This window comes from Streptomyces sp. NPDC127595 (assembly GCF_042671685.1).
In the GTDB taxonomy this organism is placed as follows: domain Bacteria; phylum Actinomycetota; class Actinomycetes; order Streptomycetales; family Streptomycetaceae; genus Streptomyces.
On sequence record NZ_JBHXWK010000007.1, the window covers coordinates 129,881 to 187,551 of the forward strand.

The following is a 57,671-nucleotide window of genomic DNA, read 5'->3' on the forward strand; positions in this document are numbered from 1 at the left end:
TGTCGATCCGGCCGCTGAGCTGCCACTGCCAGGCGGTGCCGGGGCGCGGCTGCCAACGGTGGGGCGCGTCGGGGGGGCCGGAGGAGCAGCCCGCCAGCAGCATGCCAAGCAGCATGAGGGTGAGGGCGGTTGCGGGGCCCGGCCGTGCCGCGTGCCTCAAGAGGCCTCCCTCTCCACGGTCGGCGGCAGCCCGCTCCACGGGTTCGCGCCACTGCCGGGGACGGCGCAGTACACGGCCGCTCCGCGCATCCGGGCGGTGCGCGCCGCGAGCCCGCAGAGCCCGTCCGGGACACCGTGCACCAGGTGGCAGAACCGGTCGGGCGGATGGGCGCCGGTCCAGGCGGGCACGGTGAAATCGGTGTGGCGGTACGTCTTCCAGGTGCCCTCGAAGGTGACCAGCAGGTCGGCGAACTCGGCGTAGCCCGGGGCCGGGTGGACGCCCGGGTTGAGGACGACGGTGCCGGCCCCGCAGAGACGTGCCGCCCGCGTCAGCCGACGGTAGTGGCGCACCGCCTCGCCGCCGGAAGACGTGCGGTCAAGGAAGGCGCCGTCGGTGTCGTACCAGCGGCGGTGCCTGCGCAGGTCGCCGACGACCGCGCGGACCGACCGCTCGCCGTAGGCCGTGTCCACGTATCCGAGCACCCGCACGCCCGCCTCCCGCAGTTGGGCGGCGGCCGTGACGAAGGCAGGGTCTGGTGTGTCGCCGGGTCCGTCGGCGACGTTGAGGACGACGCCGTAGAGCTGTGGTCCGGCGTGGATCAGGGCGCGCCAGGCGGCCGGGTCCACGGCCGGGTGGACGTAGAGCGGGACGAGCAGCCGGCCGCGGGCGGGGTCCGTCGCCGCGTCGGTCACGCCGGGACCCTGGTGTGGCCGGCCCACAGGCCGGCGAGCGAGTCGGCCAGGGTCAGTTCGGGCCGCCAGTCGAGGGCGTCCGCGGCCGCGCTCACGTCGGCCCGCTGCCAGGACACGGCCGAGGAGCGCTGCGATCCGGCGCCGCGTTCCTCGATCGGGCCGCGGTATCCGGCGGTCCGCGCCAGTTCCTCGGCGAGGTCCCGGGCGCGGGTGGCCGTGCCGCTGGCGATGTTGAGGACGGCGGGCAGGGGGCCGGGGGTGGTCGTCGCGAGCACGGCGGCCCGCGCCACGTCCCGTGCGTCGACGAAGTCGCGGTAGGCCGAGAGGTCGCCGACGGTGACCGTCCCGTGGGGCAGTGCGCGCCGCAGTTCGTCGGCGAGCCGTCCGGGCAGGCTGGCGGCGGGCGAGCCGGGGCCGACCGGGTTGAACACCCGCAGGACGACGGTGTCCAGGCCGGTCCGGCCCGCTTCGGTCACCGCGTACGTGCCGGCCAGCTTGGTCGCCCCATAGGTGCCCTGCGGGCTGACCGGAGAGCTCTCGGTGAGGATCTCGCCGGCGGGCGTCGGCCCGTACTCGGCGGCCGACCCCAGGTGGACGAGCCTGGCGCCGGGGGCAGCCTCGCGCAGCGCCTCGCACAGTACGGCGGGTCCGCGGGCGTTGGTCTCGGCCATCCGTACGGGGTCGCCGCTGACGGCGCCCGCGCAGTTGACGACCGCGTCCGGGGCGAGGGCCCGCAGGGACCGGGCGAGTCCGGCGACGGAGATGGCCGCGAGGTCGACGGGGAGGTTCACGGGCAGACCGGGGTCCGCCGTGCGGCCGCCGCCGAGCACCCGCACACCCGGGAGGGTGCGCAGCTGCCCGGCGATGTGACCGCCCAGGAATCCGGTGGAGCCCAGGACGAGGATGCGCATGATGCCGGGTCACACTCCCTTGAGCAGGGCGGGGCGGCGCGTGGTGAACTCCGCGTTGGCCCTGTCGTAGTCGTCCGGGCGCCCAATGTCGAGCCAGTAGCCGTCGAACTCGTAGGCCGCGGGCGGGGTTTCGGCCTTGAGCAGGTCGAGGACCAGTTCGTCGAAGCCGAGCGGCAGACCGGGGGTGTAGCCGTTGAGGGTGGAGCGGGAGAGTCCGTAGACGCCCATGGAAACCCGGTAGTCCATGCTCGGCTTCTCGGCGAAGCCGACGACCTTGCCGGCTTCGGTGGTGAGCACGCCGAAGTCGATGGCGACCGTACGCGCGTAGGTGGCGATGGTCAGCGGCGACTCGGATTCCTCGTGACTGCGCAGTACGGCGCCGAAGTCGAGGTCGGTGAGGATGTCGCCGTTCATGACGAGGAAGTGCTCGGGCAGCCGGTCGAGCATGGTCAGCAGCGGGCCCATGGTGCCCAGCGGGCTGTCCTCGGTGGCGTAGCCGACGCGCAGGCCCCACTGGGAGCCGTTGCCGACGTAGGCCCGGATGATGTGGCCCAGGTGCCCGATGGCGATGGTGCAGGTGGTGAAGCCGGCGCCGGCGAGCTGCCGCATCACGATCTCCAGGATCGCGTGCTGGTCGCCGATGGGTACGAGCGGCTTGGGCAGGGCGGTCGTGTAGGGCCGCAACCGTACGCCTTTGCCTCCGGCCAGGATGACTGCATGCATCGTGGGGGTTTCCTTCCGACTGTCGTCAGGTGTCGCCGATTCGGTGTCGCCGATTTCCTGGGTTCAGGGACTCGGTAGGTCTTGGTTCAAGGACTCGGTGGGTCTGGCTTCAAGGACTCGGTGGGTCTTGGAGACGAGGAGCCGTCGGAATGTTGAAGACGGCGCCGCCACCCTCGACCTGATGAGTCGTCAGATGTTGTAGACGTTCGTCTTGTAGCGGGCGAGGTTCGCCGGGTCGCGGAAGAAGTCGATGGTCGCCTCCAGACCCTCTTCGAGGCAGTGGGCAGGCGCCCAGCCGGTGGCGGCGCGCAGCCGGGAGGCGTCGCAGACCAGCCGCATCACCTCCGATCCGGCGGGGCGGATGCGCTGCGCGTCCTCGCGGACCTCCAGGTCGGCTGCCATCAGCTTGCCGATCAGGGTGACCAGGTCACCGACCGAGATCTCACCGCCCGTACCGGCGTTGAACGTCCTGCCCACGACGGCCTCGGCGGGCGCGGTGCCCACCGCGAGGAACGCCTGGGCGGTGTCCTTGGCGAAGGTGAAGTCCCGGGTGGGCCGCAGATCGCCCAGGGTGATGGTCCGTTCCCCGGCCGCGACCTGCCCGATCACGGTCGGGATCACCGCCCGCATGGACTGGCGCGGCCCGAAGGTGTTGAACGGCCGCAGGGTGACCACCTGGGTGCCGAAGCTCGCGTGGTAGCTGTCGGCCAGCCGGTCACCGCCCGCCTTCGAAGCCGCGTACGGGGACTGGGTGTTGATCGGATGGTCCTCGGTGATCGGCACCGTCCGGGCCGTGCCGTACGTCTCACTGGTGGAGGTGTGCACCAGGCGCGGGATGTCGAGCCTGCGGACCGTCTCCAGGACGTTGAGGGTGCCGGTGACGTTGGTGTCCACGTAACTGTGCGGGGCCTGGTAGGAGTACGGGATCGCGATCAGCGCGGCCAGGTGGTAGACGGCCTCCGTGCCGGTCAGCAGCCGGTCCACCGAGCCGGGGTCGCGTACGTCGCCGAGGACGACCTCGACACTGTCCATCACCTCCTGCGGCAGGGTCTCCAGCCAGCCGTAGGAGGAGAAGGAGTTGTACTGGGCCATCGCGCGCACCCGGTGCCCGGCGGCGACGAGCGCCTCGACCAGGTGCGAGCCGATGAAGCCCTCCGCTCCGGTGACGGCTACGGGTCCGGATTCGGTCACGGGTCTGTCTCCTCTGATGTGGGGGGTGATGCGGATGATTGAGGTGTTGTCAGCGGTGGGCCGTGGCCCGGCCGAGCAGGGTGTACGAGACGATCACCAGCGCGGCGGCGGCACAGCCGCAGACGAGCGGGCGGACGGCGGCGGGGCCCAGGGCCGCGCCCGCGGCGGCGGCCAGACAGACGGCGGCGGGTGGCCAGGCCGTGCCGAAGGCCTGGAGCAGCAGAGCGGTCCACAGGACGGCTCCCAGCGCCAGCAGCGGTCCGGGCGAGTCCCCGCGGATCACGGCGGGTGTGGCCAGCAGTGCCAGGTATCCGGCGAGACACAGCAACAGCGCCCGCCCGGCGCGGAGTTGGAAGCCCCTGGGCGTGGTGCTGTGCCGGAGTGCGGCAAGGCCCAGGCTCCGGTAGCGGTAGAGCAGCCACTCGGCGACGCCCATGCTCAGGGTGAGTACGACCACGGCGGCGCCGTCGGCCGACGCGGCCATCAGCGTCAACGACCCCGCCGCGAGGCCGAACAGCCCGTACGGAAGGGAGGCGGCGAGCGGCGGCCCGCTGCCCGGGGCGTCCGTGCTCTCCGTACGCAGCGACCTGACGATCTCGCGGGCCGCCAGCAGCACCGCCGCCGCGACGGTGACAAGGAGCAGCGCGGCGACGGCCAGTGGGCCGGGGTGCCACAGGAGCAGGGAGGCCGCTCCGGCGACGGTCGGGGTGAGCGCGAGCAGCAGATCCCGTTCGCGGCCGAGCACCAGGAGCACGGTGCCAGCGGCGAGGTAGAGCGCCTGCCCGGCGGCGAACGCGGCCATGGTGCCGGGCCCCGACAGCAGCAGCCCGGCCGACACCGCGCCCAGTGCCCCGACCGGGGCCCCAGCACGCAGGGTGCGCGCGGCGGCGCGACGGCCGCCCGCCGCGAGCCGTACGTAGGCGCGGTGGGCCACGCCCTGGTTCCACGCCCAGGCGACCAGCGCCGAGGCGGCCAGCCCGGCGATCGTGCCCGTACCGCTCGCGAGAAGCCCGGCGCCCAACACGTAGGCCAGCCCGGGGAGTCCGAAGACCGCCCCGCGCAGTACGCACCGCCAGGGGCTGGTACGCCACGGGTCGGGCGGCGGTTCCGGGTCGGGGAAGCGCCGCGGCACCCGCTCGTACAGCTCCTCGGCAACCTCGAAGAGGTCCCGTCGTCCGTAGCGGCCGGTGATCTGCTCCTGCGTCAGGCCGTCCGACTCCAGTACGGCGGCGATCTCGTCGGGGTGCACGGCCGCGCCGCACACGTCCGCCAGCCGTTCGGCGAGCTCGTCGAAGGGGTCCTCGGCCCAGGAAGGCCGACGGCGCCGGACCGAACGCGGCCCGAGAGCGGGCAGCGCGTCGGCGTCACGGGCCCCGGCCGAACCGGCCCGGCCCTCCTTACGCCCCGAACCGCCGTGCCCGGCCGCCGAGTTGCCCGGCCACCCCGCCGGAAACCGCCGTACCTCGGCACGCTCCTGATCGATGCCACCGTCCCCCGGCAGCAACCGCAGGGGCCCGCTCACCCCACCTCACCTGCCTGATGCCCTGCGCCGTGTCCCGCGAACTCCTGCTGCCGTACGCCGTGTCCAGCGAACTCCGGCTGCCGCTCGCGCCCACCGAGGGGTGCGTTGGCGTACTCCTCGGCGTACCGCTCCTGCTCGGTGGCGGCACCCGTGGCGAGTTCGCCGTAGATTCCGCGGAAGGTGTCGATGGTCTGGCGGAGGGTGAACTGCTCGATCACCCTCAGCCGGGCGGCCTCGCCCATCCGGGCGCGGCGTGCCGGGTCGCGCAGCAGTTCCAGTGCCGCGCGCGCCATCTCCCGCGGTTCGCGGGGCGGCACGACGAGGCCGGTGTCGCCGACCGCCTCGTGCACCCCGCCCACGTCGGTGGAGACGGTGGCCCGGCCGCAGGACATGGCCTCGATGAGGGTGAAGGGGAAGCCCTCGCTGATGCTGGACAGCATCACGACGTTGCCCGCCGCGTACGCGTCGCGGATGTCCTCCACCCGGCCCTCGAAGACCACCGCGTCACCGGCCCCCAACTCCGCGGCGAGGGCCTCGCAGCGCTCCCGGTAGGCCTCTCCGCCGCGCGGTGTGCCGCCGAACATCCGCAGCCGCGCCTGCGGCAACTCCTCGCGTACGAGGACGAAGGCGCGGATCAGCGTCTCCAGGTCCTTGATCGGGTCGACGCGTCCCGCCCAGGTGAGGGTGGGAAGTTCGGGTTCGGGACCGGCGGGCGGGAAGGCGCCGGGGTCGACTCCGTTGTAGACGGTGCGTATGCGGTCGGGAGCTGTGCCGCCGTGCTCCTCCCAGCGCCGGTTGTAGCGGTTGCCGGGGGTGACGAGCGCCGCGCGGGCGTAGGTCTCGCGGGCCAGTTGCCGGAAGAAGCCGAGGAGCAGGGACTTCACGGGCCAGCGGTAACCGCCGGTGCGGTAGCCGAGGTAGCGCTCGCGGAGGTAGACGCCGTGCTCGGTCAACAGCAGTGGCGTTCCGTACAGTTGATGGGCCATCAGGCCCGGCAGCGCGGCCAGTCCCCCACTGACGGCGTGCGCGACTCCGCCCTCCGGCGGCGTGACCGCGAGCGGCCGCAGCGCGTGTTCGAGGAGTTCGGTGGCGGTCAGCGCGTCATGCAGGGTCGGCCGGGCCGCGGCCACGGGTATGTGCGGCCGGTTCCACACCGCGGTCAGGGTCCGCAGCGCCTCCTCGGTGCGCATGGCCGCCGACAGCTCCCCCTTGCGGGCCCGCGCGGCGAGGGCGTACAGGCCGTCGGCGAAGTCCGCTCCGGCCGTCGGCGAGCCGGGCTCCAGGAGCGAGAGCAGGAACCGCTCGTAGGTACCGAGGAAGCGGCGCAGCCGCCTGCCCCGGGGCGCGCGTCCCTCCGGAACGGGTCCCCACAGCGGGACGGAGACCAGTCCGCCGACGTTCGGGGGCAGTTCCCAGGCGAGCGACTCCTGGCCGGTCCCGGTGATCGCGACGACCTGGAAGCCGACCTCGGGCATCCCCCGTACCAACTGGTCGCACCACACGCTCACCCCGCCGTGCTGGTGCGGATACGTTCCTTCGGTGAGCAGTGTCACCACCGCCCGGTCGCCCGTGCCCGGTGGTGGCACGGCGTGCAGGATCTCTCGCGTGGACATGCGTCTCATTCCCCCCAAGGAACGGTTGGTTCAGGCCGCGGCCGTGGTCAGGGGCGCGGTCGGGCCCCGGCGGCCGATGCCGCCGGGGCGTGGCGTGCGGCTAACCGGCCGTCGCCGCTGCCGCCGCCTCCAGTGAGCCGTCGGCGGTCCATCCCGACCTCGCTCCGGCGTACGGGCTGCCGAAGCCGTCCGTACCGGCGGGCAGCGTCACCGGGGCCTGCACCCCGCTGGGCGCGCTGATGGTGACGGCGTTCCCGATCCGGTAGGCGGTGACCTGTCCGCCGTCGACGGCGGCGTCCCAGGCGGCCCGGTTCGCCAGTTCGGCGCTCGTCTCGCTCATCCCCTGGTTGACCAAAGGGGTGTTGTCGGCGAAGAGGCCCGCGTAGTCGCTCAGCACCTTCTCCAGGACCGGGTACGCGATCCGCTCCTCGGCCAGGTTCGACTGGTGGATGTAGTGCGGGCGCGGGTTGTTCGACAGCGCGTGGCCGAGCGCGATCCGGCTCTCGGTCGGCACGAGGTACGAGGTGTAGCCGGTCGCGGTGTCCAGCGGAGCGTCCAGGCAGGTGGTCGTCGTGGAGTTGTCGCAGATGCCGCTGCCGCCGTCGGCGGCGCTGGTGTAGATCCAGTTGTACTCGTCGACCTGCTCCGCCTGCTTGGCCGCGTTGTAGAAGATGTTGATCGGGAAGCGCGGCACCGTCAGCGCCGCGCCGACCTGACGCTGCTGCGGGTCACGGGAGTTGTCGCTGCCCAGCGCGGTCACGCCGGTCGCGGCGAGCGCGGGCGCCAGGTTCGGGTTGTCGTCGACCTGCTGCGGAAGCACCCTCATGCCCGAGTGCTCACCCGTGACGAGCTCCGTGTTGTCGAGGTCAAGACCCTTTGTGGCGGCCCAGTTCCGGTTGTCCACGATCTGCGCGGTGATCTCCGCCTGGCTGACCCACTGCACGTTCCCGGCCGCGTCGGTGGAGCACACCCACGGCACCACGGTCACGTTCTGCACGCAGCCCAGGAACGGGTGGTCGTAGGTGTGGTTCACCCAACGGAAGGCGTCCTTGTCCGCGACCAGTTGGTCGGTCAGCGCGTCCGCCCCGCCGTTCTCCTCCTTGTAGGTCTCGCTGCCCGCGCCGTTGAACATGAAGTCGAGCGTCAGACCGTGCTCCTGCGACCACTGCTTCGCGTACTGCGCGTCCGCGACCGTCATCCGGATCGGGTCCGCCGTGCCCTGGCCCTCGGGGCAGTCCACGTCTCCGGGGGTGCAGTTCAGCACGGTGTCCCAGCGGTCGTCGGCGCCGAAGACGTCGTCCACGTGCACCGCGAAGTAGTTCCGGTCCGCGCCGAGATGGACGCCCTGCGTCATCCACTCCACGATTCCGCGCGCGAGCAGCCGGTACTGCTGCTGGGCCTCGTTGTAGACGAACGTCACGACCAGTTCCCGGCGGCCGTCGTGCGCGTACTCCCCGATGAGCGAGCCGTTCACCGCGGTGCCGGGAATGGGCGCCTCCACGTAACTCGTGAACGTGGCCCCCTCCGCCTGCTGGGCGAGCGGCACGGACAGGTAGCCGTAACTCTCCGACACATCGGCCGCGTTGTCCTCGAACGGCACCGGACCGTCGAGATACCCGAAGGGTCCCGCGAGACCGGCGGCGGTCACCTGCGCCGTCACACCGTCCAGCGACCCCATGTACCCGGGGTTCTCGGCCCAGTTCAGCCCGACGGCCGGCTGGGCGAAGGTGTAGGCGTCGACCTGGCGAATCCCGTAGGTCTGCTCGTACGACGCCAGCGCCGCCATCTCCGCCGAGCCTGCCCCGAAGGGGTTGTCGTTCGGCAGCACCACGGCCTGGTACTTCGCCCTCGGCCGCCCGTCGACGGTGTCGCTCAGGAACGCCGCGTCGATCTGCGGTCTACCCGCGTCACTCAAATCCACTTCGGTGTAAGGCGTCCCCGCCCCGTCGAGCTCCGCCGCGACGGCCGCCGTGACCGCGCCGCCGTCATCGACCACCAGCACTCTGAGGTCGATTCTCGGTTCCGTGTCGTCGGCTCTCGCCCCGGCCACCGGCGCCAGGAACGTGAGCAACAGCGAAGCCGCGCAGACCGCGGCCCTACGCGAAAGACCCTGCATGATGTGCCCCCCATGGGCTGCGGCATGAATTGCCGCATGACGAAAAGCCGAACCAGGACAGCGAAGAACCTTGTTGCGCACCAACGCCGAGGCGAATGAAGAACCTTGGCCTCGAGCAGCCCCCGGCTCGTGCCGCACACATCCTCCGACGGCGTGAGGAGGTTTCGTGGGCAATTCGAAAAAGTTTCTCAGCCACCCTGAGCTTGTTAACCTTGTGTACACAAACCCTCACTCCGCGCACAGGTGATCCCCACCGAACTCCCAGGAACTGGCAGCGGGAGGAGGGCAGTTGACGGTCACCAGAAAAACCCCGCCTCCCGCGCGGTACGGGATGACCTTCGGCCAGTTCCGTCCCCTGCGCGGGATGCCCGGGACGAGCCATCGGCCGCCCAGGGAAGGCGCCCCTTCCACCTCCCGCCTGCGGAAACAGGAGGCCCCCGGTGAGGTGGAGGGCATCCGTCAGACCCTCTCGAATCCCGCCATCCGGGCCCGCGGCATGAAATAGCCCTGGCCGGCACCCCGTTGCCGCCGGACGACCGAGCCGACCATCGACCCCGTCCGGGCCCGTCCCCAAGGAACCGCGCCCGCACCGCTGTCATCGCCGGGCCTGGTGGCCGTGGGTGAGGGGAACCCGGCGCGGGAGGCGCCGGGAACCTCCCGACGGCCGGCCCAACTGGCCGACTCCTGTGGGTTCCTGGGGCACTGGGGGGGCGGAGCACCACTCCTGCCGGGCATCTCCAGCAGCAGCCCGGCGGTGATCCTCGCCCACGCGGAGGCCCGCTGAAGCCGTACTACCTCACGTCGCGGACGAGACGCCGACGAGAGGACCGGCCGGGGTGTTCCAGACGGACATCGCCATGTCCACAAGGCCGTGCAGCAGCGCGCGATCCGCCCCGTCGCGCGCCTGGAGCGAGAGGCCGTTGATGAAGGTGGTGTAGAAGGCGGCGATCGTGTCCGTGTCCGTACCCTCGGCCAGTTCCCCGGAGTCCACCGCGGCGTCCAGGCGCGTCTTGATGGTGGTCTTGGTGCCAGCACGGCACCGTAGCGCGAAGTCCCGCACCGACTCGTGGTCGGCGGTCAGGTTGGTGGCGGTGAGCACGATCATGCAGCCGCGCGGCTTGCCCTCGGTGGTGAACCGGTCGACGCTCTCGTGCAGCAGCGCCGCGACGGCCTCGCGGGCGGTGGGCGCCTCGTCCATGGCCCGCCGCGAGGCGTCGGCCTCGGTGCGCTCGTAGAGCCCGATGGCCTCCCGGAACAGATGCTCCTTGTTCTTGAACGCGGCATACAGGCTGGGAGGGTTGATGCCCATGGCGGCGCTCAGGTCGGTGGTCGAGGTGGTCGCGTAACCACGCTCCCAGAAGACCAGCATGGCCGTGTGCAGAGCCGCGTCGCGATCGAAGGCTCGGGGGCGTCCGGTGCGGGCCACTTGACCTCCTTGACGGCGGATCAGCCGGTCGATAGCTTCTTGTGTAGAGGTTAGTACATAAGTCGTGCTGTCCGCTGCCCCAGGGGTGGCGAACGGACGACGGCTTCGCCCTGCCCCGACTCTACGGTCGACCCGCCCGCCCTGCCTCCCACCTCCATGGGCGGACAAGGGTGGCACGGCACTCCACCCCAACCCAGAAGGAGATCTCGCTCATGGCTATCGCGGACGACGCCCCGGCGGAGCTCCAGGTGCGATGGGGACTGCGGGAATGGTTAATGCTCGTAGTCGTCTGCGGTGCGTTCTCGCTGGACGCACTGGACAACATCATGGTCGGCATCTCCACCCCCCAGATCAAGGACGATTTCGACATGAGCACGTCCGCCGCGCAATGGGTGGTGAGCGCCTACGTCCTCGGCTTCGGCGGCTTCCTGCTGCTGGGCGGCCGGATGGCCGACCTCCTTGGCAAGCGGCGGGTGTTCATCGCCGGCCTCACCGTGCTCGCCGTCGGCTCACTGGCCGGTGGCCTCGCGACCAGCGGGATCGTGGTGATCATCGGCAGGCTGGTGATGGGTATCGGCGCCGCGCTGACGGCGCCCTCCGCCCTGTCGATCATCGTCAGCAACTTCCCCGAGGGACCGCAGCGCAACAAGGCCGTGGGCATCTACACGGCCTGCGGCGCCGTCGGGTACTCCACCGGCGTGGTCGTCGGCGGCGCCCTGACCGAGGCGAGCTGGCGCTGGACGTTCATGCTCGGCGTACCGGTCGCCGTCACGGCCCTGATCGGCGCCCTGCTGCTGGTCCCCAACGACCCCGCACACGACGGCGGCAAGCGCCACTACGACGCCGCCGGCGCGATCACCATCACCGCCGCCATGCTCCTGCTGGTCTACGGCATCGTGCAGGCCCCGACGGAGGGCTGGCTCTCCGGCGCCACGCTGGGCGTCTTCGCGTCGGCGGCCCTCCTGCTCGCCGCATTCACGCTCATCGAATCGCGGACCCTTCAGCCGCTGCTGCGCCTCGGCCTGCTGCGCAACAAGTCGCTGGTGGGCGCCAGTCTGATCGCCGCGGCGATCCTCGGCACCTATATGAGCTACCAGTTCGTCGGCAGCCTCTACCTCCAGACCTACCGGGGCTGGTCCCCGCTGGAGATGGCCTTCGCGTTCCTGCCGATCGGCCTGATGATCCTCATCTTCGCGCCACGCGCCGGGAACTGGCTCGGCCGCACGGGGCTGTGCCTGCCCGTGTTCTTCGGCATGCTGGCGTACGCCGTCGCCTTCCTGCTCTTCCTCCGCGTAGGCGAGGGCTCCTCCTACTGGACGATGATCCTGCCGAGCATGCTGCTGATCGGCATCGGCTTCCCCTTCGCCTTCACCGCGGCGAACGTCCAGGCCACCACCGGCGTCGACGAGGCCGAACAGGGCCTCGCCGCGGGCATCCTGCAGACCGGGTACCAGGTGGGCGCCGCGGTGGTCCTCGCCGTGGTCACCGTGCGGATGGGCGACGAGGACACCACCAACCGCGCCGAGATGCTGTCCGGGTACCACCAGGGCACCTGGGTGATCATCGTCATCGCGGCGATCTCGGCGGTCTCGGTGCTGATCGCGGCTAGCGCTGGCCGGCTGCGCGGCGGTCGGATCACTCCGGTCGAGGGAGGGGCGGGGGCTGCGGAGAATCGGGCGGCCGAACGGTCGTTGAGTTGAGAGAGATCGGGGCTGCCGGCGGAGTTCGACATAGAGCGAGGCTGCATGCCGGCAAAGCAAACACGTCCGTGTCCGACCCGGGGAACGCCGGTTGAAGAGGCCAGTGAGCGTCACACCTCCTCTCCCGGATCCCGGACCAATGCCTGATTCCGTACCTGACTGGAACAGAAATACTTACTGCTTCAAGGCTAAGAGCGACGCTGGTCTGTCTGGGGTTTCGGGACACTAACTGCTCAGGGCGGGCGCGCAGAACTGCTGATGGCGCAGCGTTGCCAGGGCCCGGTAGGACAGGGCGAGGTCTTCCAATTCGACTGCGGCCGTGACCCCAGGATGCCGCCAAGGCGGCGAGAGGGTCCCAAAAAAGCAACGACCAGGCCGTACGGCTTGGTCGTTGCCCAAGCGGCAGACGAGTCGAGCTGTACGCCGGGGAGAGCAGTCGCGTCGCTATGACCAGCGCACACGGGCAGACGGGGAGCTTCCGTGGCTACCTTGATGGCTACCCAGGAAGGCACCTTCACCTTGGTCCGGGCGCACTCGGAGCGACGACAACGGTCGTTGCTCACTGATCACATACCGCTCGCAAGCCGTAAGTTCCTGGGCGAGAAGTCCCCTGAGGCAGCGGGCTGCGCACTTCGTCCGGTATGCAGGAGCCACATGAGATCACTCTCCTCATCGGGTAGCGGCGGTGGCTGCCAGCCTCTCCACCAGTGGGCTGGGCTCGCCGTGCCAGACAATGGTGAGCGCGTCCCTGGACCGTGTCGCGGCGACGAAGAGCAGTGATCGGGCCCGCTTGCACTCCGCCTGGTATCGGGCCGGGTCGGTGCGGCGCAATGCCTCTACGGAAGCCCTCGGGACAAGACCCCGTTGCACGCCCGCGATGACCATCCTCTGGTACTCAAGCCCCTTGAACCGGTACATCGTGCCGATGTGCACGCCCTCGTCACCCCGAGGGCCATCGGCCGTGATTTCGGTGGATACGATGCCGTTCTTCGCCAACCGAGCCGCCACCTGGGACACCATGTCGTTGGTCGGGACGCACACCGCGATGTCCTCGCGACGGATGTCGTGCCACGCCTTGATCTGTTCGGTGATCGCGTCCAGTTCGTCCTCGGAGGAGTCGGTACGTCGCACCACCGGCTCGCTGCCATACAGCACCGAGCGGTAGCCCGCCAGGGTCTCCTCGTCACCGTCCAGGTCGTCGTAGTGTTCGTCGCCCAGCATCCCGAGGGCGGACTTGAGGATCTCTCGGGTGGTCCGGTAGCTCAGGGTGAGCTTGGCGGAGCGGCCGCGGATGTGCACGCCGAGGCTGCCCAGGGTGACACGGTTGTCGTAGATGCGCTGGTGGGTGTCACCGACGAGGAAGATGTCGTCCGGCCCGGAGGCAACCATCGCCCGCAGCATCTTCCAGTGGGCGGCGGCCAGGTCCTGGGCCTCGTCCACGACGATGTGCCGATAACGGTGCCGCTGCCAGGCGCCGGTGGCTGACTCGACGTGCACGTTGCCGAGTCCCCCGCGCTCCGCCTTCGCCCGCGCCGCCGCCTCGATCCTGGCCGTACGTTCGATCTCCAGGCGTGCGGCCCGCTCGGCGACCTGCCGGTGGGTCTCCAGATGCTTCTCGTCCAGCCGCTGGGTGAACTGCTCCGTCAGCTGCCAGATCTCGGCCCGGTCCGCGCGTGTGATGCTCCTACCCCGTCCGGCCCGGCGCGCTTTGAAGTAACTGCCGCGGGAGTTGACCGCCTGACCGAGGATGACCTGCGCCCATTCGTCCATCAGGAACTCGGCGTCCCACTTGGTCCCACCGGTTTCGAGCAGTATCTGCCGCCATTCGTTCAGGGCGCGGGTGTCGTCGATCCTGCTCTTGGCACTGCCGGGGTCCGCCTCGCGCACCACACGAGTCGCCAGTTGGTCGACGTGCACGATCTCCACGCGCGCCACCGTCTCGGGGCCGCCGAGGGCAAGCAGCCGTGCGCGCAGATCCGCCGCCAGGTTCTTGTTGAAGGTGGTAAGCAGGACCGGCTTGTTGTTGCCGGGGCCTAGCCGGTCCACAAGGTGCTTCACCCGGTGAAGGGCGACGATCGTCTTGCCGGTGCCCGGACCGCCCCCGACTCGGGCCGGACCGGAGTACCGGCGGGTCACGAGCCGCTTCTGGGTCGGATGGAGGAAGACCTTCCAGCGCCCGAAGTCGCCCTCCTCAATGATGCTTTCGAGGTCCTTGTCGGTCGTGATGACCGTCGTGTCGGTGCGCTCGACCGCTGCCTGGTAGTCCTCGGGGTCGACGTCCTTGACCTGCACGGGCCGTGTGACCTCGTCGAGGACCTGCTCGAACGGGACATCGCGCAGCCGCAGCAGCACCTCACCGGTGTGGCGCGGCGCATATTCAACGAGGCCGAGCAGCTCCTCGTCGGTCGTGAGCCGCCCGACGACCGGGATAAGGGGTTCCGCCACACCGAGCTCGGCCAGCTGGTCGGGCGTCACGTCCGCGAACAGCGGACGCTCCCGCACAGGCTCGGGCATGACCGGGGCCTGCTGATGGACGGCCGGCTCCGCGGGCGGCCGCCCCTTGCGGAGGACTCCCGACTCGACGATCTCCAGGTCGACGTAGTCGATGCTGCCGGTGATCTGGTTGATGCCGTACGAGAGACGGTCCAGGTTCTCGTACACATGGCCCCGGTGTTTGACCGCGACCAGCAGCCACTCGGCCTCGCTCAGGTGCAGGAGCAAGGCCCGGTAGTCGGCGTTGACGCGCGCGGAGTACAGGCGTTCGTGGCCTTCGAGCTGCTTGAGTCGAAGGCCCGGGTGGCGGGGGTTGGCCCGGAAGTCGTGCTGGAACTTGTAGACCGCGCCGACGATCGCGCGGTCGAGCTTGACGATCTCCCGGTCGGTCTTCTCCAGCAGGCGCAGCGTGACCTTGGTCGGTGCGGCGGAGGTGGGCGTGGTCATCGTTCGTCTGCTCCTGTACGGTCCGTGCCGGTGATGCGGCGTGCCAGGTCGGCGGAGTCCCACTGGGCGGCGGTCCGGGCGTCCCAGCCCGCCGCGGCGAAGGCTCGGTCCCGGTCGACGGCCTCGTAATCGGGCTCGTCGTCCGCGCGGGCGGCCAGCACGACGGCCACCTTCGCGGCGGGCCAGGCGAGTTCTGCCTGCCAACCCGCGTCGCCCAGTTCGTGTCCAGGCCGGCCCGCGGGTGCGCCCGCCTCGGCCAGGCGGTGAGCGAGGTCGAGGAGGGCCGGTTCCTCGTCGTCGAGGAGGGGCAACACCTCGTCCCAGGCGGGATCCCGGACCGTCCGGGGCTGCTCCCCGGCGCCCCGCCCGCCGATGCCCGCGCCGACCGTGAGTTGAGCGGCGTCGAAGAGCGCCAGTTCGCTGGTCGCCAGCTGCCGGGCGTCGCCCTCGCCGTCGGCGAGGAACTGCAGGAGGTTGCCCCAGTACAGCCATGCTTGCCAGCGGCGCTGGTGGGCCGCCGGGTCCTTGGTGACAGCTTCCGGGCTGTCGTCCAGGACGGCGAGCGCGGTCCAGGCCGCCTCCACGGGACCGGGGGTCATGTCGACCGCGAGGATCAGCGGGCAGCCGCTCGCGTCGGCCACACGCACCACTTGGACAGGCCCCTGGCCGCCGGCACCCACCGCGTCCGCACCGAGCAGGTGGCCGTTGATCTCGGCGGCGGCGCCCTGGACCGGTACCGCCGTCCGTACCGCTTCCGGCAGCGCGATCAGGCCGGACAGGGCGGCCTGGGTGCGCAGCCGCCAGCGCCGCGGGTCGGGGTCGGCGAGGAACTTCAGCAGCGTGACCACAGGGTTCTGCCAGATGGTGTCGCGCAGTTCGCGGGGATCGCCGCCGTACTGGCCCTGAAGGACCTGGCCCGCTATCCGCATGGCGTTGTTCTGGTACGGCTCCCAGGCCCTTGGATCGGACACGGCACCGTCACCGTCCCAGCGGGACAGATCGGTCCAGGTCAGCTGGAACACGGCCCAGCCCTCGGCGCGGAGCCGCGCCCGGCGGGCCGCGTCTTCGGCGATGCGGTTGTGGTCCGCCGAGGCGTGATACTGGAAGCCGTCCAAGTAGACGGCGACGCGCAGGGGTTCGGCGTCCAGTCTGCGGACCACGAAGTCCGGCCGGGTCCAGCCGAGGTCCTCCTGGGGCTTGATCTGCCAGTGGACGACGGTGCGCCCGTCGGGGGCGGTGAGCCTGAGGTCAGTGGCGATGGTGCCGGACGGGTCCTGGGCGTGCCTGACGCTCGCCTGGGTGTCCTTACGGCGAGCCCAGGCGACGAGACCTTCCAGGAATCGGGCTTCGAGTTCACTCTCCACCTGGCGTCCCAGGGGGATGTCGTGGGTGGCGGCGACGGGGGCGACCTGCCAGCCTTCGACCGTGTCGCCGAGGACTTCACGCAGCAGTCCGAGAGCTGCCGCGCGGCTCACGTGCGCGTACTCAGTGCCCGACACATGCCTCAGGAGACAGCGGTGACAGGCCGCCTTGCCTTCCTCCTTGCAGGGACAGGTGTCGATGCGGTGGCGTGCCGCGACGAGTACGTTCCGAAAGGTGTCCGGGTCGGCGAGGCGGTGCAGATAGCCGGTTCCGCCGGGGAGGGTGTCGTACATCACGAGGAAGCGGCGCCGGATCTCGCCGCCGCCCGACTGGTCGGGCATGGAAGCGACGACCGCTTCCAGGTGATCGGGATTGCCGCCGTAGGTCTCGGCGATACCCGCCCTCAGCAGCGCCTTGAACGAGGACAGCCGCTCCTCCACGTGGGTGGTGGCGGCGGGCAGCAGAATGCGCAGGGCCTCGGTGTGCAGTTCGTGGGCGAGCAGCAGGGAGACGTCGGCGTCCGGTCGACCTCGGCCTCGGAAACGCGGGCACCAGGGCCGGTGGTGGGATCGGTCGGGCCGGCGTGCGAGGGACGGGCTCAGGGCGTCCGGCGACTGGTCCGGGGCGGGCCGTCCCTTCGCCGTGGCCCCGCCGCACTGGGTGCACACGTAGAAGGGGTTGAGCCGGATGTCCTCGCCCGCGAAGGAGTCGGTGGCGGGGACGTCGAAGCGAGCCTGGCCGAGGTTGAACGCCCGGACGGCGGCGCGCCTGCTGAAGTCCCAGCCGAAGGTGGCCTGTTGGTGACGCCAGGCGGACTCGATGTCCTCGGTGGCGATGTCGACGGCCGTGACGACGGTGTAGCTGAGCCGCTCGCGGTCGTCCGAGTCGTCCCTGATCCGGGCGTCGTCGTGCCGGTCCCGGGAGGTGACCCTGGTGGGCTGCAGGACCCGGTGCAGACACCCGCGGTCGCCGATGGCGGTGCTCCGACAGCGCGGACAGGGGCTCGTATCGTCCTCGGCCCGGTGCGTACGGACATAGCCGCAGCTGGGGCACACCCGCCAGACCAGCCACTTCGGGCGGTCGGCACTGCCGACGTCCAGACCGGAGACGCGGTGCTTGTAGCCCTTGAAGTAGAAGAGGTTTCCCGGCGCGTAGTCCGTCAGTGCCAGCCGGGCCGCCCGCTCATGGCTGGTGACCCTGCTGTCGTAGACGGTGTCACCGTCCTGGTTCTTCTCGCTCCAGGTGAGGGTCGCCTCCAGTTCCGTACCGCCGTCGACCAGGCTGTAGTTGGGCAGCAGACCGAGATCGACCAGGGTGCCGTGGGCGCTCTCGCGGCCGATCTCGGCGAACCGGCGGGCGACGGCGACGCGCTCGGCGCGCAGTTCGCGGTCCTGCCGGGCGTGTTCGGGGTCGCCGGCGATGAGCTGGGCGCGGGCCTCGTCGATCGCGGTGAGGCGGCCACGGAGATCACTGAGGCGTTCTTCCCAGGTGGCGGCCGCTCGTTCGACGGCTGGGCGCAGACCCTCGGTGGCGAAAGAACGCAGGACCTCCGCGGTCTCCTCGTCGACGGCGGATACGTCGTCGTGGTCCACGAAGAGGTCCAGGAACTCCTGCACCGAGCGCTCGCCCCGAACCAGAGCCGCGTCGGTAAAGTCGCGCAGCCAGCCGGTGTCACCGAACAGCGCGGAGGCCAGGCGCGGCAGCGGGAGAATCTCGGGAGCACCGTCCTCGTCGGGTCCGCGCAGCGTGCCGCGGGCCGCGAGGTCGAGGAGACGGGCCACGTACTGGCGGCGCAGGATCTCGGCGGCCGACAGATAGCAGCCCGGCGGGTGGATCTCACCCGCGATCATCTGCCGGGGTTCCTGGAGGTAGTAGAGGTCGCGCGGGCCCCGGTCGACGAGGGTGAGGAGGTAGGCGTTGCCGCTGGAACGACCGGCGCGGCCGACCCTCTGCACGTAGTTAGCGGGTCCCTTGGGCAGGGAGGCGAGTACGACAGCCGACAACGCGCCGATGTCGATGCCGAGTTCGAGGGTGGGCGTGCAGGACAGCACGTTGGGGTCGGTGTAGCGGGTGCCGCGCCTGAAGGCCGCCTCGACGCTCTCCCGTTCCTTCCGAGTGAGGGCGCCGGTGTGCTCGGCGGTCACCACGGTGTAGGCGCCGGTCTCCCGGTACATCCGCCGGTAGTAGTCCTTGGTGTAGTCGCGCAGTCGGGTCGTGGAGCCGCTGTCGAGCTCGGCACCTTCCGATCCTGCGGCCAGAAGGGTCCCGGAGCACTGGTAGCGCGGGCAGGGCTGCCGGTGCCAGTGGTCCAGATGATCGGGGTGCACCGTCTGCTGCCAGGCGCACACCGGACACCGCGTGTACGCGTCGCCCACCACGTCGTCGGCGAGCGCCCGGACCCTTACGTGACCGGGCTGGAGACCGTAGACGCGGGTCGCCCCGTCCTTGGCCGTGCGGACACAGAGGATGCCTGCCTCAGCCAGCTGTGGCAGGAGCGTGCGGACGAACTCGGCCGCGGCATCGCGGGGCAGGCCGAGGCAGCGGCTGGTCCAGTCCTGATACCAGTTCTGCGCCGCACCGAGAGTGTCGAACTGAGTTCTGTCCTTGGCCCGGTCGAGGAGGAAGGCGGGGGCCGAGATGCCGGGCGGGAAGGCGGGCATACCGGACGGACGTCCGCCCCACACCAGCCAGCGGCGCACCCCGGCTTCGTCGAGCCAGGGATCGAGCCAGCCGTGGCGCACCGCGCCCCGGATGCGCAGCCTCTCCAGGAGGCCACGGACATAGCCGAGGTAGCGCTCCTCCTCCGGCCCGGCTCCGCCTCGGAGCGTCACCAGTGCCGGAGTCCGCCGCAACAGGTCCCGGACGAGGTCGGTGGCCAGGTCAGGGTCAGAGAGGTCGACCTCGGCCGCCGCGGTGCGGGTCAGTTCCAGGGTGCGGCCCTGCCGGGAGCGCAGGCCGAACTCGAGTACGGCGGCGAAGGCCAGGCGTTCGCCGATCATCTGCCAGGTCGCACGACTTCCCTTGCTGGCGCCGGACAGCAGCAGGTCCACACCGTGGATGTCGTGCAGGTCCGGGGGTGCGACGGCGGCGAGGACGTCACGGTCGACGACCTCGGCTAGGCAGTCCGCCACGATGTCGTTGAGCGGCCGCGCCGTCTCTTCGTCGAGCTGGGCGGCCAGCAGGGCACGCAGGGAGAAGTCGTAAGAGCGGCTGGCGACGAAGCCCGCGCGGTGGGCGGCGTCCTGCACGGAGTCGTTGAACAACAGCGTGCGCCGCTCCGGCCCGGGAGCCAGCTCGCCGCCGGTGAACAGCTGGGTGATGGAGGCGGCTGCCAGGGGGGCGAGTCCTCGGCCGAGGAAGCGGATGGCGTTGCCGGTGGCGCAGTTGGGGCAGCGGTCGTCGGCGGCGGTCTGGTCGTTCATCAGATCGACGCGGACGAACGCGGCGTCCCTGAGCCCCTTGGCCGCCCGTACTCCGTGCCGGTCGGGCCGTTCGAAGTCCTTGTCGGGATCGATGGGCCGGATGCGGCCCTGTTCACCGTCGAGGACGAAGACGGATCCACGCCGCCCGGTGTCCTCCGCCGGGTCGAAGGCGGATCGGTGGGCCTCGGCGACCGTGGCGGCGATCAGCGTACGCACCAGACGCTTGTCCCGGGTGAGGGACGCCTGCCGGATCTTGGCCGGGTTCATCTCCAGTTCGGCCCGGTCGTGTTCTCGGGAGAGGGCGGCCCAGCCCGAGCGGCCGCACTGCCGGCAGTGCACGGCGGGCAGGAAGATGTTGGCCGGGGGGACGGCCGAGTCCAGGGCAGCGGATCCCACGGCGGCATCGCCCGCGCCGACGGACGCTGTCTGCTCCTCGCGGGGCCGGTCCTCGTCCCAGCGGAACTCCGCCCTCGGGCCGATACCGCGCAGCACACGGGAGACCGACCGCACCCACTGGTGGACTTCCACCGTCAGCAGGGGGCGCGGCCGTTCCTCGGTGCTGTCCGGTCCTTGTGTGACGGAGAGGAGGGCGATGAACCGGGAGAGGGCCTGGGCGGCCTCCTCGGGCTGCTGCTGGACGGCCATGCCCCAGTGGTAGGCGTAGCGCGGCAGCGCGTCCATGATCTCGGTGCGGGTCTTGGGCCGTCCGTCGAGTATTTCGAGGACGGCCGCGGTGAGCCGGTGGGTGCGCAGGATCTCGCCCAGTTCGACCGGTGTCGGCGGGCGGTCGCGCCGCTCGTCCGGCCGCCGGGTGAAGGCGTCGACGAGGCGGTCCATGGCGTGGGGATCGCGCAGCGGGTCGCCTAGGACTATGACGTCCTGCGGGGCCGGGAAGGGCAGGGTGAAGTCCGATTTCCCGGCGAACTGTTGGACGGTCATGCGGTCCTCGCCGATCACCGCGTCCGGACCGAACGGCGTGCCGAAGACCTGGGCCGCCACGTCGAGGATGGTGCCGCCGCCCTCGGCAGCCGGGAGGTGCGGTGCCCTCGTCGCGGACGGGGCACTTTCGCCGAGGGTCGCCGAGGTGGCGACGGGGCAGACGTCGCCGAGCGGGCGGCCCGGACGTGCCTTGCCGGTGGCCGCGCCGAGCCGTCGCATCAGCATGGCCACGTCCGTGCCTTGGGCGCCGTCGTAGGTGTGGAACTCGTCGACGACGACGTAGGCGAGGGCTTCGTCCTGCCAGAGCGGGAGGTCCTCGGCGCGCTGGAGGAGCAGGTCCAGCATCTTGTAGTTGGTGATGAGGATGTCGGGCCGCCCGCCGCGGATGCGCGTCCGGTCCGTGTGCACGTGCGAGTAACCGGTGGCCGGCTCGTCGCCGATGTAGAGGGCCGCGGACACCTGGGCGAGGCGCGGGTCCTTGAGCTGGTCGTTGAGGCGCTGGGCCTGGTCGGTGGCGAGGGCGTTCATCGGGTACAGCAGGATCGCCTTGACGCCGTCCTGGCCGGCCGCCCGTGCGCGTCGGCAGTGGTCGAGTACGGGCACCAGGAAGGACTCGGTCTTGCCCGATCCGGTGCCGGTGGTGATGAGGGTGGGCCGGGCGGGCCCGTGCAGGGTGGACAGCCGCTGCCAGGCCTGCGCCTGGTGCCGGTAGGGCTCGAAGCCTTCGGGCACCCATTCCAGAGATCGCGTCCAGGCACGTCCCGCGGCTTTGAAAGGTGTACGGATCCGCAGATACGGGCCGCGGAAGATACCGTCCTGCTCGTCGCGCAGGAACTCCTCCAGCGCACGCCGTTCACCCTCGTCCGCGAGGGCGAACGTGGTGGTCAGGTACTGGGTGAGGCTGTCCCCGACCTGTTCGGCGGCGAGAGTGGGGCGCACCCGACGGCTCCTTGTCCTGGACGTCTTCCACGGCTTCGACTGCGGCTGGTACGAAGTCTCCTACATGGCTACGACATCGCCCCGGCGCGGACCAGCAGCTCACCCGGGACGCCTGCCACCGGCAGCGGTTCCCGGACCCCTTCGTACCCGAGATGGACCTCTTCGCGCGCCCGGGTCAGAAGCACGTAGTACGCCATCCTCAGCGCGACCGCCGACGGATCACCGCTGTCGGTATGGGTGTCCGGCACGAAGACGCTGTCGAACTCCAGCCCCTTGGCGCTGGCTCGGCTGATGACACGGATCCCGGGCCGCCGCAGGTCGAGGGTGCGGTGGCGGCCCTCGGAAGCGGCGCCGACGTACACCTGGGAACGCAGACGGGGTGCGGTGCGCTCCAGGTGTTCGTGCAGGGCGAGTTGCTGCCGTGTCGTGCGCAGGACCACGCCGATGGTGCGCTGCGGGTGGCGTTCGGCATGGGCGACGAGCTGAGAGGCGAGGGCGCGCTGGTCGGCGTACCGCCACAGCCGGGGAGCCGGCCCCGTGCGGGAGGACAGTGGCGGTGCCACGGCGCCGGTGTGGAAGCGGGCGGCCAGGGCCGCGATGGGCCGGGTCGTGCGGTACTGGTGGGTGAGCTGATGGCGTACGCAGTCGCCCAGGGCCGTGCTGATCTCGTCAAGGGTGGACTGGGTGTCGGTGATGCGCTGGCTCTCGTCGGCGAAGACGGTGACGGGCAGGCCGAGCAGGCGACACAGTCGGTAGAAGGGCCGGGGCAGGTCCTGCCCTTCGTCCACGACAACGGCAACGGGCTCGGACGGCTCCTCCACAGCGGCAAGGGCGAACAGCTCTCGCCAGTCGAACCAGTCCTCCGCGGCCTGTGGAGCGGCTTCACCGGTGCGGGTCCGGAACCAGGAGTGGACCCACGCGTGCACGGTGGAGACCTCGACATCGCCTTGGACAGCCAGGGTCTGGCGGAGCAGGTTCGACCGGGTGAGCAGGTGGACCCGTACGCCGGTGAGGGCGAGCAGATCGGCGCGCTGGGCGGCGAGCACGCTCTTGCCGGAGCCCGGCGGCCCGGTGACGAGATGCTGCCCTTCGAACGGCAGGTCTCTCAGCAGGTCCTGCTGTTCCTCGCCGAGGTCCAGGTAGGTCAGGTTCACAGGGCGTCGTCCTCGATCTCCCGGGCGGCAAGCTCCCGGGCCGTGGTGATGACGTCCTCGAAGTAGCCGGGGACGCCCGCCCCACCGACGAGCAGGACGCGGTCGAGGAGTGCGTTGCCGGTCTCGCAGCTGGTCTCGGGCAGCAGGCAACAGGCGTGGCAGGCGGCCCGGTTGAGGTTGGCGTACCCCTGTCCGCTGTGTTCCGCGCACAGCGGGTCGGCCGAGCACCAGGCAGCGGTCTCGGTCAGGCGCAGCAGAATCTCGGCGAGACGGGGCGGTTCGCCCTGCCGGACGAGTCCGCCGAGGGTGCCCTCGGCGTCACCGGCCGCGGTGTACACGAGAACTCCTGCCTGCCGGCCGCCACCGGACCGGGCGTACACACGCTCACGCAGGGACGCGGTGGAGTAGCCCGACTCAAAGGAGAGCTGTCGGACCAGCAGGTGGGCAAGGGTGTGCAACAGGACGAACCGAGGCAGTAGTTCGGGCCCGGTGAGGGCTTCGAGCCGGTCTTTCTGGAAGGCCCGGTCGAGATCGTCCCGCATCCCGCGCACCCGGTCGCGTACGGCGCCGTCCCGCTCCCACTCGGCAAGCCGTCGCTCGTCCAGGGCCAGGAAGACTCCCTCGCCGAAGACTTCGACCGCGGGGAGCCAGCGTGCCCGCCGCCCGGTATCGACGGGGACGAACTTGGCGGTCGGGGTGACCCGGCTGAAGCCCTGGATGGCACGGACCTCACGCAACCGGTCCGCGACGACCACGCGCGCGACCTTGTCCCGCAGCTCCGCCCAGGGAGCCTCCTGCTCCTCCTCCAGACCGAGGCCGACCTCCCGGACGACGAAGTCCCGGGTGGGTTCCGGGGCGGGCGCGGTGAAGGCGGCCCATTCGTCGCTGCTGAGGTCCGGATACACCACCTGGTGACTGCGCTCGCCGGGCTCGTCGACCGGGGTGCCGGTCTCCTCCGCGAGCAGCGCGTCGAGAAGGGAGTCCTCCGCCCCGGTGTCCTCCGTGATCATCGAGCGGATGAGCGGGGCGCGCGGGCCGTCGGGTGCCTTGCACAGGGCGAGCCACATGTCGTGGCGGCGTACACGCTCGGCGAGTTCGCCGTCCGTGGCGGATTCGCCGCTCTCCGGAATGTCGAGGGCTGAGTGCACGACGGGGTAGTACAGGTTTCCGGCGGTGCGCTGGACGATCTGGACGGGTCCCGGGCAGTCCTTGGTCGCCTCACCGCGCCGCTGCCACGGGTTGCGACCGGTGCAGCGCAGCCGCTTGGCGCCCAAGACGTCGAGCAGGTCCCGACAGGGGCCTGGGCAGCCGGGTGCGGTGCAGGCGACGGACAGGGCTTCCAGGCCGGTGGCGCGGTCCTCGAAGCGGAACCGCAGGTGTTCGCGGCTGTGGCAGGACTCCCGCTGTTCCGGGGTGAGTTCGGAGTGCGCCCAGTACCACCAGTCGACGTCGCCGAGGTGGCCGGAGGGGCAGATCTGGACGAACCGCATCGGGGTGAGCTGCCGCCCCGGCGAACAGCTGCGGCACCGCGGCGGCATGCCGGGCCGCTCGTCGGCCACCCGCCAGTGCGTCATGCGCCGGCAGGCCGGGCAGAACAGCCAGGCGGGAAACCGGATGTACGGCGGCCCGGCGGCGTCCGGGATGTCCCACGCGTCGTGCGGGGCGGGCGGCGCCGCGCGGAACCCACTGACGCCGAGGCGGGCGGCCAGCCGGGGTGAGGACACCGGCTGGTGGGCGCGGGGCCAGTCGCCGATGCCCGCGGCGACGAAGGACTCGCCCTGGACGTCCAGTACGGCGCCGGTGCCGAAGGGCACCACGGTCTGCGCCTGGCGCACCCGGCGGCGGCTCATGCGTCGGCTCCCTTCACCACGACCTGGCATTCCCGGTCGACGTTGCGCATGGAGTGCGGGGTCTCCCACAGGCCCCCGCCGCGGTCGAAGTCACGCAGGAGGTTGTGCTGTCCCTTGCCCTGGGTGCGGTAGTGCAGGCGCTTCCCGTCGTCCTGTGCCTCCCGGGCTGCTTCCAGCCACTCCTGGAACAGCCGGAAGAGGTCGTCACGGACTCCGGGTGCCGCCTCCGGATCACTGCGCGTGACCCAGTCCACGAGCCGTTCCGCCTGCGTACTGACGTCGGCGATCCGGTCGAGGACATCCCCGGCCACGTCCTCGGCGCTCAGCCCTAGACCGTGGCGGACGAGCACCACCAGGGCCGCGTGCAGGGCACGCCTGCGGGAGGGCACGGACCAGGGTGTGACGGTCGTTGGTTCCACGTGCCGGTACAGGGCGGAGTGGTAGGTGCCGAACGTCTCGTAGTGCGAACGGTCGCGCGGCTTGGTGGCGTTGAGGAACGTCACGACGAGTCCGGGCACACCGTGGCGTCCCACCCGGCTGGTGGCCTGGATGTACTCGGCGGTGGCCTTGGGCTGGCCGAGCATAAGCATCAGGGCGAGCCGTTTCACGTCCACGCCCACGGAGAGCATGTTGGTGCAGGGCAGCAGGGATATCGCCGCCGGGTGGTCCCACGGCTTCTCCAACCGGTCGAGGACGAGCGGCTGTTCACTGCGATCCAGAGTGCTGGTGAGTTCCTGCACCTGCCCCTCGGTGAGCACCCTGCGTTCGGCGACCGGGCCGATGCCGGCGAGCTGTGCGGGGATGTCGTCGGCCGCGGCGGTGACGGTGCGGCCCAGCTCGCGAAGGCTGTGGTGGTACGCGACGAGGGTCCAGTAGTCGTCCCGGCGCTCCTCGGGCAGTTGCAACGGCCCCTGGAGCAGGGTCGCGGCGGTGGCGACGGTGGCACGACCGGCGGTGTGTCCCTGCGCCATGACGCCGACGTACAGGCGGCCGGGGCGCCCGGTGTCGGGCTCGGCGAAGTAGGACGAGCGGGCATCGAGGCCGGCGGGCGGGAAGAGCTGTACCGGCCTGCCGTACAGCCTGCGGACCTGCTCGCCGGAGCGACGGATGGTGGCGGTGGAAGCGACGACCTTCGGCCCTTGCTCGGCGGGGGAACACAGTTGCAGGATGGCTGCCTCGTACAGGCCTACGGTAGTGCCGAGGGGGCCGGTGAGTAGGTGCAGCTCGTCCTGGATGACGAGGTCCGGTGGCAGGTTGCCGCCCCTGCCGAAGAGCCGGCCGGCGTCCCGTTCCCAGGCGAGCCGGGCGAACTTGTCGACCGTGCCGAGGACGAACGTCGGCGGGTGCGCGTAGAGATGGTCGTCGACGACGGCGACAGGGAGCTCGTCGTGGAAGGCGCAGTCGTCGCGGGGGCAGAAGAACCGGAAGGACGAGGCCCGGGCGTCGATGCCGTAGTCGGAACGGTCAGGGGACTTGCGTTCGGGCACGATCCGGGTGCCGCACCAGGGACAGCGGTCGAGGATGAAGCGGTCGTCCGGGGTGGCGGCGGCACGCACCTCGTCGAAGACCTCGACGGCCGCTTGGTACGAGTTCGGAGTGGTCGCCTCGCCGACCCACAACCCGATGGAGAACGGCTCGCTCCCGAGGGTGTCCTGAGCCGCCTGCCTCAGCCGCTCCAGCGCGCACACCGTGGTCGCCGCCCGCTGGAACTGCTGTGTGGTCAGCAGCGACAACGTGTACCGGCTCAGTACGGCCGTCCCACCGCCCGAGGTGCCACGCGGCCGTAGGCGACGCAGGACCATGACGAACGCGGCCAGCAACAGATACGCCTCGGTCTTGCCACCACCGGTCGGAAACCAGATCAGGTCGACCGTCTCGCGGTCCGGGTGCGTCGGATCGGCCGCGCCTTCCAGCGCCATGAGGAAGAAGGCGAGCTGGAAAGGCCGCCAGGCGGCGGTCGGATCGGGGGCCGGATCGAGTTGTACGGCCGCGCCGCGCGCGTGCCGCTCCCCCGCCTGGTCGGGTTCGCTGTGCCGCATCTGGAGCGCCATCGCGGCGTTCGCCCTACGGAAGGCCCGCCGGAGGTCCTCGTTCTCCTCCGCGCACAGGGCGCGCACTCCGGACTCCATGCGCAGTACGGCGGTTTCGATCCGTTCCAGGATGCGCCGGGCGGCGGGACGGGCCCACTGGGGTACGTCCGTGGCCCGCTGTGTCGCGCACCAGTCACGGTAGCCCGCGACGAACTCGACCAGTTCCGTGCGGAGTTCGGTAACCGGCAGCGCCTCGTCGGCGAGCCGGGCCAGCAACAGCGCCGGCGTCCTGGGCCCGGCCGCCCGCACCGCGGGCACCTCGGTCTGTGGCATCACCTCGACGTGGGCACGAGTCACGCGGCCGTCGTCGGACCGCGCTTCCCGTACCGCGCAGCCGTGGCCCACGGCGTAGGTCTTGATGTGCCGGTACTGGAGGCGGAGTTCCTGCTCCTCCTCGTCACGACTGGCGAGCCGGACACCGGGATACGGCAGGACCTCCCCGTCGATCGTCTCGACGCCGAGTCCCACCTGGAACAGCATGTTGTCCCACTGCCGCTCGCGTTCGGCGGCGCTGAGGGACTGGCGGGGCGCGCGAGCCGTGTTGACCAGGGCGACCGTCACCAGTCGGCCGTGCCCGAACACCCGCCAGGTCACGCGGATCTCACCGCGCCCCTCGAAGACGAGGCCGCCCGGCTCCCCGGGCTTGAAGGTGTGTGGTTCGGCGGGCAACGGGACGCGCTGCCAGCGCCGTCCGCGTTCGCCGCGCTCGGTCAGATAGCGGGCTCCCTCGACCGTGACGCGGAGTTCGGCGGCCGTGGTGAACAGCGACAGTCCGAGAGAGGAGGGGAGCCAGGCGTTCGACTCGGGTACGGGGTCGTCGCGTTGGGCGGTGTCCTCCCGTTGCTCCTCCGCGCCCGGCGCGTCGAGCACCTCGGCGGAGAGCGTCAACTGCCGGTGCAGATCGGCGTCTTGGGGATAGAGGGTGCCCATCAGATACTGACGGTCAGGCGGGGACGTCACCGTCTCTCGCTTGCCCTGCGCGGGCCCGACGAGTTGTGCGCGTACGAACGCGACGAGTTCTTCTCTGGGTCCCATGGCTCCCGTGCCCCCCACGTCACGCTGCCGTGACCGAACGTACCGGTCCGCAAGACCTTATCCGGCATATGCCGGATGCCGCTCTCCGTTCCGGGAAATCGCTCACATCCAGCCACAGATGATGAACACAGTGTCTCCGCATCACAGGACCGATTGTCAGTGCCTCGTGTCACAGTCTTCTCATGACGGCGGACGCACCGGGCACCCGGGGGAACGGGGTGCGTGAACTGCGCGGGGCCATGACGGCACTGCTGGCGGACCTGCACGACTGTGCGCACGGAGGCCGCGTGACAGAGCGGGACTTCAGGGCGGCGACGGCCCGTCTGGGACTGGATACCGAAGGGCTGAAAAGGCTTGAACTGGCGCTGGCCCAGCAGGGGTTGGCCGTGGAGCGGACTTCCAGCGACTCCCGGCAGAACGTGCGGATCGGCCGGGTTCTGGGGCTCGCCCGCAAGTACGCCGCGGCCGGCGTCGTGCCCGCCCCCGCGTTCACGGGGTTGGTCTCGCTGTGCGGACTCGACGCCGGTGAGCGGGAGTTGCTGACGACAGCGCTGCGGAGCGAGGGGGTGGCGATCGGCGCGCCTCCGTCTCCACGACGCGACGAGGTCGCTGAGGCCAAGGCACCGAAGGGGGACGAGGACGCCGAGCCGGAGGAAGGTCCCCGAGCGGATGAGCTGGGCGGAGAGGGCGAAGCCCCTAAGGACCTGGACTCGGCAATTGCGGCCGCGCGCGCCCGCATGAACGAGGACCGGCGCCGGCGCACCGCGTGGAAGACGCTGCTCACCGCTGAGGAGGAGGTCGGGCTGAGTGTGCTCGTCAAGGGCGGGCCCGAGCATCTCGACCACAAACCGGAGGAGGCCGAACTGGCCGCCCTACCGGACACCGACATCCGCCGCCGCGCCTACGAGACGCTGGTCATGCACAACGTGAGGCTCGTCCACAAACTGGCCCAGCGGTTGCAGGGCCAGGGTCTCGAATACGAGGACCTGGTGCAGCACGGCGTGACGGGACTGATGCACGCGGCGTGCCTCTTCGATCCGAGCAAGGGCTTCAAGTTCTCTACGTACGCGACCTGGTGGGCCCGCCAGGCACTGGAGCGGGCCTTGGGCAACGAGAGCCGGTTGATCCGCATCCCGATGCACATGCACGAGAAGGTGCGCAAGGTCGCGATGGTGGAGGCCAAGCTCGCCTCCCAGGGCCAGTCCCTGTCGGCGGGCGCGGTGGCCGTGGCGGCGAACCTCACGGTGACCGAGGTCGACGCGGTACGCCGGATCAGCCGGCCGACGGACTCCCTGGACCGGGAGATCGGCGACGGAACCCATCTGGGCGAGCTGATCGCGACGCTCCATCTGGCGCCGACGCCGGAAGAGGTGCTGCATCCCAAGTACTCCCGGCAGTACGCGGAGGAGTTGCTGGCTCTCGCTTGCCTCACCGAACGCGAGGCCGACGTGATGCGGCGGCGCAGCGGGCTGGTGGGCGGTGAGAAGCAGACGCTGGACGACGTTGGTAAGGAGTACGGGGTCACGCGCGAGCGCATCCGGCAACTGGAGACGCGGGCACGGCAGCGGTTGATGGATGTACTGGCGGGTGACGAGCCGCAGCCTCGGGGAAAGCGGGGGCGGAAGCGAAAGCTAGCGGCGCCGGAGGAGACGCCTCCCGCAGTGGCGCCGATAGCGGAGGACCCCCTGCCGACGCCGAGAGTGAGGAAGGCGAAGGCGACGAAGGTTCCGGAGGAGCAGGGGACGCTGTTCTGAGCTGAGTCAGAGGTCTGGGCGGATCTTGCTGCCGATGTGGGCAAGCCGGATCGCCCGTTCCTCCGGGACCAGGCGGAAGTGGATGCGGCCCATACCCGGGGTGAAGCGGGCGTGCAGTTCGAAGAGGCGCAGCTCGCCGTCGAGGTCGCTGAACCAGCAGACCTGCCTGCGCGTCTGGCTCTCGGGAGTGACCCTGGTCTGCCACTCAGGCTCGGGCCGCGCCTCCGGCTCCCAAATGGCCACCGCTGCCTCCAACCGCTCCATGCACCGACGAACGGGCACGACCCAGCCCGGGTCCAGGCTGCTGAACTGCCCTTCGGTGCGGGGCAGGAACTGGAGGTGGGGATACAGATCCGCCCTGCCTTCCCAGATCTGACGGCCAGTCACGGCCCTGGCCAGGCTCGACTCCCGGATCCAGGACCGGTGTTCATCGACGTGCAGCACGGCGGACACGTGCCGGACATCGACCGTCCCGCTCTCGAACTCCAGCGAGCCGTCATCGAGTTCGACGAGTTCGCCGCGGTCGAGACCGACCCTGGGTGTCTGCCACTCGGAGGCCACGGGCAGGCTCACCGCGATGCCGTCCATGAAGTGCGCGGCGCCCAGACCAAGGACGGTCTCGCCCCCGTGGCGGTACTCCAGGCCGCCGTCAGCATCCGGCGTCGGGTAGACGCTACGGACCGGGGATCTGTTCTGGAGAGCCCGCAGACGCTGCCAGCGAGCGTGGTTCTTCGGATGGGATCCGATCCACTTGCCGATCGGATAACCCTCGGCGATCTCAAGTGACTTGAGGTCGCCCTCGCTGACCAGGGAGGTCTCGGCCGGGTCCTCCTTGGCGACGGCGCGCACCACGTCGACGAATTCCGCCATGGCTGTATCGGCCTTGGCCTCGTCGCATGTGGTGGCCCACGACTTCTCGTTCAGGAACAGCAAGGGCATGCTCGTCCCCCTCCCCCATGGTTCGTCTGGTGCGCCGTCAGTCCAGCAGTTGGTCGAGCGAGTTCTCCCACTCGTCGAAGAACCCTTCAGGCCACTGGGCGAGCATGCCGTCCTTGTCGATATGAGGGGTGATGACCTCGGCGCCCGAGCCGTTGCCGCGGAAGAAGTGGACGACCGTGTCCTCGGGGCGCAGTACCTCCTGCTTCACCGCGATGCGTACGCCGTTGAGGACGTGGTCGCTGTGCGTCTCGACGATCAGCTGGGCGCCGGTCGCGGCGGCCGCGGCGATCAGGGCAGCCATCCGGCTCTGTCCCTTGGGGTGGAGGTGGGCCTCCGGGTTCTCCAGGAGGATCAGGCTCTCCGGGGTGGCGGTGAGACAGGCGACCACGATCGGCAGCGCGTACGTGAGCCCGAAGCCGACGTTCGTGGGACGGCGTCGGCGCGTGGCGTTGATGCCGGCGGTGCCGCCGAAGCCGTAGGAGAGGCGGACGTAGTCGGTGCCTTCGATGGCGTCGGCCTGGAGGTTGACGCCGGGGCAGAGTTCCTGCATCCAGGCGACAGTCTGGTCGCGGAGTTGGGGTGAGGAGGCATCGGGGTGGCACAGGGGACCGTCAGGCACCTCCCATTCGCCGTAGTGGCGAAGGTAGTTGACGGTGTGTTCGCCGCGCACACCGAGAAACCCGCGGTCGATGGCAATCTGGGTGGAGCGTGGGTAGGTGACGGCCGGGGAAATGCGGTCCGCGTGCAGATACTGGAACGGAGCGGCGAGGGGCGGCGGGGTTCCCCCTCTCACCCACATCCGCATCACGTCCTCGTCGGGCTCCTCCGGCTCATAGAGACCGACGAACTGGAACAGCTCACCTGCACCGACGACGAACCCGACCACGGGAACATCGCTGCCCGTAAGGTCTTCCGCAGGGGCGAAGTCGTCGTGCAGGACGTCCCGTGCACTGCCCAGCTCCACCAACTCACCGTTGAGCAGCAGTCCCGGCCCGCCGCTGTCGATCGACTGACGGAGCAGGGCGATGGCCTGGAGAACGCTGCTCTTGCCGGACGAGTTCAGGCCCGTGAGCAGGGTCAGCGGCCCCAGCGGCAGCTCAACGCGGCGGAACGCCTTGAAGTTGACCAGGGTGAGTCGGGTGATCACTGTCGGGGGTCTCCGTGGTCGAGGAGGTCTTCGAAGAGTTCCTGTACGGCGTCGAACCGCTTGCGCACCTTCTTGGGGTCGCCCGTGGCCACGGAGATGGACCGCTCGAACTCGGTGTCCTCCATGAGGTCCGCGAAGGCGTCCAGCGTGTCCAATTGGCTCAGCCGGTCGAGCTGCTCCGAAGTGAGCTCTGCCAGGTTCACCGCGATGGTCTCGAACAGGGCCTTGTTGATGGGCGACTTGCGCTGCTGGCCCGCACGGTACTTGCGGAAGGCATGCGGTCCGAAGATTCTCTCGGCCGCGTGCATGGCCATGCGGAAGTCTGTCTTCAGATCCTCCGCGTGCATGTTGGAGAGACGGTTGATGTGGTGCATGGCATCCGCCAGGAACCCGTCAAAGTCACCGGTGCGGTACTCGGCCGGCAAAGTCATCCGAAACGCCAGGAACCGCAGAACCATCTCACGGTCGGCCATCCGGTCCCCGACCACGCTGTTGCCAGTCGCCCGGCGGAACGCCTCGGACCCGGCGAGCTCGGCGAGGAAGGTCCTGGAGCGGCCCGGGATCAGCGCGTGCCGGATCTCCTGCCGGGTAAGGGGTTCGCCGCCGGTGTTGATGCGGGCAAAGATGTTGAACATGACCGGTTCGGGGGTCCCGCGCCGGATGACATGGACGACGACCTCTGTCTCGCGCAACCGGATCTGGAGTTTGCCGGAGAGATCCTGAAGACCCGCTCCCTTGAAGTTCCGCAGGTACTCAAGGCCCGTCAGCTTCAACGGCCGGGCATTGACCAGTTCGGCGTCGAAGAACCGCGCGATGGACGTCAGACGCTGGATGCCGTCCACGATGGCCCAGCTGCCGTCCTTCTGCTCGGCGGCGTAGAAGGACGGGATGGGGATGCGCAGCAGCAGCGACTCGATCAGGCGGCTCTGCTTCTCGTCGGTCCAGATACCGGCCCGGCGCTGGAAGTCGGGAGCGAGGTCGATCATCTCGTTGCGGAGCCGGGAGAGCAGCAGGTCGACCGTCGAGTTACGGGTCTCGATGTCGATGTGCTCGGGGTCGAAGGGCGAGGTGATCTGGTCGGCGCCCTCCTCGGTGTCCTCCCGCTCGACGTCGGTGGGCTGGCCGTCGGATCCGGTCTCCCTAGCCATGAGCTCGTCCAGGGTGGGGTAGCCGTCCTCCCCCGGAGCCTCCTGGTATCGCTCGTAGACCGACCGCCGGTCCCGTGTGCGCCCCTGGCTGCTGTCCTCCAGCGCGGCCATGTCGTCTCGTCGCCCTCGCCCTCGTGTTCCGTCGGGTCTCGTCAGTCGGTCCTGGTCGTCCCTCACCTTACCGGCCGTGATCCCGCGGTGACGGGCGAGCGGTCGGAAGCGCAGTGCGGGCACAGTTCGGGCTCGTCCGGCGCCAAGGGCTCTGTGTCCCCGGTGGGAAGCTCGGCCGTCTCGCCGCCGGACGAACTGACGCGGCGCAGGTCGGCGGCTCGGAGCAAGGCATCCATGAGCGGCCGGAAGACGGTGGCCGCGCTCATCACTCCCGTGAGCACCAGCAGTTCTGAGGCCAGCCCCTCGCCCCGGAAGACGAATGCCCCGCCGAGGAGGCCCACGGCCACGGCGAGCCTGCCCGCCCCCGCCAGCAGCCGACTCCTGAGCGGTTCTGCCACCCCCGCTCCCGCGTCCGTTTCCGGCGCACGTGTGAGGAGGGCGGCATCGACGATCACCAAGCTGGTGCGCTCGGAACGCGGTACGCAGCTGTGGCTCAAGGCGCTTGCGACGAGCCGGGAGAGGTCGCGCACGGCGGTGTCGCGGTCGGGGCCCTCGCCGAGCAGGTAACGCTGGTCGGCGTCGGCGAGTGCGGCGATCAGGCGTTCCGTCGTCCCGCGCACCCGCGCGCGGGTGGCGGACGGCATCCTGCGGGTCGTGTGCCGTGCCTGGGCTCGCAGCGCTTGGCACAGGCGGGCGTGGGCCCTGGCGTGTACGTCGAGCGCCGAGTCCTGTGGGCGGCGGCCGTCCGGCAGGAGAAGCAGTTCCAGAAAGCCGACCGCGTCCTCCGTGACGGTCCCGGCCGCGTCAGAGACCGCGACGGCGCGCAGGTCTGCGGCCATGAGTGCCAAGGAGACCAAGCCCATGCCGGCGACAGCCGCGCCCATCCAGAGAGGCGTACTCACAGTCGGCGCGAACGATCTCAGCCACCCGAACGGCAGCACGGCGACCAGGAGGGGTACGGCCTGGAGCAGGACCGAGACGCACCGGCCGGCGACGATTCGGTGCCACCGGTCGACGAGGTGGCTCCTGTCCGGCCTGCCGTCCGCCGGTACGCCCTTGCCCTCCAACGCGTCGAGCAGTGTCTCGACGCGCTTCTCGCAGGCGGTGCGCCAGATGCGCCGCACGCCGGGCAACCGGCACACGACCTTGCCGAGCACCCGGGAGCGGCTCTGCCACAGCGCGACGATCCACACCGCCTCGTATGCGGTCCACCAGCCCCAGAGGAAAGCGCAGTTGTCGAATGCTATCCGTGTCATGACGGCCAGAGTCGCAGACGGCACTGACAGTCACATCAGGGCGACTTCGCACCAGACGGTCTTGGTGTACGGGTCTCCGCAGGTCATTCCCCAATGCGTGGACAGGGCCTCCACGAGGAGGAGGCCTCGGCCGGAGTCCCGGTCGGGAGACGGCGGAGGGAAGGTGCCGGGGGCGGGAGGGCGGCGGGTGGGGCGGGCGTCCGCGACCTCGATTCGGAGGGTGGGGTGCTGCCCCTGCTGCCCCGGGTAGACGGTGAGGCTCAGGCGGAAGTCGCGGCCGCGTACTCGGCCGTGCAGCGCCGCGTTGGTGGCGAGTTCGGAGACGAGGAGGGTCGCCGCGCGGTTGGCGTCAGTGTCGTACGGCCAGCCCCAGCCGTGGAGTTGCTCGGCCGCGAGGTGACGGGCGAGGCGGGCGCCTCTGGGGGTGGCGGAGAGGCGGAGGGTGAAGTGGTGGGCGGGGGTGGGGTGTTGGGTGGGTCCGGGGTGAGGTGCCGTCGAGTCGGCAATATCGGCGTTCATGTCACTCAGCGTGGTCACCTGTCTCTACGCTGACCAGTGACGAAGTCGGTACGTGGCGTCACTGTCCGGGTGTTGTCCGGCTCTGTCCGGGCGGTGTGGCGTTGCGCCGTGCGTCGGCGGGGCGTTGGGTACGAGCGGCGTGTGTGGAGGTGGGCGAGCGTGAGCGGTGCAGGGCAGGGTTCGCAGAGCGGTGACGGGATGGAGCCGTTCGATGCCGACGACGAGGAGTCGGCGGCGGTACTGCGGGCGGTCGGCAGGATGCTCAAGATGTGGCGGGAGCGGAAGGGGCTCACGCAGGCGGAGTTGGGGGCGGCCATCGGGTACAGCGAGGAGCAGGTGTCCTCGGTGGAGCGGGGGCGGCGGGCGCCGAGTGAGGCGTATCTCGACGCGGCGGACAAGGCGTTGGGCGCCGGGGGGATGCTCGCCGCGCTGAAGAAGGACGTGGAGGAGGCCCGGTATCCGAAGAAGGTGCGGGATCTGGCGAACTTGGAGGGGGAGTCGGTCGAGATCTGCACCTACGACAACTCCGTCATCAACGGCCTGCTACAGACGCCGGAGTACGCGAGGGCGCTGTACGGGATGCGGCGTCCGCCCTTCCCCGAGGAGGAGGTCGACCGTCTCGTCACGGCGCGCATGGCCCGGCAGAAAGTCTTCGACCGGCAGGCAGCCCCCGTCTTCAACTTCGTTCAGGAGGAGGACACACTGCTCCGTCCCGTCGGAGGCAGAATGGTGATGCGGAAACAGCTCGAACGCCTGTTAGAGGTCGGTCGGCGGCGGAGCGTGGAAATCCAGGTGATGCCCACGGACCGCGAGGACCATGCTGGTCTGGCAGGCTCGTTCCAACTGCTGCGGCTCAAGAAGGGGGACACGGTGGGACAGAACGAAGTCCAGCTCGTCAGTCGACTGATCTCCCTCCCCAAAGAGATCCAGATCCTTGAGATCCGCTACGGCAACATCCGCGCCCAGGCTCTCACGCCCCGTGAGTCGCTGGCCTTCATCGAGAAAGTGCTGGGAGAGACATGATGTCCAACCCCTCAGAGGGGAACGGTTCCCTGCTGAAGTGGTTCAAGAGCAGCTACAGCACGAACGACGGCCCAGCGTGCGTGGAGGTCGCCTTCGCCCCCCAGGCCATTCACGTACGGGACTCCAAGCGCGTCCAGGGCCCCCAGCTCGCCTTCGACGCCCAGGAGTGGGCCACCTTCGTCTCGTACGCCGTCGATCACTGACGTACGACATGCTGACGCCCCGCGTCCGGTTCCGTACCGGGTGCGGGGCGTCGGCGTATCCCGGTCAGGTGGACGGCGGAGTCCACGTGCCCTTGTCGATGGCCTCCTGAAGCCGCGCCGAGAAGTAAGCGTGCGCCTCTCGCATTTCGGTCTCGCGGTTCGCCTTGTAGAAGGGGGGTGTGTAGCCGTCCGGCGGGTCCTTGCGTTCGCCGTCGAGATGGGCGAGGAGTTGTTCGTAGTGGTCCTTGGTCTGGCCGTGGCCGTAGGTGTAGCGGTTGCCCGCGATGCGACGCTCCTCGGCGTCGAACCAGGTCACCGCGTCGAAGTCCTGCATGATCGGAAAGCGAGCCTTGTACATGGCGGCCAGTGAGTCGGCGTCCACGCCGAGCCAGACGGCAACCAACGCATCCAACTCAACCAGTGCGGCACGACGGGCGCGTTCGGTACGCAAGGGCGTTTCACGCGTCCACTGCGGACCGACCTCGTGCAAAGGCTGGAGCTGGGGCCACTCACAGGCCCACGGCTCGTAGGCTGTCCAAGTCGGGTCGTAGAGCTCGGACCAAAGCGGCGCGTAGGCGGAGGTCAGGCAGTTGAGCCGCAGTATGCGGAGCAACATGGCCGATGCCAATGGGTGCGGCGCCACCGGGATCGGCAGCCGTCCTGCCTGGCTCACGTCCAAGTTGGCCACACTCGTCGTGCGCAGCAGATAGTCCACTGGGACGGACGCCCAGAATCCGGCCGTGAGGGCGGTCAGACGGTTGTCGCCCAAGTAGGTGCTGCGCATGCCATCGATGTGAGCTGGGCCTGGAGGAATGATCGCCTCGTAGAGGCTGCGCTCCGTATCCGGGGCGATCATCTTCCGCCACGCCACCCGGTAGAACTTCGTGTAAGCCCGAGTCGACCGCCCCACAAAGTACCGATCGACATCATCGCCCCCGATCTCGTCCTCCGGCACCCCCCGAGCCCCAGCCAACACCCGCTGAGCCTCAGTCGCCGCCTCCTCCGACGCCCGCAGCCCCGCCAGCCCGCCCCTGTCGAGCCACCGGTCCTGCTTCTCGGCGTACTTCTCCGGCGTTGCGACGCGCACGTACTCCGTCTCCGGCACCGCGTCATCGGGAATCACCAGGTGGTTGAGGCCGAGCACCTCGCCGCCACCCTGGCTCGGTTGCTTGAACAGCGGGTTGGCGAGCCCGAGTTGGGGTCCCTTGAGGATGACGTCGTCCCACCTCTCGGGCCGGAAAAGCGAGCCGTCTTCCCTCGGAAGGTTGTAGTCGATCAGCCCATCCCTCTTGGCAAGCGTCTCGTTGTAGCCCGAGGAGATCGGCGGCTTCAGCGGGCCCAATCGCGCTGGATAGTCCGCAAGCGCTCTGATGGCCTCCCCCTCTGCCACGCTCACCGGCGACAGCAGTCTTCCCTGCTCAACCGGCTGGTCCTCGTCCCCGGTCAACCGCTGCCACTGCGCCAATGTCTCCCGGTCCACCCGGATGATCCGCTTGAGATGCGGCCGCTCGTCCCACGTGTCCCCGTACCGCACACCCGGATCGGGCCCCGACCCATCGTGCTGCGCGGACAGCCGCAGCGCGTCCACGGAGAACAGCCACGAGAGGTGGTCGAAGCCGATTTCGCCCTCGGCTCCGTAGATGTGCAGCCCGAAGTGGCTGGACCGGCCGACCGGGGGCGGGAAGAAGCGGTTGCCGGCATTGACGAAGTCGCCGTGCACACGCAGCCGTTTGTACGCAGCCGCCCGCAGCAGCCCGTCCTTGTCGCCGCTGAAGTGAGTGTCGGGGTGAATGAGCCCGACCGTGCCGTCACGCCCCGCATGAGTCCAGGTCTGGCACATGAACGCCCGGTACAGGTCGGGCCGGGTACCCCCAAGTACGGGATACACAACCGACGACCCAAGCTGGCTCGACACCCCCATGATGGCGACGAGTTCGTTCAGGAAATAGGCCCGCGCCTCGGCCCCCTTGAACAGCTCGGCCACCCGAACCTTCCGTACCGCCGCGCTCGGCTTCTCCGTGAGCATGAACCACGGGTCCCGCTCGGCGAGAACGGGATCCTCCTTCCACTCGGGCCGCACCCACGGCGGATTCCCCACCTGCAGATCGAACCCCCCGGCCGCCCCCGCAAACACATGCGCGAACTGCAACTCCCAGTGGAAGAACCCCATCCCCTCATCCGCGCCGGCGTCATCCCGGTCCTCGCTCCCGGCCACGTCCTCCACCGTGTCCAGCCACGGAAACCGCGCCTTCAACCGGAACGGCGAGTCCATCCCCATGAACCCGTCGAGGTTCACCTCGAAGTCCCGCAGCGCGCCCAGGTTCGCGAACTCGGCCACCAGAGAACCCGCCGGCACGTCCTTCGCCCCGAGCGCGCACTCCAGGAAGTCGATCCAGTCATCCAGCGTGGCGAGGGGGATCACCTCACGCCGCCCGGCCGCCTTCTTCCGCGGCGACTTCCTACCCGTGCCCGTACCCGTTGCCGGAGCCGTCTCCTCCCCCATCTCCAGCTGCTGGGGAAGCCCGTCGTCGAAGAGGCTGTCCTTCACCCACGTCTGATCCCCGGGCGCGGGACCGGCCACCTCTGCCGCCACCTCCATCTCCACCGACGGCGACTCCTCGGCCCCGGCGTCGCCACCATCGCCGTACGACATCGACGACCCGATCCCCGGACCGGCCAGCTCCTCCACTCGGTCCAGCGGCCAGAACCACAGCGCGCACCACACGTCCATGACCGTCTTCAGCCGCCAGTACGGCGTCCCAGGCCGCGTGAGGTCGCCGTAGACGACCTCCTTCGGCACCGCCCGCTCGGGATGGTCAAGCCAGTCCGCACCCCAGACGTCGATCTCACGCGAGATCTCCTTCTCGGACTGCTTGAGCCGCTCGACGACAAGCCCCCACAGGAACTCGGCCCGCCGCGCGACCCCTTGGAGCCGGCGCCGCTGTGTCACCGTCTTCGGCGCGCGCTGGATGCCGGACCGCCACTTCTCCATCCGTTGGACGGCCGCCTTGTCCAACTCCTCGGCGATCTTCTTGGACTTGGCGTCGCCGACCACCGCTCCCCAGCCGAGCGCGGGCAGCAGGAAGTGATGGACCGCCCCTTCGGGCAACTCGCCGTCCCGGAAGGGAAGTTTCTTCGGGGCGAGCGTGTCCTTCTTCGACAGCCACTTGCCCTTGCCCAGCGCGTCCTTGTCGTAGATCCTGCGGCCCGCGCCGATGAGGGAGTTGCCGCGCCGCAGGTGCAGGCCGAACCAGGGGGCCTGCATCCCCGGGTGCATGGTGTTCAACCACAGGGACACCTCCGCCAGTTCCACCGCGGTGGCGTTGAGGTCGACGCCGTAGGCGTTGTGGAGGGCAACGTACGCCTTGACCTTCTGGAGTTCCACCGTCCGCTGGTCGGGGTCGATCTCCACCCCGGTCTCGTGCTGGCGGCGTTTCAGATACTCCACGGCGACCTGGTTGATCGCCTCGTTGAGGAAGGCCCCCGAGCCCAGCGCCGGCTCGCAGATCTTCCACTCCAGCAACTCCTTCGCGGACGTAGTCGCGTCGAGGCGGTGCTTGAGGGCCAGTTCGACAGTGACCTGGGTCAGGGAGTCGGGCGTGTAGTACGACGCCGTGTTCTCGCGGTCCCGGCCCGCCAGCCGGTAGACGAACGAACCCGGCGGGTACTCGGCCCGCTCGGTCAGGCCGGTCTCGTCGTTCTCCCGCTGGACGAACGCCTCGCTCGGATAGTCGTTCGCGCGGGACTCCGGGATCATCCAGCTGCCCTTGGAGGGATCGCCGCCCTTGGCGACCTCGAAGAGGGTCTCCTTGGCGATGAACCCGGTGTACGACATCAGTCCCTCGTACACCGCGCCCAACTGGCTGATGCCCAGCTTGGCGTAGGAGATGAAGCCGCCCCGCTCGCCCTTGCGGCCCTTGGTCAGCATCAGGCGGCGCAGGACCTTGTAGAGGGTGGCGTTGCGCAGCCTGGTGTCGAAGAACTCCGGTCCGGCGGAGGGATCGTCTTCGTCGTACTGGGGGTTGGGGACCTTCGGGCCGATCAGAATGATCGCGCCCGGCTCGAACAGGTCCGAGCGCAGCGGCTCGAAGCGCAGGCCGACGTCCTCACTGCGGCGGGCCCGGCGTTCCCGCTCGAAACGGCGGGCCCGCAACCAGAGTTGAGCCTCCGTCAAGTCCGTTCCCGTCGCCGCGAGTTCGGCGGCCTCCGCCTGTTCCGCCGCGCGGTCCGCCGTCTCGGCCTCCCGGTCCTCCTCTTCCGTGCCGTGCGGGCGGTGGCCCTTGTTCACCATGTGCGTGAGCAGGTCGATCGACTGGTACAGGTGGAAGCCGTCGCGGGCCGTGGAGCCGACCAGGTCACGGACGGCCAGGTCGCCGAGGCGCTGAAGGCCGTATCCCGCCCCGTACTCCGGGTAGTCCGAGGGGAGGATGCCCAGTTCGGGGCGGGCCTCGGCGTAAAGGAGGAACAGGATCCGGTACAGGTACCGCAGCGACTCACGCGTCAGCCGACGGGCCAGCCGCTGGGGATCGTCGAGGTGAGCCGGGGTCACCCCCTGCTCGGACAGCCGCTTCAGCACGGCCTGGGCGATCAGCTCGACCGAGTCCTTGAGGCCCTCGCGGAGTTCCGTCGAGACGCCCACCGCGTGCTTGCCCGACTTGGAGACCAGGTCGTCCAGCGGATTCGTGCCGCCGGTCTCCGGGACGCGGAGCGAGTCCGCTCCGAACAGGGCGGCGATCGTGTCGAGTTCGCCGCCGGGGCGGTCGTCCCGGCGTTCCAGGGCGGAGTCGAGGCTGACCGCGAGGTAGCGGCCCTCGCTCCAGGCGGTGCGGTCCGCGAGGACGACGACTCCGCCGACCAGGACGAGGACGTACCGAGGGGGTTCGTCGGTGGCGAAGAGGAAGCGGACCAGGGCGTCGGCGTCGGTGAGCGGGTCGCCCTGCTGGATGTCGACCGGGTGCAGGAGCCGGCCGGGGCCCGCGGGATCCCGGGCGGCGTCGGGTTCGGCGGCCCACCCGCAGGCGATCGCGACCAGGCCGGGTTCGGCGTGGGCGACCTCGATGTCGTAGGTGCGGCCCGCGCGTTCGACGGTGAGGGTGGCCGGGGCGGGGGTGTAGCCGAGCGCGCGCAGGACCCGGTCGTGGACGTCCTCGACCGTCTTGGTCCAGCGGGCGTCGTCGTGGGTGCGCCAGCCCGACTCCTCCTCGGGAGCGTCCACTTCGGCCTGGGCGCGCTCGGCCAGGAAGGCGCGGTTCGCGAAGTACGGGGTGCGCAGCGCCCGCAGGCCCTGGCGCGGGGTGAGGATGCGCGGCTCGTCCGCCGGCTTCTTGTTCTCCTCGGCCTCGCGTTCGGCCCAGCGGGCGAGCAGCCTGTCCTTCGCCTTGAGGTCCTTGGGGAGGACTTCGGCGAGGTAGTGCGCGGAGAAGTAGTCGCCGTGGTTGACCAGGGAGTCGTACGTCACGTCGAGGACCGTTTCTGCGGATGGTTCTGCGGGTGGCTTTGAAGGGGGGCGTCAGGCTCGGTCGAGAACAGCCAGGACGCGCAGCAGGGGACGGCCGGTGGCGCTGAGCTTGTCGGCCAGTTCCGTCTGGTGGCGGATGGTGTCCTGGACGATCCGGCCGGGCAGCAGGGACTCCTGCTGCCAGCGGCCGAGGCGCGCGCGGTAGTCGTCGAGCTGGGCGCTGATCTGCCGGGTCCAGGCGTCCTTGCGTTCTTCCAGGTGGTCGCGGGCGGCGGCTACGGCGGCCGGGACGAGAGCCTGAAGGGCGGGCAGGTCGCGGGGCGGTGCCGGGTTGGCCATGTCGGGGACGACGCCGGCCTCCGCCAACGCCTCCGGCATCGGCAGCACCTCCGGGGCGCCGGGCAGGCCACGGACGGCCATCCACTCCACCACCGTGGGGCGGCCGAGCTTGTTCGAGTAGATGCCCTGGACGAGGAAGGTCGGGCCGGGTGCCGAGGGGGTGAGGAGAACAGGTGCCTGCTGGCGGCCGAGCTGCACCAGAACCTTGTCGACCAGCCACTCCACCAGGGGGTGGATGTCGGTGAGGTAGCCGATGGCGGGCCAGCTGGAACCGGACTTGCCGCGGGCCTCGTTCAGGCTGTGCTGTCCGAGGCCGCGGTCGAAGGTGACCATGAGCCGTTCCTTCAGCTTCCGCTCCCGCAGGTAGTCGGGGGGCAGCAGGTCCAGGCGGTGGAGGAGGTCGGGTGCCTTGGCGGTGGCGAGGCTGACGTAGGGGGCGGGTTCGCCGACCGGGCCGTTGTGCGTGTGCTCGGAGAGGTCGAGCGCGTCGTGCGGGCGCTCGTCGTAGACCTCGTCCAGGGCCGCCCGGACGAACGCCTCGGTGTCGCCGTCGAACAGCGACGGGACCTCGGCCTTCGGCACGGGGCGGTGCTCGGGCAGGACGGACGGCTGGGAGAAGAGCGCCGTCAGCGGATCGCCGGGGGTGGGTGAGGCGGCGAGGGACTCCTCGACCGTGCGGCCGGCGAGGAGGTCCTTGACCAGGCGGCGTTCCTCCTCCTCCGCGCGGTACAGGCCGGTGACCGCCTCCGCCGTGCCGTCGAGACGGTAGGCCTCCTCCTCGCGCTCGAGGAGCTTCTCGGCGACCGTACGGTCGTCCTTGGCGCCCTCGGTCACGGAGTGCAGGATCAGCGCGCGGAAGCGGGGGTTGTACAGCTGGCCGTAGCGGTCGATACGGCCGTTGCGCTGCTCGATGCGGATCAGCGACCACGGGATGTCGTAGTGCACGAGGTCGTGGCACTGGCGGTGCAGGTTGACGCCCTCGGAGGCCACGTCGCCGGTGAGGAGGATGCGGACGGGGTGATGGGCCAGACCGAAGGCCTCCACGACGTCCATCTGCTCCTTGTCGGACAGGCCGCCGTGCATGACCTTCACGGCCTGCTTCGCCTGCTCCGCGGTGAAGCCGAGCCGGGCGGGGACGACCTCGGCGAGCCACTTCAGTGTCTCGACGCGCTCCGAGAAGACGACGACGCGGGTGGCGGAGCCGGGCCGTACACCGATGTCGGTGAGCTGCTCCACGAGGGCGTCCAGCTTGGCGGAGTCGCCCGGTGTGCCGGCCTTCCCGATCGCGGAGGTCAGCGTGAACAGGCGCTCCAACGCGTTGAGTTCGGTGGCGATGCGGCCCGCCGCCGGGGTGCCGGGAGCCGTTTTCGCGGCCTTGCTCCTGAGGTTGTCGCCGCGAGTGGTGACGGTCTTGGCGAGCGCCCGGTGGGAGGAGAGGAACGCCTTCAGGAGCGTGTACGGGAAAAGGCGGTCCTCGGTGAGCGTCGTACGGCCGGTGGACGCTTTACCGAACTCGGTGGATGTGTCCGGGGCCGGGATCCAGTGCTCCGTGAGCTCCGCGAAGATCCGCTCCTCGGCATCGGTCGCGGTGCACGGCACGGAGACGGTGGGGTCGCGGTCGGCCCACTTCTTGCCGATCTGGTCGCGGACCTCGGGGTGGACCTTCGTACGGCGGATGAAGAGGTGGCTCAGATCCTTCTCGGCGTCGTAGGAGTTCGGGTCGGCGATGGCGGCCGGGTCGAGCAGGCTGATCAGCTCGGCGAAGGACTTGCCGTCGCCGTTGTGCGGGGTCGCGCTGGCCAGCAGCAGGGCGTCGGTGTTGGGGGCGAGGACGCGGGCGAGGGCGTTGCGCTGGCTGCCCCGGTTGATGAGGTTGTGGGACTCGTCGATGACGACCGCGTCCCAGTGGATCTTCTCCAGGTGGTGGCGGTACTGCCCGATGTTCTTGAGGGTGTCGACGGAGACGATGACCCGCTTGTAGTGGGTGAACGGGTTGCGCCCGGCCGGGATCTCCCGCTGGATGCGTTGGATGCCGACCGAGTCGAGGCGGATCAGGGGGATGGAGAAACGGGTCCACAGTTCGTGCTGGAACTGCTCCAGGACGTGTTGCGGGGTGACGACGAGGATGCGTTCGCCCCGGCCCCGGCGGATCAGTTCGGCGAGGGTGAGGCCGATCTCCAGGGTCTTGCCGAGGCCTACGACGTCGGCGATGAGCAGACGGGGGCGGAGGTTGGCGAGGGAGAGGGCCAGTTCGGCGGGGCGCTGCTGGTAGCTGAGCGGGTCGGCGAGGAAGCGGTCGGCGAGCGCCAGGCCGCGTTCGGTCTGCGGAAGCGGGGTCTTGCGCAGCAGGGCTTCGAGGAAGAGACGGCTGCGGCGGAAGTGGTCGGTAGGGTCCTCGACGAGTTCGGTGTCCTCAGGGTCGAGGAGTTTGACCCCGTCGCCCGCCAGCCGCTCGATCTCAGTGAAGAAGACGGCCGGTTCGTCGCGGACGAACTCCGAGACGCCGACCGCCTCGATCTTGGCGCCGTCAGGGCTCGGGGTGACGTTCTTGACCAGCCACTCCTCGTCCCGGACGAGGATCTGGGCCCCCGGCGGGAACCTGCTCTCCGAGGCATCCACCGCCTCCAGGACCGCCGACTGCTCCGGCTGGTGGGTCACGCTGCTGCCTCCGTGTCCTGCGCACACTGTGTCTACCGTCGCCCTGAAGCGGGCGAATACCGCGCAAGTCTTCCACGGCGTTTGGCGTCCGTGCAGGTCGCTGTGGGAAGTGGGCTCCCTGTGGGCCTTCGGTCAGTGTCCACCCGTTCGGGCCGGGGTGAAGGAAGCGTCCCGGGCGTAGGCGGAGCGCAGGGTTTCGGCGATGTTGTGGGCCACGGCAGCGTCCGGTGTGCGACCCCGGGGCGCCGGGACAGGAGCCGGTGGCCGGGGCGTGGGCGGCGGGGGAAGAACGGCGGCGGGAACCGGTGAGTCGACTGTGACCGGTTCCTGCACAGGATGCTGCGGGGCCGGGTCGACGACTGTGGGCACATCGTCGGCGATCGGTCCCGGCGGCGGCACCAAGCGGCCGTCGGCGTGCGGGGCGGTCCGTGTGATCAGCCGCTGTCGGGCCTGCCGGGCCGTGACGTCCGAGGCGGTGAGGATCGCGACCAGTGCGGCGGTGACCTCCGGGAGGGTGGGCCGGTCCGCCGCGTCGAACGCGAGCATGGAGGACACGACGGGCACCACTTCCTCCGGCAGTCCCGTCAGATCCGGAGCCTGGTTCGGGTCGCCGATCCGCGCCGCGACCACGAGCCAGTTGTCACCGTCATACGGGTAGTGGCCGGTGGCGGCGAAGAGCAGCACCACCCCGAGGGCATAGACGTCCGCTGCGGAGGTCAGTTGGTGGCTACCCTCCGCCTGTTCGGGCGGCATGCACAGCACACTACCGACCACAACCCCCGTTGCGGTCAGTGTCGTACGACGTTCCGCGAGCACGGCCAGACCGAAGTCGATCACCTTGGGACCGTCCGGGCCCAGCAGGATGTTCTGCGGCTTGAGGTCCCTGTGCAGGAGCTGCGCCTGGTGGACAGAGGTGAGCCCCTCCGCGAGCAGCGCCCCGAGGCTGGCGGTCTCGACGAGGGGAAGAGGACCGTGCTCTCGGACATGCCGCAGCAGGTCCGGGCCGGGGACGTAGTCGATGGCCAGCCACGGCTGGTTGCCCACCGGGTCGGCGTCGGCGAAGGCTGCCACGCGCGGACCGAAGACCTTCTTCAGGTTCTCCACCTCGAGGACGAACCTGCTGCGCGTCTCGGTGTCCAGTACGGACGACTTGATGACCTTGACCGCCACTTGCTGGCCGGCGGGCGACTCACCGAGATACACACGCCCCATGCCTCCGGCGCCGATTCGGCCGCGCAGGACATAACCCCCGATCTGGCTGGGGTCATCACTTCTCAGCGGTTCCACGACGCCCTCGATCCCCCTCGACGTCCAGCTCGCAGCCCTCGCCATGTCTCTGCAGCCGGTCGGCCACAGTGTAGGTCGCCCGCAGTCCCTCGGATTGCGGGCGCCGCCCGAACCGCTGGGCACTATGCGCACTTGTGGACGATTGACCCCGACCTGCTGTGGGGAGACTTACGAAACCGCAGTTCGCACAACGTCGGCATGATCAGCGCAATCCATGTGGGGGGACACATGAGCGTTGGCGCATGGATCGATCGAGTCGTCGCCGATTTCGGGGCACAGTGCAAGCAGATCCTCGGAGTGGGCGAGCACGAGGCGGGAATCCGCAGCGCGGTGGAAAAACTGCTCGGCTCAGCAGCCGGGGAATTTGGACTTCATCTTCGTCTACACCCTGAGGCCCGCCTGACGGACCTGGGTATTCGTCCGGATTTCGCAGCCAGTCTCGGCGAGGACAAGCAGCGCACCTTCGGATACGTGGAGCTGAAGAGCCCGAAGAAGAAGGATATAAGTCCAGGCGGCCTGCGCGGCCGAGACAGAAAACAGTGGGAGGCAATGTCTCACCTCCCGAACGTCATCTACACCAACGGACAAACCTGGTTTCTTTATCAAAACGGCCAACCGCAGGGAAAACCCGTTCATCTGGAAGGCGACATATACCGAGCCGGACACCGATTACGGGCACCCGGCATCACTGCTGTCGCATTCGAAAAGATGCTTCGTGATTTCCTGTTCTGGCAGCCCAAGCCGCTGACCACGGTCCGTCAACTGGTCACCACCATCGCTCCACTGTGCGGTCTCCTACGGGACGAGGTTCATGATCGGCTGCGTCAGGAAGAGCGAGCCGGAGGCGACGACGGGATCCGGCGCGGCCCGGGACGCCCGTTCACCGAACTGGCGCAGACGTGGGAGAATTTCCTCTTCCCGCACACCGATGAGCGGGACCATAAAACCGCCTTCTCTGATAGATACGCCCAGACCGTCACCTTCGCCCTGCTTCTCGCGCGCGCCGACAAGATATCCCTGGAAAAGCACAGCTTGCACGAGGTGGGCGAGTTACTGGGCTCCGAGCACACGGTGATGGGGAGGGCACTTCAGATCCTCACCGACCACGTGGGAAAGCACTTCAGGAACAGCCTTGACGTCCTGGTGCGAGTAGTCAACGCAGTTGACTGGGGTGCCATCCTTCAAAGCGAGCCGGATGCACATGTACTCCTCTATGAACACTTTCTACAGGAGTACGATCCCGATCTCCGCAAGGCCTCAGGAACTTACTACACCCCAGCCGCCCTGGTGAAGGAGATGGTGCGGCTCGTCGATGAAGTGCTACGGCTGGGCCTGAACTGCACGATGGGATTCGCGGATTCTCGAGTGACGATCATAGATCCCGCGATGGGCACCGGCACATTCCTCAGCACCATCATCGACCTCGTCGCCGAACGACGGTCAGCCGACGGGAACGAAGGGTTCCGTGCCGAAGCCGTCGAGGAACTCGCACAGCGGCTCATAGGCTTCGAGAAGCAGATGGCAGCTTATGCAGTAGCTCAAATGCGAATATCCCAGACCTTACGCACCCATGACTCCCACACGCGGTTGAACGATCTCCGCCTGCACCTCAACGACACCCTCGCCGACCCGTGGGAGCGCCCCACGCTCTTCGGAGGCGCCGGAGCCGACGTGCTACGCCGGGAGACCGAAGCCGCCAACCACATAAAGAGGGACGAGCCAGTAACGGTTGTCATTGGAAACCCTCCTGATCGCGAGGACGCACAAGGTGAGGGAGGCTGGATCGAGAAAGGGTCTGCGGGGCGCAGACCACCGTTGCTCGACGATTTCCGGCTGCGTGGCGCCAACGGCGTCTACGAGAAGAAACTGAAGAACCTCTACGTGTACTTCTGGCGTTGGGCGGCCTACAAGGTCTTCGAGCAGCACCGCCCCACGCATCACCAGGGGATAGTGTGCTTCATCACCACAGCCGGATTCCTTCGAGGGCCCGGCTTCAAGGGAATGCGTGCGTATCTGCGCTCAACCTGCTCAGAAGGCTGGATAATTGACCTGACTCCGGAGGGCAAGCAGCCCCCCGTGCGGACCAGGTTCTTCCCCGGAGTTCAACAGGAGCTGGCAATCGCGCTGTTCGTGCGCAGGGGTGGATCAGATACCCGAGGTCTCACACCCGTGCACTACACAGCAGTGACCGGCACCCGGGAAGAGAAGCAAACACAGCTGGCCAACTTGCACATGGATGGCCCGGCTTGGCAGCTATGTCACTCTGATGGGCATGCCCCGTTCACTCCGGCATCAACAACCCAATGGACGGGCTTCCCGGCACTGGGCGACATCATGCCCTGGTCGCGACAAGGCATGCAGACGAAGCGCACCTGGGTCTACGCGGTCGATGAGGAGACATTACAATCACGCTGGAGCAGATTCGTTCACGAGCCCGATCTGGAAGAGAAACGGATCCTGTTCAGCGAGTCTCGTGACCGGAAAATAGGGAGCGCGGTCACATACCGGCTGCCCAACCAGCCCGTACGGCCTCTCATGGAGGAACGAGGAGACTGCCCGCGCCCAAAGCGGATTCTCCATCGAAGCTTCGACAGGCAGTGGGTCATACCGGACAGTCGGGTCATCGACTACCCTCGATCGGGCCTTTGGGACGCAGACCGCGATGACCAGATATTCTTGATCGAACAGCACAGTCGACCTATCAAGTCGGGCCCCGCCGTAGTCTTCTCGACCTTGATCTCGGATATGCATTGTTTCAACAATGACGGTGGCCGGGTTCTGCCTTTGCGGCATCCGGACGGCTCCCCCAACATCACACCCGGAATCCTGGAGCATCTGGCGAATTCTTATGGGATGCCAGCGGTTTCACCGGACGATTTGGCCGCCTACATCGCCGGCGCCATCGCCCATCCGACCTTCACTCAAAGATTCAGGGAAGAACTCAACTCGCCGGGCGTCAGAGTACCGATCACCGCCGATCGAAAATTATGGCTCGACGCAGTGCACATCGGGCAACAAATCATTCGGGTATCGACGTTTGGCGAGCGTTTCAAAAACCTGGAAAGCGACATCGGCAAGAGCAAGACAGAGGCTGTCACGTATGCGGTGCGCGTCGATCCGTCGAGGCTTCCTTCCTCTCTTTCCTATGCACCCGAACGCGAGGAGCTCCTGGTGGGCACGGGAGTCTTCCGGGGAGTGAGCGAGCGTATGCGCAACTACGACGTGGGCGGACGAAAGGTACTGGACAGTTGGTTCGCCGCACGCTGTGGCGAACCCAAAGGGCGAAATCTCAGCGAATTGGACACTATCCGCAGTGAGCGCTGGACGCCGGGTTGGAGCAACGAACTGATCGAGGTCCTCAAGATTCTTCGCCATCTCACGGAGTTGGAGAACTCACAGGCTCTTCTGCTGGAACGTGTCCTGAGCGGACCTCTCATCGACGTAGCCGAGTTGACACGCCGTGGAGTACTCCAGCCCCCTGCCTACACACGGGTGCCGCGGCAGACGCATCCCGAAGAGGGGATGCTGCCAGGAATGGAAACTGTCGACGGACAACCACCGCCGCCCGTACAGCCACTGATTCCCGCACCACCGGAGAACTTGCCCGGTACGGCAGTTCCGCCCCGCAAACGCCGCACCTCGCAGGAACGGTCGAAGGGACACCCTCCGGCCTGACCCCGTCACCGACGCATAGGTGACAGGTCGTCGAGGAGGCTGGTGAGCAGCGCCTCCTCGTGCAGCGGGATACGGTGCTCCGCGTAGAGTCGGCGGAGTGCGTCCAGCCCTGAAGGCCGGTGCGCTGTCGCCGTCGTGCCGAGGTGGTCGAGGTACGTTCCGGCGTCGTAGCGCCAGGTAGCCGCGGCCGGCGCGGCGGAGAGAAGCTGGTCGACCACGACGAACCCGGCTTCGTCGATGTCGGCCCGCACGGTGATCTCGGCGGCGGCAGCCGAGAGTCCCGACACGAGATCGAGGGCGGCGTTCGAGGGCATGCCGTCCGTGCAGATCAACGCGGGGCATTTGGGACCGAGTTCATCGGCGGCGGCCTCCAGGACGGCGGGGTTCTCGCAGACGAAGACGCTGGTCCCCGGGGCCACCGACCACGTGCCGGTGAGGGAGCGCAGGGAGAGCCAGAGCGGTTCGCCAGGGGCGGCGGCGCTCCAGCGGGCCGCGGGCGCGTCGCCGTGCAGGGAGAGGTTCAGGACCAGGACGCGGGAGGAGACCTCGTCGCACCACACTCCCTCCACACCCCAGACCCGCCTCCAGTCCCGCCCGGGACGGGACGGGCGTGGCAGCTGGTGCGCGTACGCGATCAGTCTGCACAGCGCTCTGCCCAGCGGCTCTCTGTGGTCCAGGGCGTGTGCGTCGTCCATGACAGTGGCGGCGAGCTGGGCCAGGCGTATGCCTGACCGATCCGCGCCGGGGAGACGGTTCCAGACCAGGACGGTCTGTTCCACGAGGGCCTGGAGTTCGCCGTCCCCCGCCCTGGGAGTGCCGGGATCGTCCAGCCATGCTCGGGCAACAGACGCGTCGATACCGGCCTCGGCCAGCAGCGTCTCGGCAGCCGACCGCTCCGCTTCGGCCTCCGCCTGTTTCTCGGCACGCAGTCGCCGCAGGCTCACGAACGGTCTTCCGTCGAGTGTCTCGACGAACTCCCTTACGGTCAGCCTGTGTTCTCCGAGAGCGGCGGCAAGGTCCTTCAGCCGTACCGGCCGCCCGGAAACGTCCCAAGAGGTGCCCACCAGGCGGGCCACTTCCCGGCGCTGTGATGCCGTGAGGGAGATGCGCAAGGTGCCGACCTCGGTGTTGAATCCCCGTTCGGCCCGCCTGCGGACCGCGTCGAGCACGATGCCCGGACCGGCCAGCCGTGCCCAGGCGATCAGTCCCGCGGGCAGGTCAGTCATCGTCGTACGCTCCGAACAGTCCCTCGGCCATGACCGGCGTCGCCTCGGCGAACACCCCGAGGCGGTCGACGTCCACCTGGGTCAGCGTCCCCGAGCACCACAGGTACGGCATGGCGTCCACGCCCGGCAGGTGCCGCTCACGGGCCAGGTCGTACACCGCCACCGCGGGCACTTCCCGATAGGTGCACCACTCGTCGTGGGCGGTCAGCATGACGTCGAGCTCGAAATCGACCGTCAGTCCCATGAAGGACGCCTTGACCGCGGTGTCCACCCCGGTCATCGCCTCATCCAGCCACACCCAGCGCGGGGCGTGCGGCCCGGCCGCGTCGTACGCGACGACTGCGGCGGCGAACAGTGGCTGGGACAGCAGGACGACCTTCTCCCCTCCGGACTTCGCGGCATGCCGGGCCGAGTCGAACGCGGCCCATGCCCCGCCCGCACCCAGCCGGTACCTGAGGGACAGTCGCAGCCATTCCCGGTAGTCCAGCGCCTGTGCGAGCTGTGCCTTCCAGTCGACGGCCCCCTCGGCCGAGGCGTCACGGCGAGCCTCGTCGATCTTGCGGGCGAGAAAGGCTCGCACCAGTTCCTGACGGTCGGAGGACAGTTCGTCGTAGCCGCGTCCCAGGGCCGCGACGACGGGGCCGGCGTCGGGATCGGCGGGATCGGCCTCCCAGTCCACCCGGACCACGTGCCCCTGCCGGGTCGGATGCGCCGCCAGGCGGGCGTTGATCTTGGCGAAGGTATGGGCGGTGTAGTCCAGGCGCTCCTTCAGGTGCTCGATGAACGTCGACCCCAGCAGTGTGGTGAGAACACGCTGCTGCTCGACGTCGTACCCGGACTGCTGCCTGCGTACGCGATCGGCCAGAGCGTCGGCGGCGTGGTGCGGCGCCTGCCAACCGCTGTCGGGGTCGCCGAGGATCACCACCTGAGGAATTCCGGAGGCAGCTGTCACCCCGTTCCCCTGCTCCGTGTCGTCCTCGTCGCGGACTCGGGCGTCACGGCCCGGCAGCAGTTTCTGGCGGAGTTCCTCCAGCTGCTGGTAGCAGCGACGCCACAACCGCTCCTCGTCGGTCGCCTGGGCCGAGACCGTGAGGTCCCTCCTCGCGGTGGCAGCGAACTCGCGCGCTGACTGCACGGAACGCCGGTCGGGTGGTGTCAGGCCCGCCGGCTCCGCCAGGCCGGCTTCCACCACCGTCCACAACGCCTCCATCGCGGTGTCCCGGCTCTGTTCGGCCACCGCCCGGTGCTCCTCGTGCTTGTCGAGGACCTCCTCCGCCCGGGCGACGGACGCCTTCGCCTCGGACAGGGACTCCGACAGCGTCTCGATGCGCGTCTCCAAGCGGGTGCCTTCGGCGTCGAGTTCCTCTCTACGGCGTAGCTGCGCCCGGTGGTCGGTGCCGAGAACGGACTCCGCCGTGTCCAGTTGCACCTCTGCCCGGCGCAGCTTTCCGCCGAGATCCGACACCTCCGCTTCGACGGACCGCTGATCGCGTTCCCGCTGCTCGACCACCGAGACCAGAGTCTCCAGGGTGTCCTGGCGGGTGGCCAGCACATCCATTTCACCGCTCAGTGCAGCCAGGTGGGAGCGGAAGTCCGGCAAGGCCGCGGCCTGTCCTTCGAGATCGCGAAGACCAAAGCGATGTGTGCCCGCGTAGTCGGCGAACCGCGCCCAGGCCTCGTCCCGCCGCGTCAAGTTCACTTCGTGCTTCTCTCGCGCCGCGCGAAGCCGGGTCTCGTCGGCCGAGCGCCGCCGTATGCGCTCGGCCAGTGTCACCACGGCTGCGGTCAGGGTCCGCTCGGTCCGGACGGGAACGCGATGGCTGTGCTCGGCCAGCCGGGCCCGCGCGGTCCCGACGTCCGACAACGCGTCGTCCACCTGGGCCAGTTCGAGGGTCAGGGCGGACAGATCGGCCTCCAGTCGCACGACCTTCCGTTGCCGAGCGGCCTCACGTGCCGCCGCTCCCAGATACACGGCGGGGCCCATCGGTTCGGCCCGGCCGAGAAGTCCGCCTACACGCCAACCGCCGTCGGCGGCCAGCCAGTCGCCGCGTGCACCGCCCTCCCGGCTCGTACCGCGCCATCCGATGCCGCCGAGGACACGGCGCACGGCATCGGCCTCCACTCCTCCGGCCGAGTCGGGTTCCAGCACGGTCAACAGGCTTGTTTCCGGCTTTCCTTCATGGCTCAACGGCTGTACGTCGGCGACCGGCACACCGTCGTGGGTGGCGAGGCGTCCGTCCGGGGTGACCCAGGCGTCGAGCAGGCCACAGGCGGCCAGCGCGGCCTCCACGCGCGCGAGCAGGTCCTGGTCGATGCCCTTCACCGGGTTGACCAGGTGCCACAGCGGCGCACCGTGCAGTTCGGCGAGCGCGGGCCGCTCACGGCGCGCCCAACCGGAGGGGGCGGGCGGCGCACCCGTGCCCTGTTCGCGTACGGCTGTCAGTTCGGCCGTGGTCTCGTCGTGCCGATGCTGCAAGGGGGCTCGGCACAGCCGAAGCTGTTCGGCCCGGGCGGTGAGCCTGTCGCGGGCCGCCGTGGTGTGAGTGTGCATCGTCTCCGTGGGCGATCCACTGGCGTGGACGGTGCCTGTCTCTGTATCGACGACCGTCAGTTCGGCGACCTGGTCGCACCAATCCTCGACGAGTTCGGCCGGGCAGAGTCCGACCGGAGCTTCGGCGGCCCAGTCACGGATCTGTTCCCGTAGAAGAGCGACATGGCCCTCGACCTCGGTGCGTGCCTCGCCCTCCTCACGTCGGGCGGTGTCCAGGGCTCCTTCCGCGGTCTCGACCATGTGGGCGGATCGCTCCGCCCGGCGCTCGGCCTCGTCGTGCTCGGTGTGCAGGTCGCTCAGGGTCGCGAAACGCTCCGCGCGTGTGCCGTAGTCCGCGGAGAGCGCTTCGACATCCCGCGTCGGCAGGTGCCGTTCGGCGGATGCCTCCAGACCGCATCGGCCGGCTGCCGAGCGGAGAGCTGTTTCGAGGCCTTGCACCTTTTCTTCTGCCTTGCCGACTTCTCCGAGCGCCCTGTCGGCCTGTCGTCGTGCGCCGTCCAGAGCCGACTGTTCACGCTTCAGCCGGCCGCGCGCCGCGTCTGTCTGCTCCGTCAACCCGGTCACGGCGCGGCGCAGTCCCTCCACTCGCTCTGCGGCGCTCACGGCGTCCTGGTAGGGCTGGGAGTCCAGCAGCTCGCGCAGTGCGGTCGCCTGGTCCTGTCGGGCCTGCCGCGACTCGGTCAACTGGTCTGTGGCGGTTCGAGCGTCTGCCTGTGCCTTCTCCAGGAAGCCCTGTGCCCGGTTCTTGTCCCGCGTCGTGTTATCCAAGGTCGTCGTGGCCGCGGTGAACTCGTCGGCCCGGCGGCGCACCACGACGCGGCCCCAGGGCCTCCATCCACCACTGACGAATCGCGCCACGGCGGTCGCCGCTTCCTCCGTCTGCTCCACCGCCCGGCGCAGCTGCTCGAGGTGGTCCCAGCCGTCGGCGAGTTGAGCGATCTCGTGCCCGGACAGCGGCGGCAGGGCCGCACGCAGCGTCTCGGCCAGGCTGGCCGGGTTGAGGCGCTCGCCGAGTTTGGGTTTGCGCAGCTGTTTGAGGAGCTCGGTCAGGTTCTCGTACGACTCGCCGGACAACCCGAACAGTTCCTCCGCCAGGCGCGCGCGGTACGCGGCCGCCGTACTCGGTACCGTCAATCCGTCGATCTTCTTGAGGTCCTTCTCCTCGATCGCCCGGCCGCCGGTCAGCAGCGCGAAGTCCTTGCCCGGTCGTCCCGGCGTGAGGAAGGGCCAGGTCGTGACGGGCTGACTGCCGCTGCCTCGACGGGCGCTCGCGCCCATGCCGCACACGAAGTAGCGAGCGACGCCGGTCTCGTCGCGCCGGCCGAACTCGACCCAGGCGTACCCGAGGCCGGAGTCGGCCGACGCACGTGGATCGTCGCCTTCGCCCGTGGGCAGCAGGTTGAACCTCATGGTGCGGTGCTGTGAGCCGAAGGGGTCAAGCACCGACGGCGTGATCTCCCCGCGGAGCAGCATGAGGGTCGTCAGCTCCAGCACCTTGGTCTTGCCCGCCCCGTTGCCCCCACGCAGCACCAGGCGCCCGTCGGCGAACCAGAACTCGGCCGCGTCGTACTCCCACAGCCCTACGATCCCCACCCGCAGCGGCTGCCAGCGAGTACGACCCGGTTCGGGCAGCCCGCCCGAGGTCGCGGCTGCCAGCCAGGTCACTCCGGGCTCGGCCTCTTCCGGCGTCATCAGTCATCCACCTCGTCGAAACCGGCTGTCACCGGCACCACCTTCGGGTCACGGAACCGTGCCGCCGCCGGCGAGAGTCTCCAGCGGCCGGTCGCCTCGGCCGGTCGCAGCAGATCGAGGGCCCTGAGGAGCTCCACCGCGTGCTCACGAACCGCTTGATCGGTCTGGAATTCCTTGGTCATGGCTTTGTGGTGGTGGACGCGCACCTCGGCCGCGGCACGATCGAGCCGACCGTCGTCGAGCACACCGTCGGTGTCCTGGCGGGACAGGAGCCGACCCAGCACCATCAAGGTGACGAAGTCGCCCGCCCGCAGCCGGGGGAACGGTACGTCCGTCTCGTTCTCGTCGGTGACGATCAGGGCCAGTCCCTCGGCCCGCTGCTCCGCCACCCAGCCGGTCATTTCCGCGCACCAGGCGAGGACGCGGTGTCGTTGCCCGGTGAGGTACGCGCGTTCGGCCGGCGTGAGGTCGGCCCAGAGGCAGACCGGCAGTTCGATCAGCCTCCTCATCACGCCGAACCGGGCGGTGGCCTCGGCCACGGTGGTTGTGTCATCGCCTTCGGCGCCCTGGGCAAGAGCGGCGCGCAGGGCCGCCGGGTCCACCAGCCGCAGCAGCAGATCCCTTCCGATGTCGTAGGCACCACCGATCGCGTCCCTGCGGTGCGCCCAGCCTTCCCCGCGTTCCCCCGCGTCCCGGGAGACCGGTCGCAGAGCACCGCTGTCCACCAGCAGACCGATGGCCTTGACGAAAAGCTGCCGTTCAACGAACCGGTCGGGGTCGTACGGCGCGACGTCGACGTCGTCGTGCCGGGTCAGGACCCGGACCCGGTCCGACAGATCCTGTGTGGTCGTGATGTCCTCGGCGTCCTCCGCCGCGGCAGCGGCGAGGATCGCCAGGACCAGGACACGCCGGGAGGGCGCCCGGAATCGTCTGGGCGCCGTCACCACTCTGCCCAGCGGTGGCCGGAAGAGTCTGGCAGCGGCGTCGGTGACGACCAGCCGGTATCCCAGCCGCGAGGCGAACCACTCGATCAGGACCGGCTGGTGACGCGGGTGCCGGACCAGCGCGAACAGTTCCCGATGACGCCGCCGGTCCACCACCGGGTGGGCCAGCAATCCCGTGAAGGCACGCCGCCGGGCCTCCGTGTCACGGCTCACCGCACCGGCTCCAGCTCGAACAGCCAGTTCCGTGTGACGAGTTGCCCCCGGGGACTGTGCAGGGCAACGGTGGTCGGACCGCTGCCCGGTGGCGAGAGAGTCACCCGCCATCTGCCGTCTCCAGTGACGGCGGTGCGGGCAGGCCTCCTGGTCCCGCCGCGCGCGATGCCGAGCAGTTCAAGAAGGAGGTCCAGTTCCGGTTCGGAAAGCCGGGTCCAGTCGGCGAAGGCGGTTCCGGAGCGGGACCGCAGGGTGGCCTCGGCATCGGCACGCGCCGCGACCGCCGCGGCCCGGGCACGCCTGGCCGCCGCTCTTCCCACGGAGTAGTCCACCGCGCGGGCCCTGCGCCCCACCGCGGCTCTCACACCCTGCTCGCGGAAACGTGCGGTGACCGGAGCCGCGGGAGCATCGGCCCAGGTGCGCAGGTGATCGTCGGCTGCGTCGGCGGGCAGCAGCAGATGCCGTGCGGAGAACAAGCCCGTGGCGGTGTCCCACATCCGCCAGGCGGTCTCCTCGTCCGGGGCCCGCTCGACAGCCTTCGCCAGTCGGAGCAGTTCGGCTCGGCGAGTGACCGCGCCACCGGTGTCCATCAGGATGCGTGCGTTGCGTGCCCAGGGAGCCACCAGGTCCCGCAGTTGCCGGCGCAGCCGCCGTGCCTGCCCGGCGGCGCCGGAGAACCATGCGGACAACGCCGTCCACGTTCGCGCCCATCGCAGGGCCTGCGCGTCGACCAGGTCCTCCGTCGCGTCCTCGGCCAGGGCGGCCCGTGCGCAGGCCCGCCACACCGCCGTACCGAGGAGCGGGGCGAGTTCCTCGACGAGGGACGCGATCCGGGGTGTGTGCACGTCCACTTGCTCGCCCCACATGGCGATGTACGACTGCAGGGTGCGCCACAGGACCTCCTGCTTCCCTGGGTCGGGCCCACCGGACAGCGCGTGCGCCAGGCTGCGCTGCCAGGTCCGGGCGGCCGCCGCCATACCCTGGTGGAGAGCGATAATCTGCTGGAACTCGGCGGCGGCGCTGGGATAACGCCGCTCCCGCACGGCCAGCGCGAACATCTCCAGACGGTCACGGATCGCCCGTGGCGCCAGAGTGAGATCGGCCGCCGCGTCTTCGTCGGCCGCCGCCTCCTGCGTCCAGAAGACGTGCAGCCTGGCGGCCACGGGCGTGATCTGGTACCGGTCACGGCGGCGCAGGAAGTCCTCACCTGTCCGCGCCTGGTCCTGCCAGCGTGTGAGCACCCCCCACTTGATGAGTCGTTCAAGACGAGCGTCCAGATGGAAGCTCTCGGCCGAGACCAACTCGCCGACGACGGCAGGGTCCAGCCGAGCGGCCAGATGACCGGGCACTCGCTCGACGACATCGTCGTACGACATTCCGATCAAGGTGGTGTCCTGTGCCTCCAACAGGATGTCCACGATGACCCGGTACTGGGCGGCGAACCGCGAGACCAGGTAGGCGGGCACCAGCTCCTGGCCCGGCAGGTGTCCCGCCCATGGATCCGGCCGGCTCGGCTCGGGAAGTTCCTCGTCATCCGGCATGACCATCAGCGTACGATCAACTGCGTTGCGTGAGCGGTCGGTTCACGCATATCAGGCGGCCGAATCCTAAACATCCTTGAGCGGGGGTCGTTCACCGAGTTGGGGTGGCAGGGCGCCGTTCCGCGACGCACCGGGGATGCCGACCGGAACCTCCGCAAGCAGTTTGCGGATCAGTGCCTCCCTTCCCTCTCGGGACAGTCCA

31 protein-coding genes (1 of these 31 cut by a window edge) are annotated in these 57,671 nt (G+C 69.5%); 5 read left to right on the forward strand and 26 right to left on the reverse strand.

The features are described from left to right. From ACFVKT_RS23275 to ACFVKT_RS23315, 9 genes are all read right to left on the reverse strand, one after another. A protein-coding gene (locus tag ACFVKT_RS23275; protein ID WP_385735011.1) for an endo alpha-1,4 polygalactosaminidase crosses the window boundary here: on the reverse strand, window positions 1–115 show its 5' end (the start). It extends 638 nt beyond the left edge of the window; the window shows 115 of its 753 coding nt (coding positions 1–115); its start codon is at window positions 113–115; its stop codon lies beyond the left edge, outside the window. Between the two features lie 41 nt (window positions 116–156). After that, entirely contained in the window at window positions 157–852 is a 696-nt protein-coding gene (locus ACFVKT_RS23280) for a spherulation-specific family 4 protein (protein WP_385734443.1), read from the reverse strand. Next, a complete protein-coding gene (locus ACFVKT_RS23285; protein ID WP_385734445.1) occupies window positions 849–1,763 on the reverse strand; it encodes an NAD-dependent epimerase/dehydratase family protein in 915 nt (304 codons plus the stop codon). The genes ACFVKT_RS23280 and ACFVKT_RS23285 overlap by 4 nt, the downstream gene beginning before the upstream one ends. 9 nt (window positions 1,764–1,772) lie before the next feature. Continuing rightward, window positions 1,773–2,486 carry an NDP-sugar synthase gene (locus ACFVKT_RS23290; protein WP_385734447.1) on the reverse strand — a complete coding sequence of 238 codons (714 nt, stop codon included), beginning with the start codon at window positions 2,484–2,486 and terminating at the stop codon, window positions 1,773–1,775. 189 nt (window positions 2,487–2,675) lie between these two features. After that, on the reverse strand, window positions 2,676–3,677 hold the full coding sequence (locus ACFVKT_RS23295) for an SDR family NAD(P)-dependent oxidoreductase (protein WP_385734449.1): 1,002 nt from the start codon (window positions 3,675–3,677) through the stop codon (window positions 2,676–2,678). A 49-nt stretch (window positions 3,678–3,726) separates the two neighbouring features. Continuing rightward, on the reverse strand, window positions 3,727–5,199 hold the full coding sequence (locus ACFVKT_RS23300; protein ID WP_385734451.1) for a hypothetical protein: 1,473 nt from the start codon (window positions 5,197–5,199) through the stop codon (window positions 3,727–3,729). Continuing rightward, window positions 5,196–6,812, reverse strand: a complete 1,617-nt coding sequence (gene pelF / locus ACFVKT_RS23305) for a GT4 family glycosyltransferase PelF (protein ID WP_385734453.1) — start codon at window positions 6,810–6,812, stop codon at window positions 5,196–5,198. The genes ACFVKT_RS23300 and pelF overlap by 4 nt, the downstream gene beginning before the upstream one ends. A 100-nt stretch (window positions 6,813–6,912) precedes the next feature. Continuing rightward, complete coding sequence (locus tag ACFVKT_RS23310; protein ID WP_385734455.1) at window positions 6,913–8,928, reverse strand: hypothetical protein; 2,016 nt, start codon at window positions 8,926–8,928, stop codon at window positions 6,913–6,915. A gap of 796 nt (window positions 8,929–9,724) precedes the next feature. Beyond that, the gene (locus ACFVKT_RS23315; protein WP_385734456.1) at window positions 9,725–10,354 is read right to left on the reverse strand and encodes a TetR/AcrR family transcriptional regulator; all 630 of its coding nucleotides are present in this window, start codon (window positions 10,352–10,354) and stop codon (window positions 9,725–9,727) included. Between the two features lie 275 nt (window positions 10,355–10,629). Between ACFVKT_RS23315 and ACFVKT_RS23320 the strand changes: the two genes are divergently transcribed. Further along, window positions 10,630–12,054 carry an MFS transporter gene (locus ACFVKT_RS23320; protein WP_385734458.1) on the forward strand — a complete coding sequence of 475 codons (1,425 nt, stop codon included), beginning with the start codon at window positions 10,630–10,632 and terminating at the stop codon, window positions 12,052–12,054. Between the two features lie 669 nt (window positions 12,055–12,723). Here the strand turns inward: ACFVKT_RS23320 and ACFVKT_RS23325 are convergent. From ACFVKT_RS23325 to ACFVKT_RS23345, 5 genes are all read right to left on the reverse strand, one after another. Further along, window positions 12,724–14,994, reverse strand: coding sequence for a UvrD-helicase domain-containing protein (locus ACFVKT_RS23325; RefSeq protein ID WP_385734460.1), 2,271 nt, complete (start codon window positions 14,992–14,994; stop codon window positions 12,724–12,726). Then, complete coding sequence (locus ACFVKT_RS23330; RefSeq protein WP_385734462.1) at window positions 14,991–21,656, reverse strand: DEAD/DEAH box helicase; 6,666 nt, start codon at window positions 21,654–21,656, stop codon at window positions 14,991–14,993. Before ACFVKT_RS23330 ends, ACFVKT_RS23325 begins: the two co-directional genes overlap by 4 nt. 68 nt (window positions 21,657–21,724) lie before the next feature. After that, window positions 21,725–22,810 carry an AAA family ATPase gene (locus ACFVKT_RS23335; protein WP_385734464.1) on the reverse strand — a complete coding sequence of 362 codons (1,086 nt, stop codon included), beginning with the start codon at window positions 22,808–22,810 and terminating at the stop codon, window positions 21,725–21,727. Further along, window positions 22,807–24,660 carry a DrmB family protein gene (gene drmB / locus ACFVKT_RS23340; RefSeq protein WP_385734466.1) on the reverse strand — a complete coding sequence of 618 codons (1,854 nt, stop codon included), beginning with the start codon at window positions 24,658–24,660 and terminating at the stop codon, window positions 22,807–22,809. The genes ACFVKT_RS23335 and drmB overlap by 4 nt, the downstream gene beginning before the upstream one ends. Beyond that, window positions 24,657–27,785 (reverse strand): helicase-related protein, encoded by a 3,129-nt coding sequence (locus tag ACFVKT_RS23345; protein ID WP_385734468.1) that lies wholly within the window; start codon window positions 27,783–27,785, stop codon window positions 24,657–24,659. The genes drmB and ACFVKT_RS23345 overlap by 4 nt, the downstream gene beginning before the upstream one ends. Window positions 27,786–27,967: 182 nt before the next feature. On the opposite strand from ACFVKT_RS23345, the gene ACFVKT_RS23350 reads away from it, so the two are divergent. Next, a complete protein-coding gene (locus ACFVKT_RS23350) occupies window positions 27,968–29,539 on the forward strand; it encodes an RNA polymerase sigma factor RpoD/SigA (protein ID WP_385734470.1) in 1,572 nt (523 codons plus the stop codon). Between the two features lie 6 nt (window positions 29,540–29,545). On the opposite strand, the gene ACFVKT_RS23355 is transcribed toward ACFVKT_RS23350, so the two are convergent. The 5 genes from ACFVKT_RS23355 to ACFVKT_RS23375 form a co-directional block, all read right to left on the reverse strand. Then, complete coding sequence (locus ACFVKT_RS23355) at window positions 29,546–30,478, reverse strand: hypothetical protein (RefSeq protein ID WP_385734472.1); 933 nt, start codon at window positions 30,476–30,478, stop codon at window positions 29,546–29,548. Between the two features lie 37 nt (window positions 30,479–30,515). Next, on the reverse strand, window positions 30,516–31,625 hold the full coding sequence (locus tag ACFVKT_RS23360; protein ID WP_385734474.1) for a DUF3696 domain-containing protein: 1,110 nt from the start codon (window positions 31,623–31,625) through the stop codon (window positions 30,516–30,518). Next, window positions 31,622–32,884, reverse strand: coding sequence for a DUF262 domain-containing protein (locus ACFVKT_RS23365; protein WP_385734476.1), 1,263 nt, complete (start codon window positions 32,882–32,884; stop codon window positions 31,622–31,624). The genes ACFVKT_RS23360 and ACFVKT_RS23365 overlap by 4 nt, the downstream gene beginning before the upstream one ends. A 62-nt stretch (window positions 32,885–32,946) precedes the next feature. Next, window positions 32,947–34,140 carry a hypothetical protein gene (locus ACFVKT_RS23370; protein WP_385734478.1) on the reverse strand — a complete coding sequence of 398 codons (1,194 nt, stop codon included), beginning with the start codon at window positions 34,138–34,140 and terminating at the stop codon, window positions 32,947–32,949. Window positions 34,141–34,170: 30 nt separating this feature from the next. Beyond that, window positions 34,171–34,659 carry an ATP-binding protein gene (locus ACFVKT_RS23375; protein ID WP_385734480.1) on the reverse strand — a complete coding sequence of 163 codons (489 nt, stop codon included), beginning with the start codon at window positions 34,657–34,659 and terminating at the stop codon, window positions 34,171–34,173. Window positions 34,660–34,857: 198 nt separating this feature from the next. On the opposite strand from ACFVKT_RS23375, the gene ACFVKT_RS23380 reads away from it, so the two are divergent. Together ACFVKT_RS23380 and ACFVKT_RS23385 are read left to right on the forward strand one after the other, a co-directional pair. Continuing rightward, a complete protein-coding gene (locus ACFVKT_RS23380) occupies window positions 34,858–35,682 on the forward strand; it encodes a helix-turn-helix domain-containing protein (RefSeq protein WP_385735012.1) in 825 nt (274 codons plus the stop codon). Further along, window positions 35,682–35,885: a DUF397 domain-containing protein gene (locus ACFVKT_RS23385; protein WP_385734481.1), complete on the forward strand. Its 204-nt coding sequence runs from the start codon at window positions 35,682–35,684 to the stop codon at window positions 35,883–35,885. The genes ACFVKT_RS23380 and ACFVKT_RS23385 overlap by 1 nt, the downstream gene beginning before the upstream one ends. A 64-nt stretch (window positions 35,886–35,949) precedes the next feature. Here ACFVKT_RS23385 and ACFVKT_RS23390 read toward each other — a convergent pair whose 3' ends face one another. The 3 genes from ACFVKT_RS23390 to ACFVKT_RS23400 all read right to left on the reverse strand — a co-directional run bounded on the left by ACFVKT_RS23390 (window position 35,950) and on the right by ACFVKT_RS23400 (window position 45,627). Beyond that, window positions 35,950–41,343 carry a hypothetical protein gene (locus ACFVKT_RS23390; protein ID WP_385734483.1) on the reverse strand — a complete coding sequence of 1,798 codons (5,394 nt, stop codon included), beginning with the start codon at window positions 41,341–41,343 and terminating at the stop codon, window positions 35,950–35,952. 51 nt (window positions 41,344–41,394) lie between these two features. Then, window positions 41,395–44,340 (reverse strand): SNF2-related protein, encoded by a 2,946-nt coding sequence (locus tag ACFVKT_RS23395; RefSeq protein ID WP_385734485.1) that lies wholly within the window; start codon window positions 44,338–44,340, stop codon window positions 41,395–41,397. A 132-nt stretch (window positions 44,341–44,472) separates the two neighbouring features. Continuing rightward, on the reverse strand, window positions 44,473–45,627 hold the full coding sequence (locus tag ACFVKT_RS23400; protein WP_385734487.1) for a serine/threonine-protein kinase: 1,155 nt from the start codon (window positions 45,625–45,627) through the stop codon (window positions 44,473–44,475). A 132-nt stretch (window positions 45,628–45,759) separates the two neighbouring features. Between ACFVKT_RS23400 and ACFVKT_RS23405 the strand changes: the two genes are divergently transcribed. Beyond that, window positions 45,760–49,302, forward strand: a complete 3,543-nt coding sequence (locus tag ACFVKT_RS23405; protein ID WP_385734489.1) for a type ISP restriction/modification enzyme — start codon at window positions 45,760–45,762, stop codon at window positions 49,300–49,302. Between the two features lie 5 nt (window positions 49,303–49,307). Here ACFVKT_RS23405 and ACFVKT_RS23410 read toward each other — a convergent pair whose 3' ends face one another. From ACFVKT_RS23410 to ACFVKT_RS23425, 4 genes are read right to left on the reverse strand one after another with little or no spacing between them, the layout of a single operon-like run. Further along, on the reverse strand, window positions 49,308–50,528 hold the full coding sequence (locus ACFVKT_RS23410; protein ID WP_385734491.1) for a TIGR02679 domain-containing protein: 1,221 nt from the start codon (window positions 50,526–50,528) through the stop codon (window positions 49,308–49,310). Next, window positions 50,521–54,771: a TIGR02680 family protein gene (locus ACFVKT_RS23415; protein WP_385734493.1), complete on the reverse strand. Its 4,251-nt coding sequence runs from the start codon at window positions 54,769–54,771 to the stop codon at window positions 50,521–50,523. Before ACFVKT_RS23415 ends, ACFVKT_RS23410 begins: the two co-directional genes overlap by 8 nt. Beyond that, entirely contained in the window at window positions 54,771–55,928 is a 1,158-nt protein-coding gene (locus ACFVKT_RS23420) for a TIGR02678 family protein (protein WP_385734495.1), read from the reverse strand. Before ACFVKT_RS23420 ends, ACFVKT_RS23415 begins: the two co-directional genes overlap by 1 nt. Continuing rightward, on the reverse strand, window positions 55,925–57,469 hold the full coding sequence (locus tag ACFVKT_RS23425; RefSeq protein ID WP_385734497.1) for a DUF2397 domain-containing protein: 1,545 nt from the start codon (window positions 57,467–57,469) through the stop codon (window positions 55,925–55,927). Before ACFVKT_RS23425 ends, ACFVKT_RS23420 begins: the two co-directional genes overlap by 4 nt. Between the last annotated feature and the right edge of the window lie 202 nt (window positions 57,470–57,671).

Excerpts from the sequence above, each read along its gene's own strand:
- ACFVKT_RS23285 (WP_385734445.1), bottom strand. The coding sequence starts at position 1,763 with ATGCGCATCCTCGTCCTGGGCTCCACCGGATTCCTGGGCGGTCACATC.
- ACFVKT_RS23290 (WP_385734447.1), bottom strand. The coding sequence starts at position 2,486 with ATGCATGCAGTCATCCTGGCCGGAGGCAAAGGCGTACGGTTGCGGCCC.
- pelF (WP_385734453.1), bottom strand. The coding sequence starts at position 6,812 with ATGTCCACGCGAGAGATCCTGCACGCCGTGCCACCACCGGGCACGGGC.
- ACFVKT_RS23310 (WP_385734455.1), bottom strand. The coding sequence starts at position 8,928 with ATGCAGGGTCTTTCGCGTAGGGCCGCGGTCTGCGCGGCTTCGCTGTTG.
- ACFVKT_RS23320 (WP_385734458.1), top strand. The coding sequence starts at position 10,630 with ATGCTCGTAGTCGTCTGCGGTGCGTTCTCGCTGGACGCACTGGACAAC.
- ACFVKT_RS23325 (WP_385734460.1), bottom strand. The coding sequence starts at position 14,994 with ATGACCACGCCCACCTCCGCCGCACCGACCAAGGTCACGCTGCGCCTG.
- drmB (WP_385734466.1), bottom strand. The coding sequence starts at position 24,660 with ATGAGCCGCCGCCGGGTGCGCCAGGCGCAGACCGTGGTGCCCTTCGGC.
- ACFVKT_RS23345 (WP_385734468.1), bottom strand. The coding sequence starts at position 27,785 with ATGGGACCCAGAGAAGAACTCGTCGCGTTCGTACGCGCACAACTCGTC.
- ACFVKT_RS23350 (WP_385734470.1), top strand. The coding sequence starts at position 27,968 with ATGACGGCGGACGCACCGGGCACCCGGGGGAACGGGGTGCGTGAACTG.
- ACFVKT_RS23355 (WP_385734472.1), bottom strand. The coding sequence starts at position 30,478 with ATGCCCTTGCTGTTCCTGAACGAGAAGTCGTGGGCCACCACATGCGAC.
- ACFVKT_RS23365 (WP_385734476.1), bottom strand. The coding sequence starts at position 32,884 with ATGGCCGCGCTGGAGGACAGCAGCCAGGGGCGCACACGGGACCGGCGG.
- ACFVKT_RS23370 (WP_385734478.1), bottom strand. The coding sequence starts at position 34,140 with ATGACACGGATAGCATTCGACAACTGCGCTTTCCTCTGGGGCTGGTGG.
- ACFVKT_RS23375 (WP_385734480.1), bottom strand. The coding sequence starts at position 34,659 with ATGAACGCCGATATTGCCGACTCGACGGCACCTCACCCCGGACCCACC.
- ACFVKT_RS23380 (WP_385735012.1), top strand. The coding sequence starts at position 34,858 with ATGGAGCCGTTCGATGCCGACGACGAGGAGTCGGCGGCGGTACTGCGG.
- ACFVKT_RS23385 (WP_385734481.1), top strand. The coding sequence starts at position 35,682 with ATGTCCAACCCCTCAGAGGGGAACGGTTCCCTGCTGAAGTGGTTCAAG.
- ACFVKT_RS23410 (WP_385734491.1), bottom strand. The coding sequence starts at position 50,528 with ATGACTGACCTGCCCGCGGGACTGATCGCCTGGGCACGGCTGGCCGGT.
- ACFVKT_RS23415 (WP_385734493.1), bottom strand. The coding sequence starts at position 54,771 with ATGACGCCGGAAGAGGCCGAGCCCGGAGTGACCTGGCTGGCAGCCGCG.
- ACFVKT_RS23425 (WP_385734497.1), bottom strand. The coding sequence starts at position 57,469 with ATGCCGGATGACGAGGAACTTCCCGAGCCGAGCCGGCCGGATCCATGG.